The organism is Ruegeria sp. CJ3, from assembly GCF_056536725.1.
On record NZ_JBQFQE010000007.1, the window covers coordinates 57,454 to 115,124 of the forward strand.

General features: G+C 61.5%; 47 protein-coding genes (2 of these 47 only partly in view). 14 read left to right on the forward strand and 33 right to left on the reverse strand.

Annotation, left to right across the window (positions count from 1 at the left end; all coding sequences use genetic code 11):
* The 4 genes from ACR0J1_RS13700 to ACR0J1_RS13715 form a co-directional block, all read right to left on the reverse strand.
* On the reverse strand, positions 1–482 hold the 5' portion of the coding sequence (locus ACR0J1_RS13700; RefSeq protein ID WP_480733477.1) for an SDR family NAD(P)-dependent oxidoreductase. Its footprint begins 274 nt before the window's first position; 482 of the gene's 756 nt are visible here — the first part of the coding sequence; its start codon is at positions 480–482; the stop codon falls past the left edge of the window.
* On the reverse strand, positions 479–2,764 hold the full coding sequence (locus ACR0J1_RS13705) for a bifunctional salicylyl-CoA 5-hydroxylase/oxidoreductase (RefSeq protein ID WP_480733476.1): 2,286 nt from the start codon (positions 2,762–2,764) through the stop codon (positions 479–481). Before ACR0J1_RS13705 ends, ACR0J1_RS13700 begins: the two co-directional genes overlap by 4 nt.
* Positions 2,765–2,900: 136 nt before the next feature.
* Entirely contained in the window at positions 2,901–3,350 is a 450-nt protein-coding gene (locus ACR0J1_RS13710; RefSeq protein WP_480733475.1) for a cupin domain-containing protein, read from the reverse strand.
* 23 nt (positions 3,351–3,373) lie between these two features.
* A complete protein-coding gene (locus tag ACR0J1_RS13715) occupies positions 3,374–4,873 on the reverse strand; it encodes a flavin-containing monooxygenase (protein WP_480733474.1) in 1,500 nt (499 codons plus the stop codon).
* Positions 4,874–5,022: 149 nt separating this feature from the next.
* Here ACR0J1_RS13715 and ACR0J1_RS13720 point away from each other — a divergent pair, with 149 nt between their 5' ends.
* The gene (locus ACR0J1_RS13720; RefSeq protein WP_480733473.1) at positions 5,023–6,015 is read left to right on the forward strand and encodes an AraC family transcriptional regulator; all 993 of its coding nucleotides are present in this window, start codon (positions 5,023–5,025) and stop codon (positions 6,013–6,015) included.
* A 5-nt stretch (positions 6,016–6,020) separates the two neighbouring features.
* Here the strand turns inward: ACR0J1_RS13720 and ACR0J1_RS13725 are convergent, their stop codons facing one another.
* The 7 genes from ACR0J1_RS13725 to ACR0J1_RS13755 all read right to left on the reverse strand — a co-directional run bounded on the left by ACR0J1_RS13725 (position 6,021) and on the right by ACR0J1_RS13755 (position 12,170).
* Positions 6,021–6,860 carry an alpha/beta hydrolase gene (locus tag ACR0J1_RS13725; RefSeq protein ID WP_480733472.1) on the reverse strand — a complete coding sequence of 280 codons (840 nt, stop codon included), beginning with the start codon at positions 6,858–6,860 and terminating at the stop codon, positions 6,021–6,023.
* Positions 6,861–6,883: 23 nt separating this feature from the next.
* Complete coding sequence (locus tag ACR0J1_RS13730; protein WP_480733471.1) at positions 6,884–7,585, reverse strand: ABC transporter ATP-binding protein; 702 nt, start codon at positions 7,583–7,585, stop codon at positions 6,884–6,886.
* On the reverse strand, positions 7,585–8,340 hold the full coding sequence (locus ACR0J1_RS13735) for an ABC transporter ATP-binding protein (RefSeq protein ID WP_480733469.1): 756 nt from the start codon (positions 8,338–8,340) through the stop codon (positions 7,585–7,587). Before ACR0J1_RS13735 ends, ACR0J1_RS13730 begins: the two co-directional genes overlap by 1 nt.
* 3 nt (positions 8,341–8,343) lie before the next feature.
* Positions 8,344–9,345 (reverse strand): branched-chain amino acid ABC transporter permease, encoded by a 1,002-nt coding sequence (locus ACR0J1_RS13740; RefSeq protein ID WP_480733468.1) that lies wholly within the window; start codon positions 9,343–9,345, stop codon positions 8,344–8,346.
* A complete protein-coding gene (locus ACR0J1_RS13745; protein WP_480733467.1) occupies positions 9,342–10,268 on the reverse strand; it encodes a branched-chain amino acid ABC transporter permease in 927 nt (308 codons plus the stop codon). Before ACR0J1_RS13745 ends, ACR0J1_RS13740 begins: the two co-directional genes overlap by 4 nt.
* Positions 10,269–10,348: 80 nt before the next feature.
* Complete coding sequence (locus ACR0J1_RS13750) at positions 10,349–11,512, reverse strand: ABC transporter substrate-binding protein (protein WP_480733466.1); 1,164 nt, start codon at positions 11,510–11,512, stop codon at positions 10,349–10,351.
* Positions 11,513–11,606: 94 nt separating this feature from the next.
* A complete protein-coding gene (locus tag ACR0J1_RS13755) occupies positions 11,607–12,170 on the reverse strand; it encodes a 3-hydroxyanthranilate 3,4-dioxygenase (protein ID WP_480733465.1) in 564 nt (187 codons plus the stop codon).
* A 577-nt stretch (positions 12,171–12,747) separates the two neighbouring features.
* Here ACR0J1_RS13755 and ACR0J1_RS13760 point away from each other — a divergent pair.
* Positions 12,748–14,346: a phosphoenolpyruvate carboxykinase gene (locus ACR0J1_RS13760; protein WP_480733464.1), complete on the forward strand. Its 1,599-nt coding sequence runs from the start codon at positions 12,748–12,750 to the stop codon at positions 14,344–14,346.
* Between the two features lie 63 nt (positions 14,347–14,409).
* Here the strand turns inward: ACR0J1_RS13760 and ACR0J1_RS13765 are convergent, their stop codons facing one another.
* Positions 14,410–16,689 carry an NADP-dependent malic enzyme gene (locus ACR0J1_RS13765; RefSeq protein WP_480734537.1) on the reverse strand — a complete coding sequence of 760 codons (2,280 nt, stop codon included), beginning with the start codon at positions 16,687–16,689 and terminating at the stop codon, positions 14,410–14,412.
* Positions 16,690–17,073: 384 nt separating this feature from the next.
* On the opposite strand from ACR0J1_RS13765, the gene ACR0J1_RS13770 reads away from it, so the two are divergent.
* The 5 genes from ACR0J1_RS13770 to ACR0J1_RS13790 all read left to right on the forward strand — a co-directional run bounded on the left by ACR0J1_RS13770 (position 17,074) and on the right by ACR0J1_RS13790 (position 24,506).
* Positions 17,074–17,955: a LysR family transcriptional regulator gene (locus tag ACR0J1_RS13770; RefSeq protein WP_480733462.1), complete on the forward strand. Its 882-nt coding sequence runs from the start codon at positions 17,074–17,076 to the stop codon at positions 17,953–17,955.
* Between the two features lie 108 nt (positions 17,956–18,063).
* On the forward strand, positions 18,064–19,767 hold the full coding sequence (locus ACR0J1_RS13775; protein WP_480733461.1) for an NAD(P)H-dependent oxidoreductase subunit E: 1,704 nt from the start codon (positions 18,064–18,066) through the stop codon (positions 19,765–19,767).
* Between the two features lie 14 nt (positions 19,768–19,781).
* Positions 19,782–22,565: a formate dehydrogenase subunit alpha gene (gene fdhF, locus ACR0J1_RS13780; protein WP_480733459.1), complete on the forward strand. Its 2,784-nt coding sequence runs from the start codon at positions 19,782–19,784 to the stop codon at positions 22,563–22,565.
* 135 nt (positions 22,566–22,700) lie between these two features.
* A complete protein-coding gene (locus tag ACR0J1_RS13785) occupies positions 22,701–23,612 on the forward strand; it encodes a nucleoside hydrolase (RefSeq protein WP_480733458.1) in 912 nt (303 codons plus the stop codon).
* 15 nt (positions 23,613–23,627) lie between these two features.
* Positions 23,628–24,506, forward strand: coding sequence for a ribokinase (locus ACR0J1_RS13790; RefSeq protein WP_480733457.1), 879 nt, complete (start codon positions 23,628–23,630; stop codon positions 24,504–24,506).
* A 24-nt stretch (positions 24,507–24,530) separates the two neighbouring features.
* Here the strand turns inward: ACR0J1_RS13790 and ACR0J1_RS13795 are convergent, their stop codons facing one another.
* Positions 24,531–25,268 (reverse strand): type 1 glutamine amidotransferase, encoded by a 738-nt coding sequence (locus ACR0J1_RS13795; RefSeq protein WP_480733456.1) that lies wholly within the window; start codon positions 25,266–25,268, stop codon positions 24,531–24,533.
* Positions 25,269–25,275: 7 nt separating this feature from the next.
* Entirely contained in the window at positions 25,276–26,646 is a 1,371-nt protein-coding gene (locus tag ACR0J1_RS13800; RefSeq protein WP_480733455.1) for a glutamine synthetase family protein, read from the reverse strand.
* A gap of 153 nt (positions 26,647–26,799) precedes the next feature.
* Between ACR0J1_RS13800 and ACR0J1_RS13805 the strand changes: the two genes are divergently transcribed.
* The 3 genes from ACR0J1_RS13805 to ACR0J1_RS13815 are packed head-to-tail and all read left to right on the forward strand — an operon-like array spanning position 26,800 to position 30,901.
* Positions 26,800–28,176, forward strand: a complete 1,377-nt coding sequence (locus tag ACR0J1_RS13805) for a glutamine synthetase family protein (RefSeq protein ID WP_480733454.1) — start codon at positions 26,800–26,802, stop codon at positions 28,174–28,176.
* A 14-nt stretch (positions 28,177–28,190) separates the two neighbouring features.
* Positions 28,191–29,585: an aspartate aminotransferase family protein gene (locus ACR0J1_RS13810; protein WP_480733453.1), complete on the forward strand. Its 1,395-nt coding sequence runs from the start codon at positions 28,191–28,193 to the stop codon at positions 29,583–29,585.
* A gap of 14 nt (positions 29,586–29,599) precedes the next feature.
* Entirely contained in the window at positions 29,600–30,901 is a 1,302-nt protein-coding gene (locus tag ACR0J1_RS13815) for an NAD(P)/FAD-dependent oxidoreductase (RefSeq protein WP_480733452.1), read from the forward strand.
* A 12-nt stretch (positions 30,902–30,913) separates the two neighbouring features.
* Here ACR0J1_RS13815 and ACR0J1_RS13820 read toward each other — a convergent pair whose 3' ends face one another.
* Positions 30,914–33,349 carry a GcvT family protein gene (locus ACR0J1_RS13820; RefSeq protein WP_480733451.1) on the reverse strand — a complete coding sequence of 812 codons (2,436 nt, stop codon included), beginning with the start codon at positions 33,347–33,349 and terminating at the stop codon, positions 30,914–30,916.
* A gap of 179 nt (positions 33,350–33,528) precedes the next feature.
* Between ACR0J1_RS13820 and ACR0J1_RS13825 the strand changes: the two genes are divergently transcribed.
* On the forward strand, positions 33,529–35,052 hold the full coding sequence (locus tag ACR0J1_RS13825) for a trimethylamine methyltransferase family protein (RefSeq protein ID WP_480733450.1): 1,524 nt from the start codon (positions 33,529–33,531) through the stop codon (positions 35,050–35,052).
* A 2-nt stretch (positions 35,053–35,054) separates the two neighbouring features.
* Here the strand turns inward: ACR0J1_RS13825 and ACR0J1_RS13830 are convergent, their stop codons facing one another.
* The 5 genes from ACR0J1_RS13830 to ACR0J1_RS13850 all read right to left on the reverse strand — a co-directional run bounded on the left by ACR0J1_RS13830 (position 35,055) and on the right by ACR0J1_RS13850 (position 40,373).
* Positions 35,055–36,029, reverse strand: coding sequence for a LysR family transcriptional regulator (locus ACR0J1_RS13830; RefSeq protein WP_480733449.1), 975 nt, complete (start codon positions 36,027–36,029; stop codon positions 35,055–35,057).
* 150 nt (positions 36,030–36,179) lie between these two features.
* Positions 36,180–37,442 carry a histidinol dehydrogenase gene (gene hisD, locus ACR0J1_RS13835; RefSeq protein ID WP_480733448.1) on the reverse strand — a complete coding sequence of 421 codons (1,263 nt, stop codon included), beginning with the start codon at positions 37,440–37,442 and terminating at the stop codon, positions 36,180–36,182.
* Between the two features lie 9 nt (positions 37,443–37,451).
* Positions 37,452–38,147: a cysteate racemase gene (gene cuyB / locus ACR0J1_RS13840; RefSeq protein ID WP_480733447.1), complete on the reverse strand. Its 696-nt coding sequence runs from the start codon at positions 38,145–38,147 to the stop codon at positions 37,452–37,454.
* Positions 38,148–38,179: 32 nt separating this feature from the next.
* On the reverse strand, positions 38,180–39,193 hold the full coding sequence (gene cuyA / locus ACR0J1_RS13845; RefSeq protein ID WP_480733529.1) for a D-cysteate sulfo-lyase: 1,014 nt from the start codon (positions 39,191–39,193) through the stop codon (positions 38,180–38,182).
* Positions 39,194–39,401: 208 nt separating this feature from the next.
* Positions 39,402–40,373, reverse strand: a complete 972-nt coding sequence (locus tag ACR0J1_RS13850; RefSeq protein ID WP_480733446.1) for a LysR family transcriptional regulator — start codon at positions 40,371–40,373, stop codon at positions 39,402–39,404.
* A 180-nt stretch (positions 40,374–40,553) separates the two neighbouring features.
* On the opposite strand from ACR0J1_RS13850, the gene ACR0J1_RS13855 reads away from it, so the two are divergent.
* The 3 genes from ACR0J1_RS13855 (at position 40,554) to ACR0J1_RS13865 (ending at position 43,693) form a co-directional block, all read left to right on the forward strand.
* Positions 40,554–41,549, forward strand: a complete 996-nt coding sequence (locus ACR0J1_RS13855; protein WP_480733445.1) for a taurine ABC transporter substrate-binding protein — start codon at positions 40,554–40,556, stop codon at positions 41,547–41,549.
* 75 nt (positions 41,550–41,624) lie between these two features.
* A complete protein-coding gene (locus tag ACR0J1_RS13860; RefSeq protein WP_480733444.1) occupies positions 41,625–42,431 on the forward strand; it encodes a taurine ABC transporter ATP-binding protein in 807 nt (268 codons plus the stop codon).
* Positions 42,428–43,693: an ABC transporter permease gene (locus ACR0J1_RS13865; RefSeq protein ID WP_480733443.1), complete on the forward strand. Its 1,266-nt coding sequence runs from the start codon at positions 42,428–42,430 to the stop codon at positions 43,691–43,693. The genes ACR0J1_RS13860 and ACR0J1_RS13865 overlap by 4 nt, the downstream gene beginning before the upstream one ends.
* A gap of 68 nt (positions 43,694–43,761) precedes the next feature.
* Here ACR0J1_RS13865 and ACR0J1_RS13870 read toward each other — a convergent pair whose 3' ends face one another.
* The 13 genes from ACR0J1_RS13870 to ACR0J1_RS13930 form a co-directional block, all read right to left on the reverse strand.
* The gene (locus ACR0J1_RS13870; protein ID WP_480733442.1) at positions 43,762–44,427 is read right to left on the reverse strand and encodes a D-lyxose/D-mannose family sugar isomerase; all 666 of its coding nucleotides are present in this window, start codon (positions 44,425–44,427) and stop codon (positions 43,762–43,764) included.
* A gap of 13 nt (positions 44,428–44,440) precedes the next feature.
* On the reverse strand, positions 44,441–45,367 hold the full coding sequence (locus tag ACR0J1_RS13875) for a carbohydrate kinase family protein (RefSeq protein ID WP_480733441.1): 927 nt from the start codon (positions 45,365–45,367) through the stop codon (positions 44,441–44,443).
* Positions 45,368–45,388: 21 nt separating this feature from the next.
* Positions 45,389–47,203, reverse strand: coding sequence for a family 1 glycosylhydrolase (locus ACR0J1_RS13880; RefSeq protein WP_480733440.1), 1,815 nt, complete (start codon positions 47,201–47,203; stop codon positions 45,389–45,391).
* A 67-nt stretch (positions 47,204–47,270) separates the two neighbouring features.
* Positions 47,271–49,184, reverse strand: coding sequence for a beta-galactosidase (locus ACR0J1_RS13885; RefSeq protein WP_480733439.1), 1,914 nt, complete (start codon positions 49,182–49,184; stop codon positions 47,271–47,273).
* The gene (locus ACR0J1_RS13890) at positions 49,181–50,041 is read right to left on the reverse strand and encodes an SMP-30/gluconolactonase/LRE family protein (RefSeq protein WP_480733438.1); all 861 of its coding nucleotides are present in this window, start codon (positions 50,039–50,041) and stop codon (positions 49,181–49,183) included. Before ACR0J1_RS13890 ends, ACR0J1_RS13885 begins: the two co-directional genes overlap by 4 nt.
* Positions 50,038–50,643 carry a 2-dehydro-3-deoxy-6-phosphogalactonate aldolase gene (locus ACR0J1_RS13895; RefSeq protein ID WP_480733437.1) on the reverse strand — a complete coding sequence of 202 codons (606 nt, stop codon included), beginning with the start codon at positions 50,641–50,643 and terminating at the stop codon, positions 50,038–50,040. The genes ACR0J1_RS13890 and ACR0J1_RS13895 overlap by 4 nt, the downstream gene beginning before the upstream one ends.
* Entirely contained in the window at positions 50,640–51,533 is an 894-nt protein-coding gene (locus ACR0J1_RS13900; RefSeq protein ID WP_480733436.1) for a 2-dehydro-3-deoxygalactonokinase, read from the reverse strand. The genes ACR0J1_RS13895 and ACR0J1_RS13900 overlap by 4 nt, the downstream gene beginning before the upstream one ends.
* 4 nt (positions 51,534–51,537) lie before the next feature.
* On the reverse strand, positions 51,538–52,302 hold the full coding sequence (locus ACR0J1_RS13905; protein ID WP_480733435.1) for an SDR family NAD(P)-dependent oxidoreductase: 765 nt from the start codon (positions 52,300–52,302) through the stop codon (positions 51,538–51,540).
* Complete coding sequence (locus ACR0J1_RS13910) at positions 52,302–54,008, reverse strand: IlvD/Edd family dehydratase (protein WP_480733434.1); 1,707 nt, start codon at positions 54,006–54,008, stop codon at positions 52,302–52,304. Before ACR0J1_RS13910 ends, ACR0J1_RS13905 begins: the two co-directional genes overlap by 1 nt.
* A gap of 58 nt (positions 54,009–54,066) precedes the next feature.
* On the reverse strand, positions 54,067–55,407 hold the full coding sequence (melA, locus tag ACR0J1_RS13915) for an alpha-galactosidase (protein WP_480733433.1): 1,341 nt from the start codon (positions 55,405–55,407) through the stop codon (positions 54,067–54,069).
* Positions 55,408–55,429: 22 nt separating this feature from the next.
* Positions 55,430–56,278 carry a carbohydrate ABC transporter permease gene (locus tag ACR0J1_RS13920; RefSeq protein WP_480733432.1) on the reverse strand — a complete coding sequence of 283 codons (849 nt, stop codon included), beginning with the start codon at positions 56,276–56,278 and terminating at the stop codon, positions 55,430–55,432.
* A gap of 1 nt (position 56,279) precedes the next feature.
* On the reverse strand, positions 56,280–57,206 hold the full coding sequence (locus tag ACR0J1_RS13925) for a carbohydrate ABC transporter permease (protein ID WP_480733431.1): 927 nt from the start codon (positions 57,204–57,206) through the stop codon (positions 56,280–56,282).
* A 95-nt stretch (positions 57,207–57,301) separates the two neighbouring features.
* Positions 57,302–57,671, reverse strand: partial view of an ABC transporter substrate-binding protein gene (locus ACR0J1_RS13930; RefSeq protein ID WP_480733430.1) — the final stretch only. It continues 890 nt past the right edge of the window; only the last 370 of its 1,260 coding nucleotides appear in the window; the start codon falls outside the window, past its right edge — the gene reads right to left on this strand; its stop codon occupies positions 57,302–57,304.

Genomic DNA, 57,671 nt, shown 5'->3' on the forward strand with positions numbered 1-57,671 from the left:
CGCGTCAGGCCCACGACCCCGTGCTTGGCCGCGCAATAATGGCTGACATAGCCATATCCTTTGAGGCCAGCCGTTGAAGCCACAGCAATCAACCGCCCCCAACCTGCCGCCTTCATATCCGTCAGACAGGCCTGCCACAGGTGGAACACGCCGCCCAGATTGACTGCCAGCGTCGCGTCGAACTCTTGCGCCGAAATCTTGTGGAACGGGGCCGAGGGCGCGGCCCCCGCATTGGCAACGGCTACGGAAACAGGACCGTGAATGGCGCGGGCCTTGTCGATCGCGGCGCGGACCGCCTCGCCATCCGTCACATCGCAGCGCAGGGGTAGGGCACCGGTTGCATCCGCGACCTCTTGCAGCGCGCCGAGCCTGCGTCCCAGTATGGTGACCTTGCCGCCTGCATCCGCGAAGGCCTGCGCCAGTTCGGCCCCGACCCCGCTGCCGCCGCCGCTGATTACGATATGCTTGGCTTGCAGGGTCATGCGCGAATGGCCTCGGCCTCGCGGTCAGCATTGCGCCACAGTTGATCGCGGCCTGCCTCATAGGGCTGGGGCCAATCCGCGTGGCGGTCCCCGATCTGCGTTCCGGCGTGCAGCGTCCAGTAGGGATCGGCCAGATGCGGACGGGCAAGGCAGACCAGATCGGCCCGCCCGGCCATCAGGATCGAATTCACATGATCTGGCTCATAGATGTTGCCAACCGCCATGGTGGCAAGACCGGCCTCGTTGCGGATACGGTCCGAGAACGGCGTCTGGAACATGCGGCCATAGACCGGTTTGGCCCGGGTCGAGGTCTGACCTGCGGACACGTCGATGATATCCACCCCGGCCTCGGAAAACGCCTGCGCGATCAGAACCGCCTCTTCGGGTGTCACGCCATCGTCACCGGTCCAATCATTGGCCGAGATGCGCACCGAGATGGGTTTGTCATCCGGCCAGACGGCCCGCATGGCGCGGAACACCTCAAGCGGATAGCGCAGGCGGTTTTCGAGGCTGCCGCCATACTCGTCAGTTCGGATATTCGACAGCGGAGAGATAAAGGACGAGATTAGATACCCGTGCGCAGCGTGCAGTTCGATCATGTCGAACCCAGCGCGGTCGGCCATCTGCGCGGCAGACGTGAACTGATCGCGGATCGCATCCATCTCGGCCCGCGTCAGCTCGCGCGGGGTGGCGTTGCGGTCCGACCATGGGATCGCTGAGGCCGAGACCAGATCCCAGTTGTTGTGCGTCAGCGGCGCGTCCATCTCCTCCCACCCCAGCTGGGTCGAGCCCTTGCGCCCGGAATGGCCGATCTGGCAGCAGATCTTGGCCGACGTCTCGGAATGGACGAAGTCGGTCAGCCGTGCCCAGGCGGCTTCATGCTCGGGCGCGTAGAGGCCGGGGCAGCCCGGCGTGATGCGGCCTTCGGGTGAAACACAGGTCATCTCGGTATAGACCAACCCGGCACCGCCCTTGGCGCGCTCGGCATAGTGGACGAAATGCCAGTCGGTGGGACAGCCGTGGACAGCCTTGTATTGGGCCATGGGTGAGACGACGACACGGTTGGTCAGATCCATCCCCCGCAACCGGTAGGGCGCGAACATGGGTGCGCGTACCGGTGTCTCGGGTCCACCTGCGCGAGTCTGAAACCAGCGTTCGGCCCCTTCCAACCATTCGGGATCACGCAGGCGCAGGTTTTCATGGCTGATCCGCTGCGAGCGGGTCAGCAGCGAATAGTTGAACTGCACCGGATCAAGGTTCAAATACCGCCCCACATCCTCGAACCATTCCAGAGAGTTACGGGCGGCTGATTGCAGGCGCAGCACTTCCAGCCGCCGATCCTCCTGATACCGGGTCAGCGCGTCGGGCAGGGGCATGGTGTCAACATATTCCGCCAGCGCGATCGCGCTCTCCAGCGCCAGTTTGCTGCCCGAACCGATCGAGAAATGCGCCGAGGCCGAGGCGTCGCCCATCAGCACGATGTTCTCATGGCTCCAGTTCTCGCACAGAACGCGGGGGAAACTCAGCCAGGCCGAGCCTCTGATATGGTTGGCATTGGTCATCAGGCTGTGACCGTCCAGATACTCGGCAAAGATCTCTTCGCAGACGGCGATGCTTTCCTGCTGGCTCATGTCGCCAAAGCCGTAAGCATCCCATGTGGCCTGATCGGTCTCGACGATGAAGGTCGCCGTGTCATCGTCGAACTGATAGGCGTGGACCCACAGCCAGCCCTTGTCGGTTTCCTTGAAGATAAAGGTGAAGGCGTCGTCGAATTTCTGATGCGTGCCGAGCCAGACGAATTTGCAGGCGCGCATGTCGATATCGGGTTTGAAATGCGCCGCCAGTTCCGTGCGTGTTTTTGAGTTCAGCCCGTCCGAGGCAACGACGATGTCGTATTCCTTTGCATAGTCCGTGGCGCTGGCGGCTTCGGTTTCGAACTGCAAATCAACGCCCAACTCCCGCGCGCGGGCTTGCAATAGCAGCAGCAGTTGTTTGCGCCCGATGCCGCAAAAGCCATGCCCGGTCGAGACGATCTTTTCGCTTCGGTAATGCACCGCGATGTCGTCCCAATAGGCGAAGTGATCGCGGATGGCCGCGGCGCTGACCGGGTCGTTTGCGGCCAGATTGTCCAACGTTTCATCAGACAGGACCACGCCCCAGCCGAATGTGTCGTCGGGCTTGTTCCGCTCGATTACCACAACTTCGGCATCGGGCTGGCGCAGCTTCAGCGATATGGCAAAGTAAAGCCCCGCGGGGCCCCCTCCCAGACAAGCGACGCGCATTGTGCCCTCCTGATCAGAATAACGTATGTTGAAAGCCTAGGTCGGGCCAACATTTACTTCAAGTCTAAAATTTTAAGCTTGAAGTAAATGTGAGCCTTGGAAAGCCCCGGCGGCAGGGACGCCGCCGGATGCCGTCTTATTCGTTTGCTTCGGGCGGCAGAAAATCGACTTCGTGGTCGGCCGAGATTTTCACCACCTGCTCGACATCGGTCAACTCGTGCAATTCCTCGAACAGGTCCTTCAGCTTGCCCATGGGCGAGACCCAGAACAGCGCGCGCGCCGGTTTGTCGGATTTGTTGAAATAGCCATGCGGGATGCCGCGCGGCATCCGCACCAGATCACCGGCATAGGCCTTGGTCCAGACGCCATCCAGTTTCAGGTCCAGCTCGCCCTCTTGCACAAGGATGAACTCGTCCTGCGTAGGGTGGATGTGGACGGGCACAAAATCGCCGGGGTTCGAGTTGGTCTCGAAGGCAAATGTCGTCTCACAAACCGCCTTGGGGTAATAGACCTGCCCCAGAATGTTCCACGTCGTTTCCTTGTAGCCGACACCGTTCTTGGTGATGCCTTTTTCCAGATCTTTCATCGGGTCCTCCTTGGGTTATGCCGTCAGGTTGCTGTGTATTGCGGGGCCGAGGCAAGGAATTCGCCGTAGGCCGCCGCATCCGGATACCGAAACTGCTCGGCCAGCGGGTTGCTGCGTTTGGTTTTTGCAGCCCCCATATCGGCCAGCAATTCGTCGAAATGCTTGAAATGGAAGGGCGCCGAGCACAGACCGCCATAGATCTGCGCCGCCGGGCGCTCATTTCGCCGCCAGTTCAGCATCATCTCGATGTTCTCGGTCATCTCCGCCTCCGAGGGCTGGTTGGCCAACTGCCCGTCAGCATAGCGCACCAGCCAATTGGCGATCATTTCAGCCGACAGGATGGTGCAGAAGCTGGAGTTGAAGCCGACAAAGCCCATATCCGGCAGATCGGGGTTCACCGACAGGCGATAGACGCGGTACTGGCCGTCCTGCTCGATCAGTTTGTCCTGGTACGCCTGCGGCAGATAGGGCACGCCCAGCTTCCAGCCAACGGCCAGAACGGCGACGCCGCAAGGCACGACCTCGCCCGTGGTCAGTTTGAGCCCCTCGACGGTGTAGCTGTCGAACGATCCGATGGTACTCTGCAACTGACCCGCATTCAGCGCCTCGAAAAACCCCGGCGTGACGATGGGAACCGAACACGAGACATCCTTTTCGATCGGAATATCCGGCACCATATTGTGTTTTTTTAGACCCAACTGCAGTTTCAGCATGGTCTCAAGCCCGCGGAAATTTGCCCAGACCAGCGGTTTGAACACCGCCGCGACTAAACGCTGCGCAGGGGATTTGCCCCATCGATTGAACTGCTGTTCCTGCGCGCGCATGTAAAGCAGGTGTTTGAAGTTGATCCCGCCCACGAAATAGGGGATGCGCCAGACGTTCTCGCGATAGACCAGCCGCACGGATTTCGCGCCGTTCTTTGAGGCGTTCACTGCAATATCCGTCGCTGATTTCGAGCCCCCCAGAACGACAACATCCTTGCCCTGCACAATGCTGGGATCGGTATATTCCGACGAATGCATCACCTGCCCGCCGCGTTCTTGAAAAGCCTCCTGACCGGGATGAGAGATGATGTTCTTTTCCGAAAACTGACCGGTACAGACCGCGACAAAGTCGAAATCCTCGCTCTGTTCCGCGCCGTCGGCCTCAACCGTCAGCGTCCAGCCGGGTTGCCCGTCGCTGCGCCGCTCCATCGCCTTGATATTGGTGTTCAGCCGAAACAACCGCGCCAGATCGTGCTTTTGCGCGTAGGACAGCAGGTACTCATGCACCTGCGGACCCTTGGGCCATTCGGGATAGTCTTGCGGCATCGGGTGGTCGGTATAGCAATACAGATCCTTGGGCGACTGCGTCTGCACGTCCGGGTAAGAGCGTGACAATTCCCATACGCCGCCAAAGTCATGGCTGCGTTCAAACCCAGTGACGTCATGGCCCCGTTCAGCAAAGGCCTTGGCCGCGGCCAAGCCGCTGACACCGCCCCCGATCACCGCAACCGATTTGCGTTTTGCTGTGCCTGCCGACATTCACATCCTCCCTGCATGTGCTGCGTTTGGACGAGTGTGCACAAGGCGCGCAAATCCGTTTATCCAAAAAACGAACTATTCTGCATCTAAAATGTTCAGGCTTGAAATAAACCGCTTGCCTGCTAGCCTGACTGCAGGAGCTGTGACCTTTGACGCGCGTATCCCGACCCAAGACCTCTGGTTTCCTGAACCGATTCCCGCTGCTTCAGACCGGTGATCTGGACGAGGCGCGCAGCTGTGTGGCGCAGAAATTCTGCGATCATCGGTTGGAACGGGCCGGCCGCAGCCGCTCTTTGGCGGTGACGCATAATCATGTGGCGGGGCGTGATATATCGCTGAACTATCTTCACTATGGCGGGGATGTGAGTATTGACCCGGGTCAACTGGGGTCATTCTACCTGTTGCAGATACCGTTATCAGGGTCGTCGAGTGTCACCCATCGCGGAGAAGAGGTTGAGTCCGATGCGGCAGCTGCGACCCTGCTGAACCCCGATCGTGATACCCGGATGAGGTGGCAGGCGGATTGTCGCAAGCTGATCCTGCAGGTCGGCAAATCCCACCTGCAGGCGGTCGCCGAAAGCCTCAGCGGTGCGCCGCTACCGGGGCCGGTGCGGTTTGACACACGCGTCGATCTACGGTCGCCAAACGGGGTGCGCCTGAAACGCATGGTGCTGGCCTGTGCTGCCGCCACGGATCGCGGTGATCTGCATCTGGGCAACGGCCAAAGCCGCGATCTGAAGGCCGAGATGGATCTGGCCTATGCGCTGTTGACCCTGCAGCGCAGCAATGTCTCGCATATTCTCGAACAGTCCGATACCGGGCCAACCCCGCGCGCCTTGCGGCTGGCGGTTGACTATATCCACGCCAATCTGGCCGAACCGATAACGCTGAACGATATCGCGGCCGAGGCCGGAGTGAACGTGCGCACTTTGCAAAAGGGTTTTCGTCAGCGGTACGGGCTGACACCGATGCAATATCTCAGAAACGCGCGGCTGGATGCGGCGCATTATCAACTGGCGATCCGGCGCGACCGGCCCAGCATCACGCAGGTCGCCTTTGGCAGCGGGTTTTCACATCTGGGTCGGTTCTCGCGGGACTACAAGCAGCGGTTCGGTGTTCTACCCAGCCATAGCGTACCGTAGCATGGTCAGTCTGAGCGCAGCAGCGTGACCGTCTCGCGGCAGAGCATCCGGTCTGAATCGGCGAGGTCTACGATCACGTCGAAATGGTTCCGCCCCGCGATCTCGGTAGCGGAAACGGATAGGCCCTGCGTCTGCAACGCCTGCGCAAAATCGGCACTCTGACGTTTGAATTCGCGGGTTTCTTCTGCGCCCCAGAAGATCATAACCGGGCAAGCCACTGGCAGCGTCTGGCCAATTGGGCTGTTGCGAGCCGCAGCCTCGGGACTGAGGTTCAGCCAGCTGTTCGGCTGGCACAGGCGCACCGGTTCCAGATCAAACAGGCCGCTGACGAGAACGGCGCCTTTGATTAGGTTCGATGGCAATCCGGACTGCGCTTGCCAGTCGGTCAACAGCGCCATTGCCGCCAGATGCGCCCCAGCGGACGAGCCGCAGACGTAAATCCGGTCTGGGTTGATCCCAAGTGCGGTTGACTGCTGATGGATAGAGGCCAGTGCGCGGCGTACCTGATCTACGATCTGATCCAGTGTCGCGGCGGGGGCCAAGGTGTATTCCACAACCGCAACGGCGATGCCTGCATTCACCATGGTTTGCGCCATGAATGCACTGTCGGACCGCCCCAGAAACCGCCAGTATCCGCCATGCAGAAAGACCAGCACCGGCGCGCCGTCTCCGGCGGGGAAAAGATCGAACCGTTCGTCGGGATGATCGCCATAGGGCAGATCGCGGATCACCCGGCAACGGGCATAGGCCTGATTGCTCAGCGCGCGATAGCGCCGCATCTCTGCGTCGAAATCGCTGACCGAGGCGCGGGCGTTATATTCCCGCTCGAGGGTTTGCTGATCCATGTCCCGATAGACCGGCATCCGGGTCAGACCCCCAGATAGGTTTCTGCGAAATCCGGTGTGGCGCGCATGGCGGCTATATCGCCATGCCACGCGATCTGTCCCTTGAGCACGACATAGGCGTAATCGGCCACCGGCGCCATCTCATCCAGGTTCTTGTCGATCACCAAAGTGGTCTGACCTTCGGCTTTCAACTCGGTCAGAATCTCCCAGATTTCATGGCGGATCAGCGGGGCGAGGCCTTCGGTCGCCTCATCCAGGATCAGAAGGCGCGGGTTCGTCATCAATGCGCGCCCGATGGCCAGCATCTGCTGCTCACCCCCCGACAGGGAATCCCCCATCTGCCCGGCCCGTTCGCGCAGGCGGGGGAACAGGTTGAACACTCGCTCTAACGTCCAGGGCTGCGCCGCGCTGCGCCGCGTCCGCGCCGTGGCAATCAGGTTCTCGCGCACGGTCAGGGTCGGAAAAATCTGACGACCCTCGGGCACCAGCGCAACACCGGCCTGACCGATCTGGTGCGGCTTCAGCCGCGTGATGTCCTGACCGTCCAGCCGAACCGCGCCTGACAAGGCGGGGGTCAGCCCGGTGATCGCCCGCACGGTCGTCGTCTTGCCCATCCCGTTGCGGCCCATCATGGCGACCAACTGCCCCTGGCGCAGTTCCAGATCAATGCCGAACAGCACTTTGGACGAGCCATAGGCGGCGTGGATATTTTCAGCCTGCAGCATCACACAGCCCCATCGTGAAACTCGTGCCCGCCCAGATAGGCCTGCTGCACGTCAGGGTCCTGCCGGATCGCCTGAGGTGTGTCGCTGGCGATGACCTTGCCATAGACCAGAACCGAGACCTTGTCGGCGAGGCCGAACACCACATCCATGTCATGTTCGACCAGCAGCATGGTGATATCGCCCCGCAACCCGTCCAGCAAGGCGGTGATCTGGCGGCTTTCTTCCGCCCCCATGCCGGCCATCGGTTCATCCAGAAGCAGCAGTTTGGGGCGCGCGGCCAGTGCCATTGCGATCTCGACCTGCCGTTTCTGTCCATGGGCCAGATTGCGGGTGAGAGTTTCGGCCTCGGCCCCAAGAGCTACGCGTTCAAGAATGCCCATCGCCTCGGCGCGTTCTGCCTTGTCGGCGGCAGCGGGGCGGAACAGGCGGAACACCTGATGGTTCATGGACTGCAGCACAAGGCAGACATTTTCGATCACCGTGAGGTCGGGGAACACCGAGGTCACCTGAAAACTGCGCACCAGCCCGGCATGGGGACGCAGATGCGCAGGCATGGCCAGCAGGTCCTGCCCATCGAAGCTGATCGAACCCGAAGTTGGCGTCAGATAACCTGAAATCTGCGCGATCAGCGTCGTCTTGCCCGCCCCGTTGGGCCCGATCAGCGCGTGGATTGTGCCCGGCTCGACATCCAGCGACACGTCATTTGTCGCCGTCAGCGCTCCGAAATTCTTGCACAGGTTGCGGATTTGCAGCATCGCCTACTCCTTCGCCCGGAACAGCAGGCCGTAGATGCCGGATTTGGCAAACAGCACAATCAGGATCAGGATCGGCCCCAGCACGAACCGCCAGTGCTCGCTGAGCAGGTCCAGCCCGATGGAGTGCAGGATCAGCGGCAGGAACTCTTCCAGCAACAGAAAGACGATGGTGCCCAGAACCGGGCCCAGCAGGGTGCCGATGCCTCCCAGAATGACCACGATCATCAGATCGCCCGACCGGGTCCAATGGGTCAGGGCAGGGCTGACGAACTCGGTGTGGTTGGCCGAGAGCGCCCCGGCCAGACCGGCCCCGGCCCCGGCGACGACAAAAATCAGCAGTTTGGCGGTGTAGGGCCGTATCCCGATCGAGGACAGGCGCGCTTCGTTCTGGCGGATCGCCTGTAGGGTGCGACCGAATTTCGACGCCACCAGCCTGCGGCAGAACCAGAAGAACGCGATCAGGCAGGCCAGACAGAAATAGTAGAAGGATATGCGGTCATTCAGGTCCAGCCCCGGCAGCGTGTTACGCCCGTCAAACATCATCATGCCGTCATCGCCGCCATATTTCTCAAGCGAGACGAACAGAAAGAACAGCATCTGCCCAAAGCTGAGCGTGATCATGATGAAATAAACGCCTTTGGTCCGTAAGGACAGGGCACCGATGGCCAGCGCCACAAGGGCAGACAAGGCCACCGCCAGCGGCAGAACGATCAGACCGGACAGTGTGCCCGGCAGGCCAAAGAACGTGTCGCCCTCGTACGCGTGGAAGGACAGGATGCCGACCGTGTAGGCGCCGACGCCCAGAAACGCCGCATGGCCGAAGGACACCAGCCCGGTATAGCCGATCAGCAGGTCAAGACTGATGGCGGCAATGGCAAAGATCACCAGACGGGTGGCGGTCGAGATCAGATAGGATGAGCCCGCCGCCTGCAGCAAAAATGGCAGCACCAGCAGGGCCAGTACGCCAAGGGCGAAGACTTTGGGCAGGTGGCGTTCGCTGATCATGAGGCCCGCCCGGCAACCGGGAATAGTCCCGTGGGTTTCAGTACAAGCACGATCACCATCAGCAGGTAGATCGACATCGACGACAGCCCCGCCGCAATTCCGCTGGCTGATGCCGGGTCGAGAAACGCACCGAGGATCGAGGGCAGAAACGACCGCCCCATCGTATCCACGATGCCCACGGTCAACGCCCCGAACAGCGCGCCGCGGATAGATCCGATGCCGCCGATCACGATACAGACAAAGCACAGGATCAACAGGTTCTCACCCATCCCGACCTCGACCGAGGTCAGCGGACCGGCCATTGCTCCGGCCAGACCGGCAAACATGGCGCCAACCACAAAGATCGCGGTGTTCAGCCCGTCGATATTGACGCCCAGTTGCTGCACGATCTCGCGGTTGGTGGTGCCCGCCCGGATCTGCATCCCGACCCGCGTTCGGGTGATGATGAACCACAGGATGGCCGCGACGATCAGGCCAGAGGCGATGATCGCCAGACGGTAAAGCGGGTACGAGAACACGCCGAACAGCTCGACACTGCCGGAAAGTGCGGCAGGCACGTCGACAAATTGCGGCGTTCGACCCATCAGCATTGTGGTGCCTTCGTTGATGAACAGGATCAGCCCGAAGGTTGCCAGCACTTGATCCAGATGATCGCGGGTGTAAAGCGGTCGGATGATCAGGACTTCGATCAGCAGCGCCGCCAGCGCGGTGACGGGCAGGCACAGGATCAAGCCGATCCAGAACGACCCTGTCGCGCCCGAGATCAGGGCAATCGAGTAGGCCCCGATCATGAACAGGGAACCATGGGCCAGGTTGATGATGTTCATGAAACCAAACACCAGGGTCAGCCCGGCCGAGACCAGAAACAGGAACATGCCCAGCTGGATGCCGTTCAGGAGCTGCTCGAAAACAAGCTGAGACACGTCTTGGACTACCTGCTGGGATAGGGTGCGTTCAGGGCCGGCGTATCGTGGACAGGCCGGCCCCTGTTTTCAGGCCGCGATTACAGCTTGCAATCGCCGACATAGGCGTCGGCATGATCCTCGGCGATGACGCCGGTGACCTTGTTGCGGAACTGGCCGTCTTCTTCGACCACGACTCGGCTATACCAGTTCTGGACGGGATGGTTGTTCGAGTTAAAGCGGAACGGGCCGCGCACCGAGTCGAAATCGGCTGCCCTCAGCGCTTCGCGGAAACCATCCATGTCTTCGGTCACCTTGCCGCCCGTTGCCTTCAGCGCGCTGGAGATCAGGCGCGCGGTGTCATAGCCCTGGCTGGCATAGACCGTGGGCAGACGGTCGTATTTCTCGGCAAAGCCCGCAACAAAGGCCTTGTTCGCCTCATTGTCCAGATCGTGGTTCCAGTGCGAGGTGTTGGCCACACCCACCATGGATTCCCCGACGGCCCGCAGAATGTTGATATCCGACGAAGGCGCAGCCAGCACCAGCGGTACATCGGTACGCAAACCAGCCTGATCATATTGCTTCATAAAGTTAATACCCATGCCGCCGGGCAGGAAATGGAACACCATCTCAGGATCTGCAGCGCGGATCTTGGCAATCTCGGCGGCATAGTCGGTCTGGCCCAGCTGGGTGTAGGTCTCGCCCACGATCTCGCCTTCGAAAAAGCGTTTGAACCCGGCCAACGCGTCCTTGCCCGCCTGATAGTTCGGCGCAAGGATATAGGCGTTCTTGTAGCCCAGATTGTTGGCGTTGATCCCTGCCGCTTCGTGCAGTGAGTCATTCTGCCACGAGGCCACGAAATAGTTCTCGTGACATTTGCTGCCGGCAAATTGTGAAGGCCCCGAATTGGGCGAGATATAGAACCGGTCCGCCCGCAGCGTCAGCGGGGCCACGACGGGCGCGATGTTCGAAAAGATGACACCGGTCATAATCTCGACCTCATCACGCTCCAGAAAGCGTTCGGCAATGGCGCGGCCGTTTTCCGGTTTCAGCCCGTCATCTTCGACCAGAACCTCGACCGGAACACCGCCCAGCGTGCCGCCCTCTTCCTCGATGACCAGCATGAAGCCGTCGCGCACATCCGCACCCAGATACCCCGCCGGACCCGACAGAGTGGTGATCATGCCGATCTTGAGGTCTTCGGCAAATGCCGCCGTCGACGACAGCATCAGACCGGCCAGCAGCCCAAGTTTCATGGTCCTCATTTCAGTCTCCCTATTGTTGCGTGCTGCGGTTTATACCGCTTTTTGTTGAAACCTTAGGTGTTCCCGTGATTATTTCAAGCCTAAACATTCAAGCTTAAAGCTTTACCCAACCTTCCGGGGGTTTCCCTTTGCCGGGGTGCAGGGTGCCGCATTTGGGGCAGGTGCGCGCCTCGGTGCTGTTGTGGAACGCGTCATAGATTTTGGGCAGGGCGGTCACGATCCCCTCGGGACCATCAAGCGCAACCTCTTCGCGATGCACCAGGGCTTCGCAGTTGAAGCAGAACCATTCAAAGCCCTCTTTCATACCCGGTTGGCGCGGGGCTTCGACCACGATGCCGACCGATCCTTCCTGCGGACGCTGAGGGGCGTGGCGGACATGCGGGGGCAGCATAAACACCTCGCCCTCGCGCACCGGTATGTCATAGATTTTGCCCCCGTCGGCGATCTTCAGCATCATGTCGCCCTTTTGCTGAAAGAACCATTCCTCGACCGGGTCATCGTGGAAATCGACCCGGGTGTTGGGGCCGCCGACGACCATGACGATCATGTCGCCTTCTTTATGCAGCAATTGATTGCCCACCGGCGGGCGCAACTTGTCGGCGTTATCCTCGACCCATTTCTTGAAGTTGAAAGGCTTCAGCGTCGGATGCAGGGGCATGATCTCCTCCGGATTGGGTAGCGTCGCAGCTGGACCCGTGGGTCCTGATATGAAAGCCTAGAGGACACCCGCGCAAGGAAATAGTTCTTTCAGAGAAACTGGATATCACCTTTCATGATATCTGGGGCGCTTGGATCGCCGGTCAAAAACGCAGCCCGCAATCCTGCGCGTGGTCTCGCGCGCATAGACTTTGGCTTTGTGTTTGGCACCTTGCATCGCGCGCGGCCCTGTCTCTGATGGTTTGTGCATAAAGGCGCGGGACGGGACCGAAGGGCCCGAGAACTACGAGATCGTAAAGAATATCTCACACAGTGCGAAGATTCTATGAGGAGGGCAGACCCGGCCTGTCCTGTTTAAGGAATCGGCCGCGGTCGCCCGCTGCAAGCCACAGAACGTAAACCAAAAAACTGGTTGCGCTAAACCTGGGCTTGATGGCGCTAACCGTGCCAAAACCCGCTGGGCAGCCGTTGAACTTGCATGTTACTGTCCCGCCGCACAGGCTGAATCATCAGTCCGGACCAGCCGGTATGCACCGTCTCAACATGACGCGCCGCGCCGCAATAGGAGAATGAGAACGATGTCATCTGGACGGGTTAACCCGCAATTCCGGCTTGAAGACCAGGGGATTACGGGGTTGGGGAATGTCCATTACAACCTGATGCAATCCGCGCTGGTCGAAGCCGCCCTGGAACGCAACGAAGGCGAGATGGGGCAGGGCGGGGCGCTGTTGGTCAGCACCGGCGAATTCACCGGCCGCTCGCCCAAGGACAAGTTCACCGTGCGCAACGCCACCACCGAAAACGACATCTGGTGGGAGAACAACGCGCCTATGGATCTCGAGCCGTTCGACCGGCTTTATGAGGACATGCTGGCCCATATGGAGGGGAGGGATTACTTCGTTCAGGACCTGATCGCAGGGGCTGACCCGCGCCACAGCATCAAGGTGCGCGTCATCAACGAACTGGCCTGGCACAACCTGTTCATCCGTTACATGCTGCGCCGGCCCGACCGCGAGGATCTGGACGATTTCGTCAGCGATTACACCATCATCAACTGCCCCAGTTTCAAGGCCGATCCCGCGCGGCACGGCTGCAACTCGGAAACCGTGATCGCAGTCAATATCGAGAAAAAGCTGATCCTGATCGGCAATACTGAATATGCGGGCGAAAACAAGAAATCCGCCTTTGGGTTGATGAACTTTCTGCTGCCGGAAAAAGGCGTCATGCCGATGCATTGCTCGGCTAACCACGCTAACGGAAACCCGCAGGATTCAGCGGTGTTTTTCGGCCTTAGCGGCACCGGCAAAACCACCTTGTCGGCGGACCCGAACCGCACACTGTTGGGGGATGACGAACATGGCTGGTCCGACCGCGGGGTCTTTAACTTCGAAGGCGGGTGTTACGCCAAGACCATCAACCTGAGCGCCGAGGCCGAGCCCGAGATCTATGCCACCTGTTCCATGTTTGGGACCGTGATCGAAAACATGGTCTATGACCAGGACACGCGTGAACTGGATTATCAGGATACCAGCCTGACGGAAAACATGCGCTGCGCCTATCCGCTGGACTATATCCCCAATGCCTCGCAAAGCGGGCAGGGGGGGCATCCGAACAACGTCATCATGCTGACCTGCGATGCCTTTGGCGTCATGCCGCCGATTGCCCGGCTGACCCCAGATCAGGCGATGTATCACTTCCTGCTGGGCTTTACCGCCAAGATGGCCGGCACCGAACGCGGCCTGACCGAGCCGCAGCCGGTCTTTTCCACCTGTTTCGGCGCCCCCTTCATGCCGCGCCGCCCCGAGGTCTACGGTAAGCTGCTGCGCGATAAGATCATCCAGCACGGCTCGACCTGCTGGATCGTCAACTCGGGTTGGACCGGTGGTGCCTACGGGATCGGCTCGCGGATGCCGATCCGCGCGACCCGGGCCCTGCTGAGCTCGGCTCTGGACGGGTCGTTGGACAATGTGGAATACCGCAAGGACCCGAATTTCGGCTTTGATGTTCCCGTTGCTGCGCCCGGCGTGGCCGAGGTGCTGCTGAACCCGCGCCGCACCTGGGACGACCCCGAAGCCTATGACCGGCAGGCCGCCAAGCTGGTGAAGATGTTTGCCGATAATTTCGAGCAGTATCTGCCTTATGTCGGGGATGAGCTGAAAGAGGTGGTCGTCGGTTAAGACGCCCCCAAGGTGTAATAAGCCCGGCCCTTTGAGGCCGGGCATTTTCGTTGGGCCTGCGCGTCAGCCGTAATGCGCCACCGGGGTTCCGGCCAGCGCGGACATATTCAGCAAGCCGCGGGCGGTGATTGCGGGGGTGACCACATGCGCCTTGTTGCCCATGCCCATCAGGATCGGCCCGACCTCAAGCCCGTTTGCCTTGATCTTCAGGATGTTGCGCACCGCGCTGGCGGCGTCGACATTGGCAAAGACCAGTGCGTTTGCGGTGCCGGTCAGCCGTGAGTCGGGCATCAGCCGCTGCCGGATGTCAAAATCCAGCGCGGCGTCCAGATGCATTTCACCCTCATAGATGAAGTCAGGGTTGGCGGCGTCCAGAATATCCATCGCATCACGCATCCGGCGGCCTGAATCAATGTCCAGATCGCCAAATTGCGAATAGGAACACAGCGCGATCCGCGGTTCGATCCCGAACCGGCGGATATGGCGGCCGCAGCCAATGACGGTTTCCGCGATCTGTTCCGGCGTCGGCAACTGGTTGACCTGCGTGTCGGCAATGAACAGCGGGCCGTCTTCCAGGATCATCATCGATAGGGCCGCGACCGGGGCCAGATCGTCGCGTTGCAGCAGTTGCGTGACATAGCGCAGGTGCCAGTGGAACTGCCCGAAGGTGCCGCAGATCATGCTGTCGGCCTGTCCCAGATAGACCATAATTGCGGCGATGGCGGTGGTGTTGGTCCGGGTGATCGTACGAGCCAACTCGGGGGTGATGCCCTTGCGTTTCATGAGCCCGTGATAGGTCTGCCAGTATTCCGCGTGGCGCGAGTCGTGTTCGGGATCCACCAACTCGAAATCCACCCCGGCGCGGATCGACAGTCCGATCCGTTCAAGCCGCTTGTTCACGATGCCGGGGCGACCGATCAGAATGGGCAGGGTGGTGGTTTCCTCAAGCATGGCCTGAGCCGCCCGCAGGACCCGTTCATCTTCGCCCTCGGCAAAGACCACCTTGCGGTGGGACCGGTGGGCGCTTTCGAAGACCGGGCGCATCAACAAGGCCGAGCGGAATACCGACCCGTCCAGCGATTCCTTGTACCCGTCGAGATCGGCAATGGGCCGGGTGGCCACGCCCGTCTCCATCGCAACGCGCGCCACGGCGCTGGCCACAACGCCGGTCAGGCGGGGATCGAACGGTTTGGGGATCAGGTAGTCTGCGCCAAAGGCCAGTTGCTCGTCCTTATAGACCGCAGCGGTTTCCGCGATCGTGGTGGTCCGCGCCAGCGCGGCGATGGCCGAGATGCAGGCCAGCTTCATCTCGTCATTGATCTCGGTTGCGCCCACATCCAGCGCGCCCCGGAAGATGAACGGAAAGCACAGCACGTTGTTGACCTGATTGGGGTAATCCGACCGGCCCGTGGCGATGATAGCGTCGGGTGCGGCTTCGCGCGCGGCATCTGGCATGATTTCCGGTACCGGGTTGGCCAGCGCAAAGATCACCGGCCGCCGTGCCATCCGCCGGACCATATCCTGCGACAGCACATCCGGCCCCGACAGGCCCAGAAAGAAGTCCGCCCCGTCAATAACCTCGTTCAGCGTCCGCAGATCCGAGGCCTGCGCATAGCTTTCCTTTTTCGGGTTCATATCCTCGGTCCGGCCCTTGTAGACCAGCCCGTGAATGTCACAGAGCCAGATGTTTTCCTTTCGCACACCCAGCTTGACCATCATATCCAGACAGGCAAGCCCGGCGGCGCCGCCCCCGGTCGAGACGACCTTGATGTCCTCGAAACTTTTGCTCGCCACATGCAACGCATTGGTCGCCGCCGCGCCGACCACGATGGCGGTGCCGTGCTGGTCATCGTGAAACACCGGGATATTCATCCGCTCGCGGCACAGTTTTTCGACCACGAAACAATCGGGGGCCTTGATGTCCTCAAGGTTGACCGCGCCGAATGTGGGTTCCAGCGCGCAGACGATGTCGGCCAGTTTTTCGGGGTCGGTTTCGTCGACCTCGATATCGAAACAGTCGATATCGGCGAACTGCTTGAACAGGACGGCCTTGCCCTCCATCACCGGCTTGGCGGCCTGCGCGCCGATATTGCCCAGCCCCAGAACTGCCGAGCCATTCGAGATTACGGCGACCAGATTGCCCTTAGCGGTATAGCGGAATGCCTCGGTGCGGGATTTCGCGATTTCAACGCAGGCATCCGCGACCCCGGGCGAATAGGCGCGGGCCAGATCGCGGCTGTTGGCCAGGGGCTTGGTGGCGCGGATTTCAAGTTTTCCCGGTTGCGGAAATTCGTGATAATCCAGCGCCGGATTTGAAATCTTACCGTCGGTGTCCTTTGACACGGCGTTGCCTCCCATATGTCTGCGCAATCTGGCCTTGCGATAAAACGGCCCCAGCCTGCAGATCAGCGGGCGGGGCCGAACATGCCGCAGGGCGGTTGTTTTCCAATCAATTGAACATCGGCAACAGCTTGTCCAGCAACTGTTCGCGCCGCTACGGGGCATGTGCGTGTTTTCCTTGAAGATTGGCGAGGCTTCGCGGTCCAGCGACCCCGCAAGGTTTGACCGCGGTGTGACTCAGCTTTTCAACCTCGGCTCTGCAAGACGCATGATGGCTCTGCCGCTCCGATTGCCGGTATCAGGTGTGCCTTGGGACCGAACCTGTCGACAATGCCAGTTGTATTCCGGCGGAAACTGGACCACTTCTTTGGATACCGTGAGGCGCGCATGATCACATTACGAGACCTGGAATTCCTGTCAGCCCTGGCGCGGCGCAAACATTTTGCCCGCGCGGCCGAGGACTGCGGCGTGTCGCAGCCCGCCTTTTCGATGCGTATCCGCAAGATCGAGGAAAAGCTGAACGCTGCTGTCGTCAAACGCGGAAACAGGTTTCAGGGCTTTACCACGGAAGGCGAGACGCTGGTACGCCATGCCCGCAAGGTGTTGGACGACCTCAAGGTGATGGAGCAAGAGTTCCGATCCAAGCGCGGCGAGGCAACCGGCACGCTGTCGGTGGGCGCGGTTCCGACTGCCGTCATCTTTGCCGCCCGGGCGGTTCGGGACCTGCAGACCCAGCACCCCGGCATCACCGTAAGTCTGAAAACCACAACCTCGCTGGATATTCAGCAGGGGCTGGAAAACGGGCAATATGAGGCTGGTTTCACCTATGGCGAAGGGATTGCACCGGATTTCCTGCGGGTCGACCCGCTTTATGATGAAACCTATCTGCTGCTTGCGCCCAAGCAGTTTGTGACGGGCCAGACCGGCTCGATCACTTGGGCCGAGGCGGCGCAATTGCCGCTGAGCTTGCTGGAACCGCAGATGCAGAACCGGCGTATTATTGACCGGGTTTTCAGCGACCTTGGTGTGGTTCTGGACGTCAAGTCCGAGACCAGCGGGTTCACCGCGTCGATGGTTCTGGCGTCCGAGGGGATGTCGGCCACCATTGTTCCCAAGATCCTTGTCGAATCGCTGGGCGGGCTCGACGGAACCGTCGCGCTGCCGCTGGTCGAACCGACGCTGGAAAAAGAGGTTTGCCTGGTTACGCCGATCCGCGATCCGGAACTGCCGAATGTCAAAGCGTTACGCCGGATTTGCGCGACTCTGTGATAAGCTTGGATTATCAAGGCATCAATACGAACTAATTGAAGTTCACGAAAATTGATGGATAAGCTTGCATTGATTGAGACCCCATGGCGGGGTCTTCCGGAGGGCATCATGGCACCATTAGATACCAAGCCATCAGGCGCACCCAAAGGCGTCTGGAAGTCAGGTAAAGGCAAGGGGCGGCACACGCCCAAGGGCCGACAGTTCACGGATGAGGCGCAGGCCGAGATCGCGCGCCTGCTGGGGGACCGCCCACGCCGCCGCGATCTGCTGATCGAGTTCCTGCATCTGATTCAGGACGAACACGGCCATATCAGTTCCGACCACATCGCCGCTCTGGCCGTCGAGATGCGCATTGGACAGGCCGAGATCTACGAGACCGCCACCTTCTACGCCCATTTCGACGTGGTGAAAGAGTGCGAGACGCCTCCGCCTGCGTTGACGATCCGCGTCTGTGATTCTTTGTCCTGCGAAATGGCTGGTGCCCAGCAGCTGCAAAAAGCGCTGGAAGATGGTCTAGACCCATCCGAGGTTCGTGTTGTCCGGGCACCCTGCATGGGTCGCTGCGACACCGCTCCAGTGCTGGAGATCGGCCACAACCACATCGACCATGCGACCCCCGAAAAGGTGCGGGCCGCGATTGCGGCGGATGACACCCATGCGCATCTGCCTGACTACGAAACCTTCGCGACCTATGAGGCCGAGGGCGGTTACGCCAAGCTGAAAGAGCTGCGTGAGGGTGGCGATTGGGAAAAGGTGCAGGAAGACGTCCTGTCCTCGGGCCTGCGCGGTCTCGGCGGTGCTGGCTTCCCGTCCGGCAAGAAATGGGGCTTTGTTCGCATGAACGAAGGCCCGCGTTATCTGGCTGTCAATGGCGACGAGGGCGAGCCGGGCACGTTCAAAGACCGCTACTATCTGGAACGCACGCCGCATGTTTTCCTTGAAGGTATGCTGATCGCCGCATGGGCGGTCGAGGCCGAGACCTGTTTCATCTACATGCGCGACGAATACCCGGCGGTGCTTGAGATTCTGCGCCGCGAGATTGCTGCGCTGGAACAGGCCGGGATCGTTCAGCCCGGCTATATCGATCTGCGCCGGGGCGCCGGTGCCTATATCTGCGGTGAAGAATCCGCGATGATTGAATCGATCGAAGGCAAGAAGGGCCTGCCGCGTCACCGTCCTCCGTTTGTGGCGCAGGTTGGGGTCTTTAACCGCCCGACCTTGGTGCACAATGTCGAGACGCTCTATTGGGTCACCAAAGTGTGCCGCGAGGGGCCGGAATGCCTCAACAGCACCGAAAAGAATGGCCGCAAGGGCCTGCGCAGTTATTCGGTCTCGGGCCGGGTGGCGCAGCCGGGGGTTTACCTGCTACCCGCGGGCTCGACCATTCTCGATGTGATCGAAGCGGCCGGCGGCATGGCCGAAGGACAGACCTTCAAGGCCTATCAGCCGGGCGGGCCGTCCTCGGGTCTGCTGCCCGCGTCGATGGACGATATCCCGTTGGATTTCGACACTTTGCAACCGCATGGCACCTTCATCGGCTCCGCCGCTGTGGTGGTTCTGTCCGATCAGGATACCGCCCGTGATGCCGCCCTGAACATGCTGCGGTTTTTCGAAGACGAAAGCTGCGGCCAGTGTACGCCCTGCCGCGCGGGTTGCGAAAAGGCTGTGAAACTGATGCAGGCTGAGAAGTGGGATCAGGACCTGCTGGAAGATCTGTGTCAGGTCATGGGCGATGCCTCGATCTGCGGTCTGGGGCAGGCGGCCCCGAACCCGATCCGCCTGGTCATGAAACATTTCGCTGACGAAATCTGAAGGGAGACAGAGCCATGCTAGACGCAAGCCCGAACAAAACCGTCACCTTCAACCTGAACGGCGAAGATGTCACCGTGCCCGAGGGCTGGACCATCTGGGAGGCCGCCAAGGGGCAGGGGTTCACAATTCCGCACCTGTGCCACAAGCCACAGCCCGGATACAAACCCGACGGCAACTGCCGCGCCTGTATGGTCGAGGTGGAAGGCGAACGCACGCTGGTCGCCTCGTGTATCCGCCCTGCTGCGGACGGTATGGTGGTGAAGACCGATAGCGAGCGTGCCGAAAAATCGCGTGCTATGGTCATGGAGCTGCTGGTTGCGGATCAACCGGAACAGCCGCATGACGTGTCCAGCCATTTCTGGGATATGGCCAAGCTGAACGATGTCAGCGACAGCCGCTTCCCGGCGAAAGAACCCGAGAAAATCCCGCTGCTGGATGACAGCCACGTTGCGATGCGCGTCAATCTGGATGCCTGCATCAACTGCAACCTCTGCGTTCGCGCCTGTCGCGACGTGCAGGTGAACGATGTGATCGGCATGGCCGGTCGCGGCCATACCGCGCAGGTGGTGTTCGACCAGAACGACCCGATGGGCGCATCGACCTGCGTGGCCTGTGGTGAATGTGTTCAGGCTTGCCCGACAGGCGCGCTGATGCCCGCCACCGTGTTGGATGACCAACAGCGCGGAGACAGCAAGGACTATGATAGCGAAACCGAAAGCGTCTGCCCATTCTGCGGTGTGGGGTGCAAGGTTTCGCTGAAGGTCAAGGACGGCAAGATCAAATATGTCGAGGGCATCAACGGTCCGGCGAACGAAGGCCGTCTGTGTGTCAAGGGTCGGTTCGGCTTTGACTACATCCACCACCCGCACCGCCTGACCAAGCCGCTGATCCGGCGTGAGGACGCGCCTGCCAAGGGCCTTAATGTCGATCCCGCGAACCTGTCGACCCATTTCCGCGAGGCGAGCTGGGAAGAGGCGATGGACCTTGCGGCCTCCAAACTGGTGGCCCTGCGCGAGGAAGATCCGCGCAGCGTTGCAGGCTTTGGCTCGGCCAAATGCACCAACGAAGAGGCGTATCTGTTCCAGAAGTTCATCCGTCAGGGCTTCCGCCACAACAATGTCGACCACTGCACGCGTCTGTGCCACGCGTCGTCTGTGGCTGCGCTGATTGAAAACGTTGGATCGGGCGCGGTGACGGCTGCGTTTAATGACATCAAGGACGCCGATGTGGCGATCATCATCGGAGCCAACCCGATTGAAAACCACCCCGTCGCCGCGACTTATTTTAAGCAATTCACCAAGCGCGGCGGCAAGCTGATCGTGATGGACCCGCGTGGCGTCGGTATGCGTAAATTCGCGGACGAAATGCTGCAGTTCCGTCCGGGGGCTGATGTCTCGATGCTCAACGCGATCATGAACGTGATCGTTGAAGAGGAGCTCTATGACAGCCAGTACATCCACCGCTGGACCGAGAACTGGGAGGCCGAGAAAGAACATCTGCGCCAGTTCACGCCTGAGGCGATGGCCCCGATCTGCGGCATCGAACCCGATCAGCTACGCCGCGTTGCGCGCACCTTCGCGCAGGCCAAGGCCGGGCTGATCTTCTGGGGTATGGGCGTCAGCCAGCACATCCACGGCACTGACAACTCGCGCTGCCTGATCTCGCTGGCCCTCATGACTGGTAACGTTGGTAAACCCGGCGCGGGTCTGCATCCGCTGCGTGGTCAAAACAACGTGCAGGGGGCCTCGGATGCGGGTCTGATCCCGATGTTCCTGCCTGACTACCAGACTGTCACCGACGACGGCATCCGCGCCAAATTCAATGAGGTCTGGAATTCGGACGACTTCTCAAACGAGAAGGGTCTGACGGTGACGGAGATCATCGATCAGGCCTATCAGGGCAACATCAAAGGTATGTACATCATGGGTGAAAACCCGGCCATGTCCGACCCGGATGTGAACCACGCCCGTGATGCCTTGGCCAAGCTGGACCTGATGATCGTGCAGGACATCTTCCTGACCGAGACGGCGAACTATGCCGACATCATCCTGCCTGCCTCGGCGCTGTATGAGAAGAACGGCACCGTGTCGAACACCAACCGTCAGGTACAGCGCGTGCGCCCTGCCGTCACTCCTCCGGGTGAGGCGCGCGAGGACTGGGCGATCACAGTCGAATTGGCGCAGCGCATCGGTTTGAACTGGGGTTACACCGATGTGTCCCAAGTCTTTGCCGAGATGAAGTTGACGATGAATTCGCTCAACAACATCACGTGGGAGCGTCTGGAGAACGAGACCATCACCTATCCGTCACTGTCCGAGACGGACCCCGGCCAGTCCATCGTGTTCGGCGACGGTTTCCCGCGCGCCGATGGCAAGGCCCGGTTCACCCCGGCCAGTGTCATCCCGCCGGACGAGGCCCCGGATGACGAATATCCGATGATCGCCACGACGGGGCGGCAACTGGAACACTGGCACACCGGGTCAATGACCCGCCGATCCAATGTTCTGGATGCGGTCGAGCCGGAAGCGAACTGCTCGCTCAACCCCCGCACGCTCAAGCTCATGGGGGTCGAGCCGGGTGAGATGATCCGCCTGACCACCCGCCGGGGCTCGATCGAGATCATGGCGCGGGCCGACCGGGCGATTGCAGAGGATATGGTGTTCATCCCGTTTGCCTATGTCGAGGCGGCGGCGAATATCCTGACCAACTCGGCCATCGACCCATATGGCAAGATCCCCGAATTCAAGTTCTCGGCCATTCGCGTCGAAAAGATCGAGGATGTCGTCGCGGCCGAGTAGGTCTTTTTGGTACGATGTCAAAGAGGGCGGTCCTTGCGGGGCCGCCCTTTTCCATTGCGCGTCAGGCCCGGCAATGGGTAAGTGCTGACAGAAGCCACGGTTCAAGGCACCGTGAAGGCGAAAGGTGCGACGTTTATGAAAATCATCATCGATACCGACCCTGGCGTGGATGACGCGATGGCGATCTTCTATGGCCACGCCGCACCTGATATCGAGCTTATCGGGCTCACCACCGTATTCGGCAACGTTCTGGTGCCACAGGCTACCCGGAACGCGCTCTATCTGTCCGAGATGCTGGGTGCCGATCTGCCGGTGGCCCAGGGGGCGGCCGAACCGCATGATTTCCCGGACTATACACCCTCGACCGCCGTGCATGGCCCCGAGGGGTTCGGTGATGTGGTCGGGCTTGAGGTCGATCAGCGACCCGTGGCAGAGACCGCGGCCGAATTTCTGGTTCGACAGGCCCAGTTGCACAAGGGTGAGCTTGTTGTCTGTGCCATTGCGCCATTGACCAACATTGCTGATGCGATCCGCCTTGATCCCGAGTTCGTCTCGAATATCGCCAAGCTTGTGATCATGGGCGGGGCGGTGGATTGCCCCGGGAATGTGACCCCTTATGCCGAGGCCAATATCCGCCACGACCCCCATGCCGCCGCCGAGGTGCTGGCCTCGGGCGCTGAAATTGTGCTGGTCGGGCTGGATGTGACATTGAAAACCTTGTGCGACCAGGACGATTTTGACAACATCGCGCAGGCCGCACCCCGAACGGGTGGATTTTTGCGCGATATCAGCGCGTTTTATCTAAAGTTTTACAAGGATATCGCCAATGAAGACGGTTGCGGGCTGCACGATTCCACCGCGCTGATCGCTTGCACGCATCCCCAGCTGTTCCGGATGGAGCGAACCGGTCTGTCTGTGGTTCTGGACGGCGCCCAGGCCGGAAGCACCGTGCGGGATGCGACAAAGCCACCGGTTTCGGTTTGTGTCGGGATTGATGCCGCTGGGGTCAAGGCGCGGTTCATGCAATATGTCAAAACCAACGGCTGACGGCAGGGGAACCCAATGGGGAAAATCTACAATATCGGATCAGTCAACACCGACTATGTGTATCGGTTACCTCATCTGCCGAAGCCGGGCGAGACGCTGAAAGCGCAGGAGTTCGGGGTCAATCTGGGCGGAAAGGGTCTGAATATCAGCGTCGCCATCGCTCGGGCCGGAGGCGATGTACGCCATGTCGGGGCCATCGGAGACGGCGACAGCAAGGTGCTGGCCATGTTGCGCGAACAGGGCGTCGATTGCGCTACGATTGCGCAGGTGGATGCGGTGACCGGACATGCGGTGGTCTATGTGGACGACCGGTCCGAAAACCAGATTGTCATTGTCGGCGGCGCCAACCATGCCATTTCCGAACAGCATATCCGCAACAGCTTGTCCGATGCCGTCCCGGGGGACTGGCTTGTTCTGCAGAATGAGACCAATGCAAACGAAATCGGTTTGAAAGTGGCGCGCGAGAAGGGAATGAAAGTGGCTTTGGTCGCGGCCCCGTTTGACGTGCAGACGCTGCCGGACCTGATCCTGAGGGTCGATCTGGTCTCGATGAACAAGACCGAAACGCAGCAGTTCGAACAGGCGGTCGGCCAGTCATGCCAAGACATCAAGGGGCCCGATTTCCTGCTGACCTATGGTGCGGATGGGGCTGCGTTCATAAGCCGCTCGGACGAGCTGCGCGTGGCGTCTTATCCGGTGCAGGCGGTCGATACGACCGGCGCGGGTGATACGTTCTTTGGGGCGTTCATGGCAAAATACGCGCAATCCACACCGTTGTCCGCAGCGCTAACCTATGCCAGCGCCGCCGCAGCCCTGCAGGTTCAGCACCCCGGAGCCGCTGTTGCAATCCCCACCGAGGCAGAGGTGCAGGCGTTTCTTAGCCGCCAGGTATAAGAACCACGCCGACCAGAGGCGGGGCTATTTCACGGCTGCACCACAGTTATCCCGTAGATATTCGCGGACCAACCGGGCCAGGTCAGCGCGGGTGTCGGCCGTGGTCATGCTGCGCTGTGCCTGATCGACGGCGTCTTCGGCCAGAACGTCGCCCCGGCGGAAGTCTAGTAAGGCGCTGGCATAACTCTTGGCGAACTCGGGGTGGCCCTGCACCGTCAGCGCGAAGCCGGGATACCAAAGCGCGGCATGGTCACAGAACGTGGTCGAGGCGATGGTGACAGCGCCCGATGGCACCTGTTCGACCTGATCCTGATGATAGGCCTGCAGCGCGATCTGCTCGGGCTTTGGGCCCAGCATATCCGGCCAGTTGGTGGTGGTGGGATAAGTGTGAATGCCAAGCCCCCATCCTTTGGCGGATTTGCGCACGACACCGCCCAAGGCCTGTGCGATGATCTGATGGCCAAAGCAGATGCCCAGCATGAACACTCCGGCCCCCTGCGCGCGCCGTATAAACGCCTCGAGCGGGGCGATCCAATCGTGATCCTCGTAGGCCCCGAATTTCGAACCGGTGATGACCCACAGATCGGCCTCGTCCGGCGTGGCGGGGAACACGAGGTCGAGAACCGGGTATGACGTAAACTCGGCCTCTGGCATGTTCAGCCAGCTGCGCACCATGCCGGGATAGTCGCCGAAGGCGGGGGCCAGGTGGTCGGGTGGGCGTCCGGTTTCAAGGATGCCGATGCGGATCTTGCGACTGTTCATGGGTCCTCTAGAGGCGGCTGAGGTAGTATGCATATTCCGCCGGGGTGATCGCATCCAGCACACAGGCAATCTCGTCAAGTTTGACGGCGGCAAAGACCTGACGGTAGTCGCCAAAGAGATCGGCGGCGATTTCTGAGGTGGCAAAGCGTTCGACGGCGCGGCTCCAGTCATGGTCCAACCGGTCTGCGGGTTGGCTGTCAGGATTCTCGAGGGGCCGGGGCAGGGGGGGTGAGGTTTCTAGGCCTCGCAGCATCCCGCCCAGAACCGCCGTCAGAACCAGATAGGGATTGGTGTCAGCCCCGCTGATGCGATGTTCCAGCCGCGCGTCCGGGCCGCTGGTTGCGGGCAGCCGCACCGCTGCGGCGCGGTTGTCATATCCCCAATCGGGCGTAGCAGGGGCAAAGCTGTTGGGCCGGAAGCGGCGATAGGAATTGGCATGGGGCGCAAAGATCGCCTGCAGATCGCGCATCGTCGCCAGAACCCCGGCAACCGCCTGTTTCAGCGGGTCCGAGGCGACGCCATCCCGGCCCGAGGCAAAGATGTTGTCCCCGTCGCGGTTCAGGATCGAGGCATGAACATGCATCCCGTTGCCCGGCTGATCGGCGTAGGGTTTCGCCATGAACGTTGCCTCGTAGCCATGGCTGTGCGCGACGCCGCGCACCAGACGCCGGAACAGGGCCGCCGTTTCGGCAGCGGCCAGCACATCCTGGGTGTGGTGGAAATTGACCTCGAACTGGCCGGGGCCGTACTCCGCGATCAGCGTATCTGTGGCCAGCCCCTGCCCGGCGCTTGCGGACAGAATATCGTTCAAGAGTGCCTCGCGCCGGGCCAGAAGCTCCATGTCATAGTTCTGGGTGTCTGGGGTGAAGGACGGGGGCCGGGGTGGGTCGGCCCGGTCCGCGCGCTGGTCGATGATATAGAACTCAAGCTCGGTCGCCACCACGGGCCGCCAGCCCCGCGCATCATAGCGGTCCAGCAGGCCCTGCAGCAGCGCGCGGGGCGAGTTGGGGCTGTTCTCTCCATTAGCATCCGTCATTTCGACAAGCACCTGCGCGACGTTACCCGGCAGCCACGGGGCCGGATGCAACGTGCCTTCGATCGGCACAAGGATGCCGTCGGGGTCGCCGACCGTGATCCCCAGACCGGTCTCGGCCACCTCATTCCCCATGATCGCCGGGGCATAGGTGGACAGGGGCAGCCGCACCGCGCCGTTGACCAGCTTGCCGACGCTGTCGCCCGGCAGCCACTTGCCCCGGAAAACGGCGTTGAGGTCGCACAGCAGCAACTCAATCCGATCAGGCGCGCCACGGGTGGCGCAATAGGTGTCATATTCGCGGGAAAAGCTCATGCCGGGGCCTGCCATCTTTCGTTCGCGCATCGGCGACGCAGACAAGACCTTAAGCGCGGTGGCGGCGGCGTCAAGAAACTCTGCCCCGTGGGTGCCCGGGTTGCGATTGACGCGCCTAACGATTTGATCAGAATACCTGATAAAAGAGATGCCGCGCAATCGCCGGGCATCATGGAGACAGAGATGAGAAAGCCGCGCGATATTCAATGGCAGAACGATCTGCCCGAGGAATTTGTCACCTTCGCCCGGGGCCGCCGGATCGAAGAGGTCGAATGCATCGTGCCCGATCTGGCCGGTACCTCGCGCGGCAAGGCTATGCCTTGCGCCAAGTTCGACCCCAAGGCCGAGCTTGCCCTGCCGGTGTCGCTGTTCTACCAGACCATCTCGGGCGAATATGTCGATATGGAGATCGAGAACCAGTGGCTTGAAAAAGACATCGTGCTGCGCCCCGACATGAGCACCGCCTGCGTCATCCCATGGTCCGCCGACCTGTCGCTGCAGGTGATCTGCGATATGTTCAACCGCGACGGCTCGGCCCTTGAGGTTGCCCCGCGCGCGGTCCTGCGGCGGGTGCTGGAGGCCTATCGCAACAAGGGCTGGAAGCCCATGGTCGCGCCCGAACTGGAATTCTATCTGACCAAACCCAATCTGGACCCGAACGAGGCCATCGAGCCTCCGCTGGGGCGAACCGGGCGGAAAGGGGCCAGCCGGCAGGTCTATTCCATGGCGGCGGTGGATGAATTCGGCGAGGTGATCGACACGATCTATGATTTCGCCGAGGCGCAGGGTCTTGAGATCGACACCGTCATTCAGGAAGGCGGGGCCGGTCAGATCGAGATCAACCTGATGCATGGCGACCCGCTGCGCCTTGCCGATCAGGTGTTCTATTTCAAACGCACGATCCGCGAGGCGGCGCTGAAGAATGGTGTGTTTGCCACCTTCATGGCCAAGCCGATCCGGGACGAGCCGGGCAGCGCGATGCATGTGCATCAAAGCATCGTGGATGAGCACACCGGGGCCAATATCTTTTCGAATCCAGATGGCACCGCGTCCGATCTGTTCCGCTGGTTTATCGGCGGGTCGCAGAAATATCTGGTGCAGGCCGTGCCGCTGCTGGCGCCTTATGTGAATTCCTACCGGCGGATCACAGTCGACGGGCAAAGCGCCCCGGCCAATATCGAATGGGCCTCGGACAACCGGACCACCGGGCTGCGGATACCGCATTCGGGACCGGCTGAACGCCGTCTTGAAAACCGGGTGATCGGTATGGACTGCAATCCCTACATTGCCATTGCCGCCTCGCTGGCCTGTGGCTTGCTGGGGATGCTGAACCGGACCGAGCCGCGTGCCGAAGCCAGAAAAGAGGTCTGGGAGGCTGAAGAACCCCTGCCCGCCAGCCTGCGCGAGGCGCTGGACATCTTTGACGAAGCTACCGAGATACACGGCCTGCTGGGCGAGGAGTTCTGCCGCCTTTATGCCGATATCAAGCGGGCCGAGAACGAAGAATATCAACGCGAAATCTCGCCATGGGAACGCCAGCACCTGTTGCTGAACGTCTGATCTAAGGGGCTCTGATGACGACCGTTGCAAATCACTTGTCCACCGCCGAGCTGCAAGACATTGATGCGGCGCATCATATGCATCCCTTCACCACCGGGGCCGAGATTGGGCGGAACGGCGCGCGGATCATCACCAGTGGTCGGGGCGTCTGGCTGAAAGACAGCGAAGGCGAGGAAATTCTGGATGCGATGGCCGGGCTGTGGTGTGTGAATATCGGTTACGGCCGACCCGAACTGGCCGACGCCGCCGCCCGCCAGATGCAGCAGCTGCCGTTCTACAATACGTTCTTCCAGACTTCGCACGTGCCCGCGCTGATGCTGGCGCAAAAGCTGGCGGCGCTGGCACCGGGTGATCTGAACCACGTGTTCTTCGCCAATGGCGGCTCGGACGCCAATGATACCAACATCCGCATGGTGCGCACCTATTGGGCCGAGAAAGGGCAGCCGGATCGCAACGTGATCATTTCGCGCTGGAACGCTTATCACGGTTCGACGATCGGGGGTGCCTCTCTGGGCGGGATGAAAGGGATGCACGGGCAGGGCGGTCTGCCCATTCCGGGCATCGAATTCATTGATGAGCCCAACTGGTGGGCGGATGGCACCGATCAATCGCCTGAAGAGTTTGGTCTGCAACGTGCGCGCCAACTCGAGACAAAGATCAAAGAGATCGGGCCAGACAAGATCGCGGCCTTTATCGGCGAGCCCGTTCAGGGTGCAGGCGGCGTCATCATTCCACCCGCCAGCTACTGGCCCGAGATTCAGCGGATCTGCGACGCATATGGCATCCTGCTGATCGTAGATGAGGTCATCTGCGGCTTTGGCCGCACCGGCAACTGGTTCGGTTCGCAAACGCTGGGGATCAGGCCCGACATCATGACCGTCGCCAAGGGGCTGAGCTCGGGCTATGTGCCCATCGGCGCCTCGATTGTTTCGGATAAGATCGCGCGCGTGATCGGTGATACCGAATTCAATCACGGCTATACCTATTCGGGCCACCCCGTCGCCTGCGCCGTCGCGTTGGAAAACCTGCGTATTCTGGAAGAAGAGGACATTCTGAGCCACGTGCGCAAAGTCGCTGCCCCCTATCTGAAGGCGAAGTGGCAGGCGCTGACCGATCACCCGCTGGTGGGCGAGGCACGGATCGAAGGTTTGATGGGCTCGATCGCGCTGACCCCTGACAAGACCACCCGCGCCCGCTTTGCATCCGAGCTGGGAACCGTTGGCTACATCTGCCGCGAGCGGTGTTTTGCCAATAACCTCATCATGCGCCATGTGGGGGATCGCATGATCATTTCGCCACCGCTTGTCATCTCGTGCGACGAGATCGACATTCTGATCGAACGGGCCCGTACATCGCTGGATGAATGCCTGGAACGGCTTCGATCCGATGGTCTTTTCAAGGCGGCCTGACACATGGATGCGCGATGGACCTGCTGACGGCGAATGACCGGGCCGGCGAGTACCCGGCCTCTTACTACGCCGATGCGGCAGAAACTCTGAACCGGTTCCCGGAGGCACAGGGGGCGCTGGACTGCGATGTCTGTGTTGTCGGGGGCGGTTTCATGGGGTTGTCGACGGCCTGGCATCTTGCGCAGCGCGGCTATGACGTCATCGTGCTCGAGGCGCAGCGCGTCGGGTTTGGCGCGTCGGGGCGTAATGGCGGTCAGGTCAGCATGGGGCAGCGCCTCGATCAGCAAAGCCTCGAGGCGATGGTGGGTCAGACCCACGCCCGCCAGCTGTGGCAGATCGGGGCGCAGGCGGTTGATCTGATCCGAGAGCTGACCAAACGCCCCGAGGTTCGAACTGCGTTTCATGACGGGGTGATCCATACGGTTCACCGCCCGCAGGATCACATGCTAAACGCGCGGCATGTCGACCATATGACCACCCGATACGGCCATGACCGGATCCGCCTGCTGGACAGGGACGAATGCCGCCACTTGGTCAACTCGCCCGCCTATCACGGCGGCACGCTGGACATGGGCGGCGGGCATGTGAATCCGTTCGAACTGGTGCTTGGTCTGGCCCGTCTGGCCTCGACCGCGGGTGCGCGGATCTTCGAACAATCGCGGGTGCGCCACATCGCCGGGGGCACGTTGGCACAGGTCAGCACCGAGGCTGCGCGGGTTCGGGCGCGCTATGTCGTGCTGGGTTGCAACGGCTATCTGGGCGATCTGCACACTCACGTGGCGCAGCGGGTCATGCCGATCAACAACTTCATCGTCTCGACCAGACCGATGACTCCCGCCGCGCAAGAGGCGCTGATCCGCAACAACTATGCTGTCGCCGACAGCAAGTTCGTCATCAACTATTTCCGTTTCTCAGACGACCACCGCCTTTTGTTCGGAGGCACCGAAAGCTACGGCTACCGCTTCCCGTCCGACATCGCGGCGTCTGTACGCAGGCCGATGACACAGATTTTCCCACAGCTTGCAGATATCGGGATCGAACACGCCTGGGGCGGAACGCTGGGGATCACCGTCAACCGGATGCCTCATTTCGAACGTCTGGCGGGGAACATCCTTAGCTTGTCGGGCTTTTCCGGCTCGGGCGTTGCGCTGGCGACGCTGGCGGGCCAGATCGCCGCCGAGACAATTGCCGGTCAGGCCGAACGCTTTGATATCATGGCAAATGTGCCCACCAAGACCTTCCCCGGTGGGGCGCTGCTACGCTCGCCGCTGCTGGTGCTGGCGATGTTGTGGTATGGCCTGCGTGACAGGCTTTAGCGCCCTAAGATGTCAGCTGCGGACGCATTGCAGATCAGGATCATAGGGCGACGTGGCGATCACCCGAGCATCGACCAGCGCCCCGCACAGATCCAGTTGCATGGCACTGCCGATACAGGCCAGATCAGGCGTGACAAACGCATAGGCAAGATTCAGGCCGGTCCGGTGCCCCCAATCGCCCGATGTGATCGTCCCAACGACCTTGCCGTCGGATATCAGCGACGCCCCGCCATGGGCCGGGGCATGGGCGGCATCGACCTCCAGCGTGACGAGCATTTTCCGAGGCCCCTCGGCCTTGCGCTGCATCAGCGCATCCCGGCCAATGAAATCGCCTTTCTCCAGTTTCACAAACCGGTCCAGCCCGGTCTCAAGGGGGTCGAATTCGGTCAGCAGATCGGCCTTCCAATGCAGGAAGCCCTTCTCCATCCGCATCGACTCGACGGCCCGCGCGCCGAACAGTTTCAGCCCATGGGGCTCTCCGGCCTGACGCAGCGCAAGATAAGCAGCGTAAAGTGAGGCGTTGGGGACGTGGATCTCATACGCCAGCTCGCCGGAAAAGCTGATGTTCAGCACCGTGGCCGGGGCGATCCCGACGTAACATTCGCGCAGCGAAAGCCATGGAAAAGCATCGCGGGACCAGTCGCCGCGCGCGCAGGCGGACAGCACATCGCGCGCCTTGGGACCGGCCAGAACCAGAATGGTCTGGTCATTGGTCAGGGACCGCAGCTGCACATCCTCATCATCGTGCAGATGGGCCTGCAGCCAGTCCATGTCGTGATACTCGCTGGCCGCCGCTGAGCCGTACCAGACCCGCGCCGGACCCCGGTCGCTGGCGGGCAGGTTGGCGATGGTCGCCTCGGCCTTGACCATACCGTGGGGGTTCAGCAGATAGCCCAGCCCCACGCGCCCGTCGCGCTTGGTCACCGCACCGCACATCATCCGGTCGAGAAAGCTGTGCCGATCTGCGCCGGTGATCTCGATCCGGTTAAAGCCGTTCACTTCGGTCAGGCCGACATTGGTCTGAATGTTCTGTATCTCGGCGGCGACCAGATCGAAGGCCTCGTCGAAATTGAAGCCCAGCGTGGGGTGAAAGTCGGGCGACGGCTTGATGTAATCGACCCGCTCCCACCCGTTCACGACGGTAAACTCAGCTCCTTCGGCAGCCAAGACAGGCGTTAGGGGGGTTGTCTTCGCCGGGCGGCCTGCAGGGCGGTGTTCATGCGGGAAGTGAAAACGGAACTCGTTCTGATAATCCTCGATGGCTTTCAGCGCGGTCATTTCCACATTTGCATGTCCAGCAAACCGGCGCGGGTCGAGGCACCATGTGTCATAGCAGGCCTCACCATGCACGATCTGCTGCGCCAGCAGCCATCCGTGGCCACCCCCTTCGCCCAGACCTGCCCGCAGGCCGATGATGCAGAAGGCGTTGCGCTTGCCCGGGATCGGACCAACCAGAGGTGCGCCGTCGATTGTGTAGGTGATGGGGCCGTTGACGATCGTGTGGATGCCGACATCCATCAGTGCGGGCATACGGGCAAAGGCCCCTTCCAGCACATCGGTCACCCGGTCCAGATCGTCGGGGCAGAGCGCGTTGACGAAGTTCGGATCGATCCCGTCCATACCCCAAGTCTTGCAATCCTGTTCGTAGAACCCCACCAGCAGCCCGTTCTTCTCCTGTCGGCAGTAATAGTCGCTGATCGGGCACCGCAGCAGTGGCATCCGGTGACCCGCCTCGCGGATCGCGGGGATTTCTTCGGTCAGGAAATACTGATGCTCCATCGAGGCAACGGGGTGATGCACGCCCATCATTGCACCAACCTCATTCACGCGGTAACCGCAGGCATTCACCACGATATCGCAGTCGATTTCGCCATGTTCGGTGTGCACGGTCCATGTGTCATCCTTGTGCTGGGTCAATGCGGTGACAGGCGTATTCCGATAGACCTCGGCCCCCGCCTTGCGGGCGCGGCGGGCCAGCGCTTGACACAGCTGCGCCGGATCGATGTCGCCGTCCAGCGGATCCCAGAGCCCGCCCAGCAGATTCTCGGTCGAGATCAGAGGGTGGCGGCGGGCGCATTCTTCGGCGTCGATGACCTCGAAATGCACATCCATGCCACGAGCCATGGACGCGAAATGGCGATAGCCCTGCATTTGCTCTGGCGTATTGGCCAGACGGATACCGCCATCGCCATGATGGTAGTTGATCGGATAGTCTGGATCGTCGGCCAGTTCCTTGTACAGGTTGATCGAGTGGGTCTTTAGGCCGACCATGGTCTGGTTCATGCCGAAATTGGTCACCTGCGCGGCGGAATGCCAAGTGGTGCCGCTGGTCAACTCGTTGCGCTCGACCAGAACCACGTCTGACCACCCCTCGCGGGTCAGGTGGTACAGCGTCGAGCAACCGGCGATGCCGCCGCCAATGACGACTGCCTTGGTGCGCGATTTCATGCAGGGACCCTCCGGCTGGTTTTCCGGGATTAAGGCGGGCTGGGCGTGGGTTCTCAAGGAGTGAAGTGGGCCCGCGCAGAATATCGAAAGTTAATATAGAATATATCGTATTAAAGTGGTTTCCGTTGAACGCAGAGCGGCAGCTTCTTTGAATACGCCATGTGAGCGAAAGGCAGGTCATGGTAGCACGTCAGGGAAAGCGGGCCGGTCGAAAAGGTCGTCTGGCGCAACGGGCTGAAAAACCTGCGTTGGACCCGTGTCCTCCGGGGCAGCCGGGCGGCAGCTATAAGCCGCTGACCGATGCCGAGCTTGAGCGGATTTATTCAACCGCCCTCGATCTGCTCGACCGGTTGGGCATGGGCGAGGTGCCACCGCAGTTGCACACCGACCTGCTGGCTGCTGGTGCGCGCGACACGGGCGCGGGTCGGGTGACTTTCCCCCCGCAGCTTGTCGTGCAGGCCATCGACCAGGCGGCAAGAACCTTTGTCCTGCATGGTCGGGATCCGGCCCGCTCGATCGAGGTGGGCGGCAATCGTGTGCATTTCGGCACCGGAGGAGCGGCTGTTCAGACCCTTGATCTGGAAACCGGACTCTATCGCCCCTCAACGCTGCAGGACCTGCATGATTTCACGCGGCTTCAGGACGTGCTGGCCAATGTCAGCTGGTTCACCCGCTGCTGTGTTGCGACCGACGTGCCCGAGACATTCGATCTGGACGTAAACACCGCCTATGCGCTGATCAGGAACACCACCAAACCCACCGCGACCTCATTCACCTTGGCCGAGCATGTCGCCCCCATCGTCGAAATGCTGGACATTGCTGCAGGCGGACCCGGTGAGTTTTCCAAACGCCCCTTCATGAAGGCGCATATCAGCCCTGTGATCTCGCCGATGCGCTATGGCGAAGATGCGGTAGCGGTTGTCTATGCCTGTATCGACCACAACATTCCGATCTCATGCATTACCGCCGCGCAGGCCGGGGCGACAGCGCCGGCGACGCTGGCAGGTTTCCTGGCCCAGTCTTTAGCCGAAACGCTGGCCAGTCTGGTGATGGTCCACGCGATCCGGCCCGGGTTCCCGATGGTGTTCTCGAACTGGCCGTTGGTGATCGATCTGCGCACCGGCGCGTTTTCCGGTGGCAGCGGCGAAACAGCGGTGCTGAACGCCGCATCCGCGCAGTTGTCGAACTGGCTGGGTCTGCCCTCGGGCGTGGCTTGTTCAATGACCGATGCCAAGGCAATCGACGCGCAATATGGCATGGAAAAGGGGCTGACCTCGATGGCAGCTGCGCTGGCCGGTGGTAATCTGATCTATGAAAGCTCGGGCATGACGGCCTCATTGCTTGGCGTCAGTTTTGAAGGGTTTGTTCTGGATGATGAAATGCACTCGAACACCTACCGTGCGTTGCGAGGGATTGAGGTGACCGAGGAAAATCTGGCGTTCGGCCCAATATGCGACGCCGTACTGGGTGAGGGGCACTTTCTGGGATCGTCGCACACTTTTGCTGCGATGGAGCGCGACTATTTCTATCCTTCGCTTGCCAACCGCGAGGAACCCCGGGCCTGGGCCGAGAGTGGCGCTTTGGATGCGCGCAGCCGTGCCCGACAGCGCGCGCAACAGATTCTGCGGGACCACAGACCCAGCTATCTTTCCGATCAGCAGGACCGGCAGATCAGGGACCGGTTCAACATCATCGACGGCTGAGCCTAGCGGATCAGCTCAAACTCATCCACCAGCCACGGGATTTGGGCATGTAGCGGTGCCAGGATGCGGTTGCGGATCAACGACCGCGTTTTGGTGTCGACCAGTTCGATGACCGATCGCGAACAATCAGGTGTCGCCACAAGGGCCAGTGTGCGGGCAAAGCTTTTGCCCGGAAACGGGTGCATCCGCAGATCAGGTTGGAAACGTTTGGCCCGGGCAAACAGAAGCGGCGTGGTGATGGCCCACCCAGCACCGGCGGCAACCATCGCCATCAAGGTCTGGCTGTTGCTGCATTCAAACCGGTGAGGCGATGTAAGGCCCATCCTGCGCAGTTGAGTTTCGATTTGCCGCGCAATGACCAGATTGCCCGAAAACCGCAGGAACGGCAGGTTCGCGCGGCCTTCGACGATATCGGCCAGCGACGGATCGACCCCGCGCGGCAGAACGATCACGAACGGATCGCGCAGCAGCGGGCGGTCCTGCAGGTCCCGCATCTTCTCGTCGGGCGGGGCCGAAATGCCAAGATCCAGTTGCCTGTCACGCAACATCCTGATGATCGCGTGGCTTGTGTCGGTCTGGTACATGAAATCGCAGCCGGGCATGTTCGCTGACAGAAAAACTGCCAGCTCTGGCATCACGTCGCTGTCGAAATCCTCGATCGTTCCTAGCCTCAGATAACTCGCGTCAGCAATGCTTCCGGCCGAGGCTTCGGCTTTCGCTTTGCGGATTTGCTGCAGTGCGCCGTCGATATTGCGCAGAAAGGCCTGCCCCTTTGGCGTCAACACCATCGGCCTGCGGGTGTGATTGAACAACTCGACGCCCAGATGATCCTCGAGATTGCGCAAATGGTGCGAGACCGTGCTGACGGTCAGCCCGGTCTCTTGCGCTGCTGCCTGAAGCGAACCCTTGTGGGCACAGATCTGGAACAGTTCAAGCCATCTGAGGCTAAGGTCCTTGGGTGCGGTATTCCTTGGCATTCGGGGTCTTCTGCGATCAGGGCTGTTTGAACCATAAACATAATCATTGAGAATTTTGATTTCAAAATCTCGTATCTGCAATCATCGAAAATTTGCTCTGCCTATGCCGGAACTGCCGTCTGTCGCGCGCCCTTTCAGATCGGGCAGGGCTCAAAGCCGCAACTCTGCGGCGCGGGCGTGGCCTTCCATGCCCTCCATACGGCTGATCCGCGCGGTGCGCCGGGCGAGTTCTTGCGAGGCCAGCGGAGTGCAGCGTTGCCAGGTCACGGTCTTGGTGAACTTGTGCACCGACAGCCCGCCGGTGTACCGCGCCGCGCCGCTGGTGGGCAGGACATGGTTGGGCCCCGAGGTCTTATCGCCGAAAGCCACCGTTGTCTCGGCTCCCAGAAACAATGAGCCATAGGCCGACAGCCGATCCAGCCACCAATCCGGATCGTCGGCCAGAACCTGCAGATGTTCGGGCGCGTAGCGGTCAGCCACCTGCGCGGCCTCTTCCCGGGTGTCGCACAGGACGATCTCGGCGCGGTCGCGCCATGACGCTCGCGCGGCGGAGGCATTGGGTTCGGGCAGGCTGTCGATCAGGGTGCCGACGCGGGCTATCACCCCTTGGGCCAGCGCCTTGTCGGTGCTGACCAGCCAGACCGGGCTGTCGGTGCCGTGTTCCGCCTGGCTGACCAGATCCCAGGCAACGGTTTCAACCGGCGCGGTTTGATCGGCAATCACCAGCGAATCCGTGGGACCTGCGAACATATCGATGCCGACCTTGCCGAACAGCATCCGTTTGGCCTCGGCGACATAAGCGTTTCCGGGGCCGACCAGAATATCCGCCGGGCGCGCGCCGAACAGGCCGTGGGCCATGGCCGCGATCCCCTGCACACCGCCAAGGTTCAGGATCAGGTCTGCACCAGCAAGGTCCATGGCATAGACGATGGCATCGGGAATCCCCGTGTCAGGGCGGGGGGGTGAGACGGCGGTGATATGCGGCACCCCCGCGACCTTGGCCGTTGTGATGGTCATCAGCGCGCTGGCGATATGGCTATAGCGCCCGCCGGGCACGTAGCAGCCCGCGCTTGAGATGGGGATTTGCTTTTGCCCGGCGATCAGGCCCGGCATCACCTCGACCTCGCAGTCCTGAACCGTGGCCATCTGCGCCTCGGCAAAGCGGCGGATGTTTGCATGGGCGAAACGAATGTCTTCCCTGACCGCATCGGGCACCCGGTCACAGGCCGCTTTGCGCGCGGCGTCGGACAGGACGAAATCTCCGGTCCAGCCGTCCAGCTTTTGGGCATAGCGCCGGACCGCGTCTTCGCCGTCGCGCGCGATGTTCGAGAGCATGATCGCCACGATGTCGTGGATATCGGTGTTCTCGGTTTCAGGGCGCGGCTGGGCGGTTTTCAGATAGGTGACGGCCATGGAGAAACCTCAACGGGGCAGGCTGTGGGCGTGAATGGCGCGGGTCAGAACGTCGACGGTATCGAGGACGGGTGGCCCTGCGGACAGGTTGCGCGTGTGCAGCGAGAACTCGGAACAGGCCACCAGCAGCAGCTCTGCCCCGCGCCGGGTCAGATCATCTGCGGCGGCAGAGAGCGTCTTCAGCGTATTCGCGGTTGCTCCTTCCGCCTTGATGCGCCGGATTACGCCCAGCATCTGGTCTTCATTCCCGGGCCAGAGCGCGGCAAGACCCGCGCGCGCCAAAGGTGCATCGAACACGCCGACCTTTCTCATCGCCGGAGAGGCGAGGATGCCGATCTGACTGCCGGGCGGCAGCATTTGCGCGGCTTCTTCGACGGACAGATCGACCATATGCAGAAATGGGACCGAGACCGCCTGTTCGATCTGCGCCGCATAGTGATGCGCCGTGTTGCAGGGCATCGCCAGAGCGGTGGCCCCCGATCGTTCCAGCCCGCGCGCCATGTCGGCCAGAACCGGGGCGGGATCGGTGCCGGTGCCCTCGATCAGATGGGCGATACGGGATGGCACCTGCGGGTTCATATCAATCAGCAGGGGCAGGTGATCCGAGTCGTCGCGCGCCTGCACCGTGTCCAGCAGCCGCTGTTGCAACAGGATGGTTGCCTCGGGACCCATGCCGCCCAATATGCCTACAACCCGGCGGGTCATACGCGTGCCTGATGCAGGACGAGCCCCAGCATTTACAGATTGACCCAGCGATCGGCGTGATCGAAGGCGAAATCATAGCCGAACAGACCGACCGACCCGCCTGTGTGCAGGAACACCAGACGTTCGCCGTTGAACGTGCCCTTGCGGGCCAGATCGATCAGACCTGCCGCGCCTTTGGCCGAATAGACCGGGTCCAGCAGGATGCCTTCAAGTTCGGCGAACATCCGGATCGCCTCAATGCCGCTCTCGGTCGGCAGACCATAGCCTTCGCCCACATAATCGGTATTGGCCATCACGTCCTCGCGCCGTACCACGTCGGGACACCCCAGCTTCTCGGCCGTCTTGCAGGCCAGATCATAGACCATCTGTTCTTGCTTCGGCTGCGGCGCGCGGGTGCCGATGCCCAGCACCGGAATGCCCGTTTTCATGGCGCACAGCCCCGTCACCAGCCCGGCCTGCGTGCCGGATGAACCGGTGGCATGGACCACGCGGTCGATCCGCAGATCGGCATCATTGGCCTGACTGACCAGTTCCAGCGCACAGTTCACATAGCCCAACGCCCCGGTCGGGTTCGAGCCACCGCCGGGGATGACATAGACCTTGTGCCCCTCGGCGCGTTTCTTTTCGGCGGCGCGTTCCATCTCGGCGGGCATGTCGTGGCCACCGGGGAACTTCTCGGTGGTGGCACCATGCAGATGATCCAGCAACACGTTGCCATTGTTGTTATAATTGGCGTTGTTATAGCTGGTGCGGTCTTCCAGCAGGACATGGCATTTCAGCCCCAGCCGGGCGGCAAAGGCGGCGGTCTGGCGCGCGTGGTTCGACTGGGTCGCGCCCTGCGTCATCACCATATCTGCGCCCTGTTCAATTGCTTCGCCGAACAGGAATTCCAGCTTGCGGGTCTTGTTGCCGCCCGTGGACATCCCGGTGCAATCATCGCGCTTGATCCAAATCTCGACGCCCAGAGCATCGGACAGACGCTCCATCGGCTCCAACGGGGTTGGCAGGTGGGCAAGAAAAACGCGGGGGAAACGGGAAAGATGCATCAAGCTGTCCTGATCTGAGCCCCGGGCCTGATGGAAGATCAGCAGGTCGCGGGGCCGTTGGTTGGGTTTGGGCATATGCGCGGCCAGACGGCGGGCCTCGCAGGTCACGGCTAATCAGAGCGCTAAGGCCCTGCGGGTCAAGGACCGGCTTATGGTTTCGAAAAAGCCGGAAGATAACTTCGATATTTCGCCGCAAGGCAAGATCCCGTCAGGCCGGTGTCTGCAGGGTCCGGAAATCTTCGTTCAGCCAGGCAAAGCGTTCATTCATGGGCGCGGTCACATGCTGGCGGATCAGATTCTGTAGCGTCTTGTGTATCAGCCGCGTGGTTGTCGGGGGATAGACGTTTGTGGTGAACAGAGACACCGTGCGGGCAAAGCTTTTGCCGGGAAAGGGTAGGGCGCGGGTGTTGTCATGAAACCGCCGGGCCCGGTAATAGCTGGCCGCGGTGGTGATCGCCCACCCGCTGCCCTCGGCAACCAGCCCGATGATCGACTGGTTGCATTCAAGCTCGAACCGGTTGGGCAGGTTGATCTTGCTGCGTGTCAACTGCATCTCGATCAGCTTGCCGATGGTGTGATCGCGCGAATAGCGCAGCAGCGGCAAGTTGGTTTCAGCGTTCAGCAGCCCTTCGACCTGACCGTCATACGACGGCGGAAGGATCACGATGAAGGGGTCGCGCAGCAGCGGGAATTCCACCAGACCCTCCACATGCCCCGCCGGTCGCGTCGCCACTCCGGCGTCCAGCTTCTGGGACTGCAGCTTGTCGATGATTTCGTGGCTGGGCCGGGTGAAATGGCGAAAACTGCAGCGGGGCAGCGTCGCGGACAGATACCGAAACAGCTCGGGCGCGACCCGGCTGTCGAAGTCGTCAATCAGCCCCAGCCTCAGATCGGTCGCATGTTGCCAGCTACCTGACCGCAACTCGGCCTCCCCGCGCCTGAGGGCCATCAGCCCTTCCTGCACGTGGCGGGAAAACACCGTGCCTGCCGGTGTCAGGCCCATGGGGCGGCGGCTGTGATCCACCAGTTCCACATCCAGTGCCTTTTCCAGACTGCGCAAATGGTTCGAGACGGTGCTGATCGACAGCCCGGTCTCGGCCGAAACCTTCTGGATTGACCCGAGCTTGGAAATCAGCTGAAACACTTCCAGCCATCTGAGGCTGAGTGATTTTTGTGCCACCGGCGGTTCCCCAAAACAAAAAATGCCTAAGTCAAAAGCGAAACAAAGTTTCGCTTTTTCCGCAACAGGTTTTTTGTTTCACGATTCCGCCCCCCTCCGCTTATGGTTTCTGCACTGATCCGGAGTCCGAAGTCAGAGAATAATCGGACAGACGGGACCAGCAGGGAGAAAATAGTCAAAATGATCAAGAGAAAACTGCTCACAACCACCTTTGCCGGAATTGCAGCACTGACCGCTTCGCAGGCGGCGGCGCTGGACGAGATTACGGTTGCATATTTCCTCGAATGGCCGATGCCGTTCCAATATGCCAAGGCAAACGGGACCTATGAAGAAGAACTTGGCGTCAAGATCAACTGGGTGTCGTTCGACACCGGCACGGCGATGTCTGCGGCGATGGCGTCCGGTGACGTGCAGATCGCGGTCAGCCAGGGTGTGCCGCCCTTCGTGGTGACGACCTCGGCGGGTCAGGATATTCAGATCGTCGATGTCGCGGTCAGTTATTCCGACAATGACAACTGCGTCGTGGCCGAAGCGTTGGAGATCGACAAGACCAACGCGGGCGAGTTGAACGGCAAGAAGGTTGGTGTGCCGATCGGCACCGCGGCGCATTACGGTTTCCTGTCGCAGATGGGTCATTTCGGCGTCGATGTCGGCTCGATGGAGATCGTGGACATGGCCCCCGCCGATGGCGCGGCAGCTTTTGCGCAGGGCAATCTGGACATGGTCTGCGGCTGGGGTGGCGCGCTGCGCCGCATGGTCGAACATGGCAACATCCTGTTGACCGGGACCGAGAAAGAAGAGCTGGGCATCCTCGTCTTTGACGTCACCAGCGCACCGTCCGGCTTTATCGAGGAAGAACCCGAACTTCTGTCGAAATTCCTTAAGGTCACGGCGGATGCCAACGCCAAGTGGAACGCGGGCGACAGCAAGGATGAAATGCTGCCAGTGATCGCCAAGGATGCGGGTATGGACCCGGCGGATGCCGAGGCCACCATTGCCACCTTCACCTTCCCCTCGGTCGATGAACAGCTGTCTGACAAATGGCTGGGCGGCGGCGCGCAGGAGTTCATGAAGGGCGTTGCCAACGTCTTTGTGTCCGCAGGCAGCATCGAGGCCGCGCTGGATTCCTATGACGGGGCCGTGAATGCGGCGCCGCTGACGGCAGCGAATAACTAAAGCACGCAAGATGCTTATTGCGACCGGCCCTGTGATTGGGCCGGTCCTTGGCTATGGACGCAGGAAGGAAACAGGATGCCCGAACTGGACATTGTCGATTTGTCCATGCGATTTGACCTGCCCAACGGCTCATCGGTCCAGGCACTGCAGGATGTCTCGCTCAGCCTGAAGGAAGGTGAGCTGATGTCGGTGCTTGGCCCGTCAGGTTGCGGTAAGACCACGTTGCTGAATATCGTCGCGGGATTTCTGGCCCCCACATCGGGCCAGATCGAACTGAACGGCCATCTGGTCAAAGGCCCGGACGCGGAACGCGGCATGGTGTTCCAGAAAGGGGCGCTGTTCGAGTGGATGAACGTGCGCGAGAATGTCGAGTTTGGCCCGCGCATGAAGGGTATGCCCAAGGCCGACCGCGACAAGATTTCGGACCATCTGCTTGAGGTTGTGGGTCTGCAGGATTTCAAGGACAAGGCGGTTTACGAGCTATCTGGCGGGATGCAGCAACGGGTGGCGCTGGCGCGCTGTCTGGCGAATGAGCCGGACGTGATCCTGATGGATGAACCGCTGGGCGCGTTGGACGCGCTGACCCGGGAAAAGATGCAGGGACTGGTGCTCAAGCTGTGGAAGGAAACCGGCAAGACCATCATCCTGATCACGCACTCGGTCGAAGAGGCGCTGTTGCTGGGCGAACGCCTGATCGTGATGGCCCCCAGACCGGGCCGGATTCACCGCGAATACAACCTGCCCTTTGCCGAGCGCGGCGTGAATGCGGACCTGCGCGACGTCAAGAAATCCGAGGGGTTTGCCGAAAAGCGCGATGAGATTCTGTCGATGATCTGGGAGATGGAAGAGGAAATCATGGGTCGGACGGAGCAGGCGGGATGATTGTTCTTCTTTTCTATGTCGGGCTGTTTGCGGGCGCCTTTTTCATCGTCTACGCCTTGCGGCGTGGCCTACATGCACGTCAGGACTTCACCAGTCTGAAGACCGTCACCTTCGGCGACGAAAGCGCCGTGCGGGCGGATCGGGCCGCATCGATCATCTCGGTTCTGGTGATCTTTGTGATCTGGGCCGCCTTTACCGGGTCCAAATTGTTCCCGATCCACGTGCCGGGCCCCTTCGTGGGCGAGACGCAGTTCACGTACACCTTGGAAAACGCCGATGGCACCACGGATGAGGCGACGGTCTTCGTCCGCGTCCCGGCCTTTGGTGAAGAGGTCGATGATTTCGAAGTCGAGCCCGGAACCGGTTTTGCCAAGGATGATGCCTTTGCCGCACCGGCGGGGCGATCCTCGACCATTCTGTTTGACAAGAATGACGAGGCCAAACGCAAGGACGGGGCCAAGATCATCGCCATCAACGGGATTCCGATTGGCCCCGATGACAGGGTCGATGCGGGTGACGGCACGGTGGCGCTGACGGGCAAGGGTGCGATCAGCTTTACGCCCAAGCAGGGCCTGCAGATGAACCCGATCTGGTTGCCTGCACCGGAAACTGTCGTGGCGCGGTTCTTTGAAATCGCCAGCGAGGGCTATCAGAACTTCTCGCTGTGGCAGCATCTGGGCTGGTCCCTGCTGCGCGTGATTGCCGGGTTCGTGGCGGGTGCGCTGGTCGGGATCCCGCTGGGTTATGCCATGGGTCTGTCAGGCTGGTTCCGCGGCTGGTTCGATCCGATCGTCGAGTTCATGCGGCCCGTTCCGCCACTGGCGCTGATCCCGCTGGTGATCATCTGGTTCGGCATCTGGGAGACGGGCAAGATCGTCCTGCTGTTCCTTGCGGCGCTCTGGATCATGACCATCGCGGCGCGGGCAGGGGTTTCGGGGGTGAATATCTCGAAAATCCACGCGGCTTATTCGTTGGGGGCGTCGAAATGGCAGATCATGCGCTATGTGATCGTGCCCAATTCCCTGCCCGAGATTTTCACGGGTGCCCGCGTGGCCATGGGCGTCTGCTGGGGGACGGTTGTGGCCGCCGAACTGGTCGCGGCGCAGAAAGGGGCCGGGATGATGATCATCGCGGCGTCCAAGTTCCAGCTGACGGATATCGTCATCATGGGGATCGTTCTGATCGGCGTGATTGGCTATGGCATCGACATCCTGATGCGCAAGGCCGAGAACTGGCTGGTGCCGTGGAAGGGCCGCAGCTAAGGCGCAAGGCCTGAACGCAAAAAACCGCCCCGGTGCAGGCCGGGGCGGTTTTGTTTTGCGGTCAGAGCTTAGTAGTCCGCGACCAGCAGGAAATCGGGGGCGGCGTCTTCCTCGATGGTCGCAAAGCGCGGGATTGGGTCTTTGAAGACGTTGTCGGTGCGGTCGTCGTTGACCGTCGAGACCTCACCAATCAGGCAATCGCCCTGCTCGGCCCAGAAGGCGTGCCAGATGCCGGGCATCAGGGTGACGCTTTCGCCTGGCTTCAGGCGCAGCAATTCGCCTGGCTGGATGGTAACGGCGCACCCGTCGCTGGGCACAACCACGGGCGTGTCGCGGTCGATACCGCCATCGGGGTCCGAGGCATAAATCTCCATCACCAGATCACCGCCGCCGCGGTTGATGATGTCTTCAGCCTTCAGGATGTGGCGATGCATCGGCGAGAGCTGCTTGTCGCGCGAGATCAGCAGTTTTTCGGCATAGAGCATCCCGCGCCCATGGCTCAGGTCGTTCACATCGCCGTTGCGCAGGGTGAACAGGAACAGACCCAACTCATCGAACCGGCCTTGTCCATAATCAGTAATATCCCAGCCCAGCCCGCGGCCACGGATGCCCGCCGCCTTGTCGCTGCGCATCTCATCGGGCGACCAATCGGCAAAGGGCGGCAACACGGCCCCGAAGGATTGAATAAAGGCCTGCGCCTCGGTCTTGATGCGGTTGATATCGGATCGTTTCATGGTTTTCTGCTCGTTAAAGTTCATGCGCCCAGGGCGGGTTTGCCCCGGCACGGGATACGGTTACGGCGGCCACCTGCGCGCCCAGTTCTAACGTAGCCCGCAGGGCCTCTGTCGGCAGGGACTGCAGCGCTGTTTTCGTCAGCTGCCCGGCGCGATCAAGCTGTGCCAAAACGCCCGCGTTGAACGTGTCGCCGGCGCCGACGGTATCGACGACCTCGACCTTCTGAACCGGAACCGAGACCTCGGACCCGTCGGCAAGATAGCCCGTCGCGCCGTCGCTGCCTTTGGTCACGATCACAACCGACGGCCCGGCTTGCAGCAGCAGCGGGATTTTCTCGGCGTGAGGTTCGGGGCCGGGAATGATCCAGTCCAGATCCTCGTCGGAAACCTTGATGATATCGGCCTGTGCGATCATCCGGTTCAGACGCGTCCGGTAACGGGTCTGGTCCTTGATGAACCCCGGTCGGATATTGGGGTCCAGCATCACCGCACGGTCCGTCCCGTGTCGCTCCAGTAGCGCGGCGTAGGCGTCGGCGCAGGGTTCGCAGGCCAGGCTGATGCCGCCGAAATACAGCGCCGAGACGCCCGGCAGCTGATCGGGCATATCTTCGGGCTGCAGCATCCTACCGGCCGAGTTTTCGTCAACAAAACTATAGGTTGCGTGGCCGTCCTGAAGCTGCACGAAGGCCAGCGTCGTGGGGCGGTCCGAGCGGATGACGTGGCTCGTCGAGACATGGCTGATCTGTAGTGTGGCGGTTAACTGCTGGCCAAACATATCCGTCGACAGGCCGGTCAGCAGCCCAGCCTGCACATCCAATCGACCCAAGGCGATGGCGGTGTTGAAGATCGCGCCCCCGGAATGCGGCACGAACCCTTGTTCGCCAGACATGGTGGGGGCGGCGATCATATCGATCAGGGCTTCTCCGCAGCACAGGATCATTCCGCCATCCTTTCCCATCATTCAGCGCGCGAGCGCATTCTTGCAGAAATTGTTAGCGCCAACAATGCCGAACTCATGCTGTTCCGAGACATAAAGGTCCATCCCCTGACGCAACGCCGCGAACCGCCCGCCCGCGTTGAAGGCGCGCAGGAAATCCTGCCCGAACAGCCAGCGGTTTTTCTCGGCCACGCCACCCACCAGAAACACGCCGCCCGTGGGCACCAGTGCGACGGCCAGATCGCCCATGATCGCGCCCAGATGCTCGGTAAACATGCGCGCGGCCCGAACGGCGCAGGGGTCGGTTCCGTCCTGCGCGTCCTGCAGAATCTCTTTGGCGGATCGCGCCGCGCAGGTCTGGCCCTCGGCCATGCCGACGGCCTGATAGAGGATCGGCAGGCCGGTGCCGCTCAGGAACATCTCGGCCTCGAGCGCGAGGCTGTCGTCGAAAAAACACTCGGGCGCGATGCGGCGCGCGGCGGCGAAAACGTCGACCTCGTCACTGTGGCGCGGTGACAGGCCCATGTGACCACCTTCGCCCGAGACGGTGTGAAAATGACCCTCGGAATACAACAAGGCTCCGACGCCCAGACCGGTTCCGGGCCCCACGACCAGCCGGGTGCCCATGGGCGGGCTGGCCTCTCCCTGCAGCACTTCGACCTGATCGCCGGTGATCTCGGCCACCGACCACGCAGCGGCGGTAAAGTCGTTTATCACGAAGGTATGCCGCGCGCCGGTGGCGCGGGCGAGCTCGTCTTCGGACAAGAGCAGATTGGCGTTGGTCAATTGGATCGAACCATCGCGTACCGGCCCGGCCCCGGCAGCCACGACGGCGCGCGGATCGGTGCCGATCTCGTCCCGCAGCCCTTGCAGCGCCCGACGCAGATCGGCCAATGCGCCGGTCGGGTGCTTGCGCAGGTCGGTGAGTTCGCCATTGGTGACAACCCCCAGCCGGGTGTTGGTGCCACCGATATCCGCCACAAGGTTCCAATGCGCGTGCAGATGACCCTGAGGCTGCACCCAGGGGGCGGGTTGATCGCCTTTGTTCAGGGCCTCGGGCAGGGTATCGCCGGGCAGTATCGCATTCTGAAGTGGAATGCCGCTGGCCAGCGCCCGATGCACGACCTCCAGCGCGGGACCGGGTGCGCCATCGGCAAAGGTGACAACCAGTGGCAGGGCCTTTGAATGGTGGTGCACTTTGGACAGCAACGCCGGGGCGTCGGCGGTGTTCACGGTCACGCTGCACCAGTCGACCGGTTGGGCAATGGTTGTCAGATCATCCTGCCACGCCCGGGGCAGGGCGGCCTCTAACCGGTCCAGAAGCGCAGCCGAGTAGCCGTGGCCGGTCACAACTGTCAGCAAGTCCGGGTCGTTGCATCCCAACTCAAAACCCAGATTGGCCATCCCATAGCTGCGCATGGTCTGGATGGCCCGACCATGGGCAAGCAACTGGTGATGCAGGCAGCGGGCCTCGGTGCGCGGATCGGTGGTTTTGGGCGACGGGCATCCCGGGGCCACGCTGTACACGCGGTCGCCCAGCCGTACTGCAATGGTTTCAGCGAAGTCAGCGAACCGGTCCGCCATATCCCGGTTGCGCCAGCCTCCAAGATCCCCGAGCGCGTCGGGAAGCGTCGCATGATCCAGCACAAGGCAGGGGCGCAGGCCATGTTCCAGCATCTGATCGACCCGCCTCGCGTGGGGGTCCAGCGCCTTGCCATCCTCAAAGCTATCGGCCCAGCGGATGGTAAAACGATAGCTGTCAAACCCGCGCGTAATGGGGGCAAGTTCCGCTGCGCCAAACAGGAAACCTGAGGGGAAGTCTGAACGGGTGTATGTCATCATTGCAACCTGCTGGGGCGTGACCGGCGCCATGCCACCTAGCAGGTTATGTTAGCGTTATCTAGCCTTATGATCCGCCCGCGCTGCGCGCACGGAACAGGACATCGCAGCCGTCGATCTGTTGCCCCTCCCAGACAACGGGCGCGGCGTTGTAATTGATAAGCACCTCATGGGATGCCGTCTCACGCCGCCGCAGTCCCGGTGGCATCGGGAACAGGTCCAGCCCAGTCTGCGCGGCGGCCATGGCAACGATCCGGTCCCATAGGGCTTCGTCCGGGAACCCGGGCAGATACCAGAGAGTATCGGTCCCTTTTAGCGCCGGGTTGCCCTCGGCAAAGGTCAGCAGATCAGGCGTGGTGCCTGACAGGCGTTCGATCCAGTGTTGCGCCGCGCCGCCGCCCGTCACCTCTCGGCGGATCGAGGGCGGCAGGGTTTCGATCAGGTCGACATGGCAATCAAGGGTCTCCAGCCCCGGACGGCCCGCCTCGGGGATCTGGAAATCATGGGTGATCGCCCCGGTACGCGGCCCCAGAATCGCGAGATCGGAACAGGCACGCAGGCGTTGTTCCAGATCGCCCGCCACCGCCAGACCGGGGGCGAGGATCAGCTTGTAACGCTTGGCCCCGGTATTGTTGGCGGGCAGGAAATCCACCGAAAGCCCAGCCCGCCGCAGCGCGCGATAGGCCGAGAACACCAGCCGGAAGTAATCGAACCCGGCCCCTTGCGGTTGCGTGGCCCAAGCCCAGTCCGAGGCATAATCGAACACGATGGCCACCGGCGCAGGGGCGGGTTCGACCGCGCCAAGGGCGGCCAGATCATCAGCGGTCTGCCGCGCCTCGGCCAGAGCGGGCGCGGCGACATTGTCAGGGGTCAAAAGCCCGGCATGCATCTGTTCCTGCCCGAACGGAGCCTGCCGCCAGCGGAAATAGCTGACTACCTCGGCCCCATGGGCCACGGCTTCAAGCGACCACAGGCGCACCATGCCCGGCAGGGGGGCAGGGTTATAAGGGGCCCAGTTTACCGGGCCGGGTTGTTGCTCCATCACCCACCAGCGGCCACGTCCGACCGCGCGGTACAGATCGTGGTGAAAGGCCTGCATGTCGGGGTCGCCCTGCTGCAGAAAGGCGGTCTTGTGCGCCTCGTCCGCCTCGAGCCGGTCGGACAGGAAGCCGATGGGATAGCTATCCCATGTGGCGATATCCAGATCGTCGCCCACCGCGAAATGGTCGAATTCCAGCACCCGACCCATATAGTTGTGCAGCAACGGCGCTTCGGTCAGCGGGCGCAGCGCGTCCACCTGCGCCTTGTTGAACGCCACCACCTGATCTGAGCTGAACCGGCGGAAGGCCAGCACATGAGCCGGGTTGGGCTCGGTCACGGTCTGGTTGGGCAGGTCGATCTGGTCAAAGCTGGTGTACTCCATCGACCAGAACACATTGCCCCACGCCGCATTCAGTTCTTCGATAGAACCATACTGCACCTCCAACCAAGCCCGAAACGCCAGCAGAGCGGGGCGGCTATAGCTGACGGTGGTTTCGTGGCAGGCATATTCATTGTCGATCTGCCACGCAGCGACATGAGGGTTGCGGCCATAGCGTTCGCCCATCAGCCGCGCGATGCGGGCGCATTCTTCGATATAGCCGACGTGGCTAAAGCAATAATGCCGGCGCGAGCCGAACTTACGTGCGGCCCCCTGCGCATCCACCGCCAGCATGTCCGGATGCCGGTCCAGCATCCAGCGTGGCGGCGTCGCGGTCGGTGTGCCCAGCACCACTTTCAGCCCCGCCGCGCCCAGCGTGTCGATGGCGCGATCCAGCCAGCCGAACTGCAGGTCTCCGGGGGTGGGTTCCATCCGGCTCCAGCCGAACTCGCCGATGCGCACCCATGTCAGGCCGGTTTCGACCATGCGGGCGGCATCCTGTGCCCACATCTCTTCGGGCCAGTGTTCGGGGTAGTAGCAGACGCCAAGTTCCGGTTTCATAAGATCACCTGATGTTCCGCTTGACCCTGACCCGCACCGGGCGCCGAGAAGGTCATGCCGTTGCTGGGTTGCTGCGCCAGCGCCTCGGCATCCAGCCCCTGACGGGCGGTGGTGCAGTAAAGCGTGGTCAGATCATCCCCGCCAAAGCCGGGGCACGAGGTATGGGCGGCCTCGAACGAAACCGCCCGTAGGAACTGCCCTGTTGGGTCATAGGCCGCAACCCGCGCTGCGCCCCATTGCGCCACCCACAGGTTGCCCGCCGCGTCGACAACCGCTCCGTCGGGGTTCAGCCCCTCGGCGCGCAGGTCCAGATGCACGGAGGCTTGGCCCTCGGGCCAGCCGGTTTCCGGGTTCAGCGGTTGGCGCATCACCTGCTGTGTCGCCGTGTCGGCATAGTAAGCGCAGGACCGGTCCGGAGCGAAGCAGATCGCGTTCGAGATGGTCACATCCGACACCAACTGCCGCAGTTCCCCGCGCCACAGGCGATAGATCGCGCCCGCGCCCGGTTCGGCATGCTTGCCCATCGTCCCGATCCAGAACCCGCCCCAAGGGTCGGCCCGCCCGTCATTCGAACGTGTTGCGGGGTTGTTGTCCTCAAGCGCTGCAACCAGCGTTTGGTCGCCATTCGACAGCCCAAACCGCCACAGCCCGTTTTCCGAGGCGACCAGCAGCGTGTCCCGATCCACCCATCCGGCAGCCGAGACATGCTCGCCGAATTGCCAGGCCCGGGCGGCATCGCCCTCGCGGGTCATCAGGCGTTTGGCGAAGATGTCGAACCAGAACAGTTGTTTGCGTTCGGGATGCCATAGCGGCCCCTCGCCCAACTTGCAGGGGCGGTCGTCAAAGACCTGACTCATGCGGCGGCCTCGTCATAGGCAGAGACGAGGCGGCGGGCGCGGTCGGCGACCTCGTCCACCGTCAGGCCCGGTTTATAAAGCGCCGAGCCGATGCCGAACCCATCAGCACTGGCCGCAAGCCATTCGCCGAAATTTTCAGGCCCCGCGCCGCCGACGGCAAAGACCTGTGTGCCCGCTGGCAGCACCGCGCGCAGGGCCGACAGGCCCGCAGGTCCCGCCATTGATCCGGGGAACAGTTTCAGGCCAGTGGCCCCGGCGGCCAGCGCGGCGAAGGCTTCGGTCGGGGTGAAGATGCCCGGCCAGCTTTGCAGCCCCAGCGCTGCTGTGCGGCGGATCACGTCGGCCTCCGCGTTGGGCGACACGATCAGCTTGCCGCCCACATCGGCCACGGCCTGAACCTGATCCGGGGTCAGAACGGTGCCGGCGCCGATCAGCGCCCGGTCGCCGCATTCGCGCGCCAGAATGCCGATGCTGTCCAGCGGGTGGGGTGAATTCAGCGGTACCTCGATCCGGTCGATGCCTGCGTCGATCAGGGCATGGCCAATGGCGGCGGCCTCGGTCGGGCGCAGGCCCCGCAGGATGGCGATGATGGGACGGCTCATGCGGTTTGCCTCGTCAGGGTTCGGGCTTGCGACAGGCCCGCCAGAGTGGCCTGCGTTGCGGTGATGGTCTCGGACGGCGCGCCTTGTTGCTGCAGGGCCTGCGCATAGACGGCAGACAGCCCGTCAGCCCCGATGATGGCCAGTTGCTGTCCCAGCCAATAGGGCCGGGCTGCCGCCAGTTCGACCCCGATCAGCAGGCCCGACAGGCGGGCGCGGGCGGTGTCGCCATCCTGCCCGTGAAGCAAATCGGCCGCCCGCAGACCGAACAATCGCGCGGCAAGCTGTTCCGGTTTGGACATCGCGTCGCTTATGGCCTCGGCGAAGGCCTCATCGTCCCAACCGGTGCCGATGGAGTGCCGCAGCACCGATTGGCCACGCAGCAGTTCGAACATCTCACCGGTCATGAAGGTGCGAAAGCTGATGACCTCTCCGGCGCTGATCTGAGCCCATTTCGTGTGCGTCCCGGGCAGGCAGATCACGCCGTCCCAATGGGGGCGCGTGGCCAGATAGCCCGCGATCTGCGTTTCCTCGCCACGCATCACGTCCGCCGGATCGGGCTGTTTCAGGCCCGGCACCACAAAGGCGCGGATGCGCGGGTCCGTGTCCGGCACGCGGATCGGAGCCCCGGGTACAGGCGCGGTGGGCACGGCGGTGTAGGGGGCCTCGACCCAGCCCTGCCGCGCGCCGACCATGCCGCAGGCGATCACATCGATGGGGGCAGGGCCCAGCCAGCCTTCGACCAGATCCAGCAGCGCGGCCTGAAAATCGCCCTTGGCGAGCCCGCCCATCCCCTTATCGGACTGCGCGCTGTCCAGAACGGTGTCGCCCTGCATCGCCCAGACGCGCAGGCTCGAGGTTCCCCAATCGACGGCGATCCATTCCACGTTCATTGCATCACCCCGTCACCACAACGCCGCCATCGACCGCCATGCACTGACCGGTCATGGCACGGCTGGCGTCCGACGCCAGAAACAGCGTCGGCGCGATCATGTCCTCAGGCGTCAGATGTTCTTTCAGGCACTGGCGGTCCAGATGTGCGGCCAGATCCTCGGGCGTGGCCCACATATCCAGTTGTTTCTGCGTCAGAACCCATCCCGGGGCCAGCGCGTTGACGCGGATGTTCTTCGGCCCCAACTCGCGCGCCAACGAGCGGGTCATGCCGGTGATCCCGGCATTTGACGTGGTGTAGATCGGATAGCCTGCGTTCCCCATCATATAGCTAATCGAGCTGAAATTGATGATCGAGCCGCCGTCTTTCATCTGCCGCGCGGCCTCTTGGCACGCAAAGAAATAGGCCTTGAGGTTGACCTCGATCATCCAGTCCCAGAACTCGGGTGTGGTGTCGTCCAGCGCGTGGCGCTTGTCATTGGCGGCGTTGTTGACCAGCACCTTGATCGGGCCATGCACCTCGGCGGCTTTGGCCATGGTGGCATGCAGCAATTCGGTGTCGGTCATGTCGCCCTGCAGGAACAGCGGCGCACGCCCGTGTTTATCGCGCATCTGTTCGACAAAGGCGCTGGCATCCGAGCGGCCGATAAAGGCGACATTGGCACCCTGGGCCATGAACCCATCCGTGAGTGCGGCACCAACGCCCGAGCCGCCGCCGGTGATATAGACCGAGGCTCCGTCGAGGTCGTGGAAGGTGGCGGGATGATCCATCAGTGGCTCTCTCTGGTCACAAGGCGGGTGTCTTTGCCGACGAGGAAATCGAGGTCGGCCCCCTGATCGGCCTGCAGCACATGGTCGATATAAAGCTTGGCGTAGCCCCGGGTGTAATGCGGATCATCCGGCTGCCACGCGGCGCGGCGGGTGGCAAGCTCGGCCTCGTCAACCAGCAGTTCCAGCTCGCCCTTGCTGGCCGAAACGCGGATACGGTCGCCGGTTCTTACCAGCGCCAGCGTGCCGCCGGCCTGTGCCTCGGGGCTGACATGCAGGATCACGGTGCCAAAGGCGGTGCCCGACATGCGCGCGTCCGAGATGCGGATCATGTCGCGCACGCCTTCTTTCACCAGCTTGCCGGGGATCGGCATGTTCCCGACCTCGGGCATCCCGGGATAGCCCTTGGGGCCGCAGCCCTTGAGCACCAGAATGGTGTCGGCTGTGACAGGCAGATCATCGCGGTCGATATTGGCTTTGAGGTCCTCGATGCTTTCGAAAACATACGCCTCAGCTTCGGTCTCCAACAGCTCATCCGTTGCCGCCGAGGGTTTCACGATGGCGCCGTTGGGCGCAAGGTTGCCGCGCAGAACGCGCAAGCCAGCGGCGGGTTTGACCGGATCGGCGAAGGGGCGGATGACGTCGGTGTTATAGCACTCGGCCCCCTCGTAATGCGCCGAGATGTCTTTGTTGAGAACCGTCTTTGCCGGGCGCAGGAACGGTTTGAGTTCGTTCAGAACGACCGGCACGCCACCGGCGTAGCAGAAATCTTCCATCAGATACTTGCCCGAGGGCATGCAGTTCACGAGCAGCGGGATTTCGGACCCGATTTCAAAGTCTTTCAGGGTCAAGTCCACGCCGACGCGACCCGCCAGCGCCAGCAGATGCACAACCGCATTGGTTGAGCCGCCGACAGCTGCGTTTGCCAGAATTGCGTTTTCGAACGCCTGATTGGTCAGGATATCCGAGGGCTTGAGATCTTCGTCCACCATCTCGACAATCCGCTTGCCGGTCAGATGCGCCAGCGCCATGCGACGCGCGTCGACGGCGGGAAGGGCGGCATTGGTGGGCAGGGACATGCCCATCGCCTCGACCAGCGAGGCCATCGTGGACGCCGTGCCCATCGTCATGCAGACCCCGGCACTGCGCGACATGCCGGATTCGGCGTTCATGAAGTCCTGCAGAGTCATCTCGCCCGCACGAACGTCCTCGGAGAATTTCCAGACATCCGTCCCAGAGCCGATATCTTTACCCTTGAACTTGCCGTTCAGCATCGGGCCGGAACTGACAACGATGGATGGCAAATCGACCGATGCCGCGCCCATCAGCTGCCCCGGCGTGGTCTTGTCGCAGCCACCCAATAAAACAACGCCGTCGATGCCGTAGGCGCGGATGGATTCCTCGACATCCATGGCCAGCAGATTGCGGAACAGCATGGCGGTGGGTTTCATCTGGGTCTCGCCCAGTGACATGACGGGGAATTCGACGGGGAAACCTCCGGCCTCCCACACGCCGCGTTTGACGCCCTCGGCCAGATCGCGCAGGCCCGAATTGCAGGGGGTCAGTTCCGACCATGTGTTGCAGATGCCGATGATGGGCCGCCCGTCAAAGGCGTGGTCGGGAAAGCCCTGGTTCTTCATCCACGAGCGGTGAATGAACCCGTCCTTGTCGAGTTTTCCGTACCAGTGCTGTGAGCGGCGTTTTTTCATTTCGGACTGTGCTTTTCGTGGCTGGGGTTGGAATTGAGTATTTGTGAAAAGATGAAGATCAGGCGGCACGCGCCGGGCGGCACCAGTCAGGCAGCCAGTCGGCATGGGCGGTCAGCAGATCGGTGACGAGGCTGCGGATCTGGCGTAGGTCCAGTTCGGCGGCGGTGTGCGGGTCCATCATCGCGGCGTGGTAGATGTGTTCGGGGTTTTCCTCGGCCAAGGCGCGGACGGTCAGTTCCTGCACGTTGATCTGTGTGCGCATCAGCGCGATCAGTTGCGGTGGGATGCCGGTGACGACCGAGGGTTGCACGCCATTGGCATCGACCAGGCACGGGGTTTCGACCGCGGCACCTAACGGCAGTTGCGGGATTTGGCCGGTGTTGGGCAGGTTGCCATAGGCCGTGTAGGGGGTATCGGTGACGATGGCGTTCATCAGATCAGCGGCAAATTCGTGGCTGCGAGTCACGTCGATATCGCGACCATCGGTCAGGGTTTTGGCCTGTTCCCTCCAACCTGCCACCTGTTCGACGCAGCGGGTGGGGTATTCGTCGAGCGGGATGCCGAACTGCTCGATCAGGTCTTCGCGTCCGTCCTTGATGAACCATGGCACGTATTCGGCCAGATGTTCCGAGCTTTCGGTGCAGAAATAGCCCAGATGATCCATCACCTCATACCGCACCTTGTTGGGGCAGCGGGGCATGAGTAAGGGCGGTTTTGGCAGCGCGCCGCTGGCATAGCCCTGCCGCAGCGCGGGGTAGAGGTCGCGGCCCTGATGTTCCAGCCGCAGGAAGAACGCGACGTGATTGACGCCTGCGACCTTATAGCGGAACTCGTCTTTGGGCAGGTCGAGGTCGTGGGCCAGTTCCTCGACCGTGTTCTGCACCGAATGGCACAGGCCGACCTGTTTTAGCGCCGGGAACCGTTCGGCCAAAGCCCAGGTGTTGATCGCCATCGGGTTGACGTATTGCAATAGGGTGGCGTCGGGGCAAAGCTGCGTCATGTCCTGCGCTACATCCCAAAGGACGGGAACGGTGCGCAGACCGCGCATGATGCCGCCAACGCCCAGCGTGTCGGCGATGGTCTGGCGCAGACCGTATTGCTTGGGGATTTCGAAATCAGTCACCGTGCAGGGCTGGTACCCGCCGACCTGGAACGCGGTAATGACGAAATCGGCACCATCAAGCGCCGCGCGTCGATCCGTGTGGGTGGTGACGGTAGCACCGGTTCCGACCGAGCGGATCATGGCGCGGGCCACCGTTTCGCTCTCAGTCAGGCGCTGCGGATCGATGTCCATCAACGCAAAATGGCTGTCGGCCAGAGCTGGGGTCAGCAGGGCATCGCCCACGATGTTCTGCATGAAGATCGTGGATCCGGCCCCGATAAAGGTGATCTTGGTCATGAGACAAGCCTTTGGTTTGTCGTTATTTTACAGCACCGAGGGTCAGGCCCGCGATGAAGTGTTTCTGCATCAGGAAGAACATGGCCACCGGCGGCAGGGCCGCGACGATGGAACCGGCACTCATCAATTGATAGGCGGCGCGGAATTGCGCATTGAAGCTGGTGATCCCGGCCGTGACAGGCTGGCTTTCGGCGCCTTGGGTCAGCACAACGGCCCAGAAGTAGTCGTTCCAGATGAAGGTAAAGATCAGCACGCTGAGGGCCGCAATCGCGGGCTTCATCAGGGGCAGGACCACGTACCAAAAGATGCGGACCTCGCTGATGCCTTCGACACGGGCAGCCTCGATCAGTTCAAAGGGCAGGGCGCGGATGAAGTTGCGCATGAAAAGGGTACAGAACCCGGTCTGGAACGCGATGTGGAACAGGACCAGCCCGGTTTTGGTGTTGTAGAGCCCCAATTCCAACGTCAGGTCGCGAACGGGGACCATTAGGATCTGGAACGGTACGAAGTTGCCCGCGACGAACATGAAGAAGATCCAGAGGTTCGACTTGAATTTGTAGATGCCTAGTGCAAAGCCGGTCATGCAGCTCAGCGCCACGGCTCCGATCACAGTCGGAACGGTGATCATGAACGAGTTCAGCAGATAGCGCGGCATATCGGAGTTGAAGAACACCTGCCCGTAGTTGAAGGCACCCTCAAAGCTGGAGGGCAGCCCCCAATAGTTAGCATTGGTGAAATCCGCCGCCGGTTTGACCGAGAACAGGGCAACCGCCAGCAGCGGGCCGAGCCACAGCAACAGGGCAATGGGCAACATGGCCTGATAGGTGATCTGCGCCGCGCGGGGTTGTTTTTCGATGGGTTTGGGAAACATCTCAGTGCCCCTTCTCTTCGCGATACATCGACCAGAGGAAATAGGCGATGAAGCACAGCATGATCAGGAAAAGGATCACCGCGATGGCGGCTCCATATCCCATGCGGAAACCGTATTCGGACAGGGCGACCTCGAACATATAATAGGCCAGAACTCGGGACGAACCGAACGGGCCGCCTTGTGTCATGATTGAGATCAGGTCGAACGACCGCAACGCACCAATGATGGTCACGACGAAGGCGATGAAGGTGGCGGGGCGCAGTTGCGGCAGGATGATATGCCACAGCATCCGCGCGCCTTTCGCGCCGTCCAGACGTCCGGCCTCGATCTGTTCGGGGTCTACGGCGTTCAGGCCGGTCAGATACAGGATCATGCAATAGGCGGTCTGCGGCCAGAGCCCTGCGAAGATGATGCCGTAGGTGACGAACCGTTCATCCCCCAGCACGTTCAGCGGGCCGAGCCCGAAGAAGCCGAGAAACTCGTTCAGCAATCCGAAGGTGGGGTCATAGAACCACGTAAACACAAGGCCCACGACGACCTGAGAGATGACGAATGGAAAGAAGAACAAAGACTTATAAAGCCGGATGCCCCAAACGGTCTGGTTCAAGAACAGCGCGATGAACAGCCCCGCAGGGATCGCCGCCAGATACAGGAGCAGCCAGATCAGGTTGTTCTTGAGCGAGATGAAGAAGGCATCCCGGTCGACCCATTCCCAATAGAGGTCCTCGTAATTGCGGAAGCCCACATATTCCGCCGCTCCCAGCCCGTCCCATTCATAAAGCGACAGGTTGAAAGACTGAAAAACAGGGATGATGACGTATACCAAAAAGAACAGCAGGCCGGGGGCCAGAAACAGCCACGGGGCGATACGCTGCTGGTTGCGGTGGAACCAGCTTTCCTGTTCAGGAGCTTCGACGGCTAAGGTCATTGATCATCTCGGGTTTTGTGGGGTGAAGGCGGGCTAAAGCCCGCCTTGCAATTGAGGGTGACGTAGGCCGGACATCACGCCCGGCCCATGTCGGATCAGTTGTCGTAGATACGCTGACGTGCGCGTTCCAGCTTGGCCAGAATCTTGTCTGCGTTGTCGGGCTTGACCATGAATTCCTGGAAGCCTTCCATCGACACTTTGGCCATTTCCGCAGGTGCGTCACGGTCCCAGAACTGGGCGACGCCGCCGGGGCTGTTTGACGACAGCATCTCGAAGCCCTGATTCAGGAACTTGTCGTCATCCACAGCCGACTGCGCGTTGACCGGAAGCTGACCGAGGTTTTTGCCGTTGTTGATCTCGGTCTGTTCGTCGGGAGAAACAACAAAGCGCAGGAACTCGCGTGCGGCTTCCTTGTTCGAGGCGTTCGACGGGATGTGGAACGTGTCGGTGGGTGCGTCTTCGGCC

Excerpts from the sequence above, each read along its gene's own strand:
- ACR0J1_RS13715 (WP_480733474.1), bottom strand. The coding sequence starts at position 4,873 with ATGTCGGCAGGCACAGCAAAACGCAAATCGGTTGCGGTGATCGGGGGC.
- cuyA (WP_480733529.1), bottom strand. The coding sequence starts at position 39,193 with ATGCATCTTTCCCGTTTCCCCCGCGTTTTTCTTGCCCACCTGCCAACC.
- ACR0J1_RS13785 (WP_480733458.1), top strand. The coding sequence starts at position 22,701 with ATGAAAATCATCATCGATACCGACCCTGGCGTGGATGACGCGATGGCG.
- ACR0J1_RS13795 (WP_480733456.1), bottom strand. The coding sequence starts at position 25,268 with ATGAACAGTCGCAAGATCCGCATCGGCATCCTTGAAACCGGACGCCCA.
- ACR0J1_RS13770 (WP_480733462.1), top strand. The coding sequence starts at position 17,074 with ATGATCACATTACGAGACCTGGAATTCCTGTCAGCCCTGGCGCGGCGC.
- melA (WP_480733433.1), bottom strand. The coding sequence starts at position 55,407 with ATGACCAAGATCACCTTTATCGGGGCCGGATCCACGATCTTCATGCAG.
- ACR0J1_RS13865 (WP_480733443.1), top strand. The coding sequence starts at position 42,428 with ATGATTGTTCTTCTTTTCTATGTCGGGCTGTTTGCGGGCGCCTTTTTC.
- ACR0J1_RS13830 (WP_480733449.1), bottom strand. The coding sequence starts at position 36,029 with ATGCCAAGGAATACCGCACCCAAGGACCTTAGCCTCAGATGGCTTGAA.
- ACR0J1_RS13920 (WP_480733432.1), bottom strand. The coding sequence starts at position 56,278 with ATGTTTCCCAAACCCATCGAAAAACAACCCCGCGCGGCGCAGATCACC.
- ACR0J1_RS13880 (WP_480733440.1), bottom strand. The coding sequence starts at position 47,203 with ATGACATACACCCGTTCAGACTTCCCCTCAGGTTTCCTGTTTGGCGCA.
- ACR0J1_RS13750 (WP_480733466.1), bottom strand. The coding sequence starts at position 11,512 with ATGAGGACCATGAAACTTGGGCTGCTGGCCGGTCTGATGCTGTCGTCG.
- ACR0J1_RS13885 (WP_480733439.1), bottom strand. The coding sequence starts at position 49,184 with ATGAAACCGGAACTTGGCGTCTGCTACTACCCCGAACACTGGCCCGAA.
- ACR0J1_RS13805 (WP_480733454.1), top strand. The coding sequence starts at position 26,800 with ATGAGAAAGCCGCGCGATATTCAATGGCAGAACGATCTGCCCGAGGAA.
- ACR0J1_RS13705 (WP_480733476.1), bottom strand. The coding sequence starts at position 2,764 with ATGCGCGTCGCTTGTCTGGGAGGGGGCCCCGCGGGGCTTTACTTTGCC.
- ACR0J1_RS13730 (WP_480733471.1), bottom strand. The coding sequence starts at position 7,585 with ATGCTGCAGGCTGAAAATATCCACGCCGCCTATGGCTCGTCCAAAGTG.
- ACR0J1_RS13710 (WP_480733475.1), bottom strand. The coding sequence starts at position 3,350 with ATGAAAGATCTGGAAAAAGGCATCACCAAGAACGGTGTCGGCTACAAG.
- ACR0J1_RS13875 (WP_480733441.1), bottom strand. The coding sequence starts at position 45,367 with ATGATCCTGTGCTGCGGAGAAGCCCTGATCGATATGATCGCCGCCCCC.
- ACR0J1_RS13860 (WP_480733444.1), top strand. The coding sequence starts at position 41,625 with ATGCCCGAACTGGACATTGTCGATTTGTCCATGCGATTTGACCTGCCC.
- ACR0J1_RS13760 (WP_480733464.1), top strand. The coding sequence starts at position 12,748 with ATGTCATCTGGACGGGTTAACCCGCAATTCCGGCTTGAAGACCAGGGG.
- ACR0J1_RS13895 (WP_480733437.1), bottom strand. The coding sequence starts at position 50,643 with ATGAGCCGTCCCATCATCGCCATCCTGCGGGGCCTGCGCCCGACCGAG.
- hisD (WP_480733448.1), bottom strand. The coding sequence starts at position 37,442 with ATGGCCGTCACCTATCTGAAAACCGCCCAGCCGCGCCCTGAAACCGAG.
- ACR0J1_RS13815 (WP_480733452.1), top strand. The coding sequence starts at position 29,600 with ATGGACCTGCTGACGGCGAATGACCGGGCCGGCGAGTACCCGGCCTCT.
- ACR0J1_RS13870 (WP_480733442.1), bottom strand. The coding sequence starts at position 44,427 with ATGAAACGATCCGATATCAACCGCATCAAGACCGAGGCGCAGGCCTTT.
- cuyB (WP_480733447.1), bottom strand. The coding sequence starts at position 38,147 with ATGACCCGCCGGGTTGTAGGCATATTGGGCGGCATGGGTCCCGAGGCA.
- ACR0J1_RS13925 (WP_480733431.1), bottom strand. The coding sequence starts at position 57,206 with ATGACCTTAGCCGTCGAAGCTCCTGAACAGGAAAGCTGGTTCCACCGC.
- ACR0J1_RS13810 (WP_480733453.1), top strand. The coding sequence starts at position 28,191 with ATGACGACCGTTGCAAATCACTTGTCCACCGCCGAGCTGCAAGACATT.
- ACR0J1_RS13890 (WP_480733438.1), bottom strand. The coding sequence starts at position 50,041 with ATGAGTCAGGTCTTTGACGACCGCCCCTGCAAGTTGGGCGAGGGGCCG.
- ACR0J1_RS13740 (WP_480733468.1), bottom strand. The coding sequence starts at position 9,345 with ATGATCAGCGAACGCCACCTGCCCAAAGTCTTCGCCCTTGGCGTACTG.
- ACR0J1_RS13790 (WP_480733457.1), top strand. The coding sequence starts at position 23,628 with ATGGGGAAAATCTACAATATCGGATCAGTCAACACCGACTATGTGTAT.
- ACR0J1_RS13905 (WP_480733435.1), bottom strand. The coding sequence starts at position 52,302 with ATGGATCATCCCGCCACCTTCCACGACCTCGACGGAGCCTCGGTCTAT.
- ACR0J1_RS13735 (WP_480733469.1), bottom strand. The coding sequence starts at position 8,340 with ATGCTGCAAATCCGCAACCTGTGCAAGAATTTCGGAGCGCTGACGGCG.
- ACR0J1_RS13825 (WP_480733450.1), top strand. The coding sequence starts at position 33,529 with ATGGTAGCACGTCAGGGAAAGCGGGCCGGTCGAAAAGGTCGTCTGGCG.
- ACR0J1_RS13775 (WP_480733461.1), top strand. The coding sequence starts at position 18,064 with ATGGCACCATTAGATACCAAGCCATCAGGCGCACCCAAAGGCGTCTGG.
- ACR0J1_RS13755 (WP_480733465.1), bottom strand. The coding sequence starts at position 12,170 with ATGCCCCTGCATCCGACGCTGAAGCCTTTCAACTTCAAGAAATGGGTC.
- ACR0J1_RS13725 (WP_480733472.1), bottom strand. The coding sequence starts at position 6,860 with ATGGATCAGCAAACCCTCGAGCGGGAATATAACGCCCGCGCCTCGGTC.
- ACR0J1_RS13900 (WP_480733436.1), bottom strand. The coding sequence starts at position 51,533 with ATGAACGTGGAATGGATCGCCGTCGATTGGGGAACCTCGAGCCTGCGC.
- ACR0J1_RS13800 (WP_480733455.1), bottom strand. The coding sequence starts at position 26,646 with ATGCGCGAACGAAAGATGGCAGGCCCCGGCATGAGCTTTTCCCGCGAA.
- ACR0J1_RS13855 (WP_480733445.1), top strand. The coding sequence starts at position 40,554 with ATGATCAAGAGAAAACTGCTCACAACCACCTTTGCCGGAATTGCAGCA.
- ACR0J1_RS13820 (WP_480733451.1), bottom strand. The coding sequence starts at position 33,349 with ATGAAATCGCGCACCAAGGCAGTCGTCATTGGCGGCGGCATCGCCGGT.
- fdhF (WP_480733459.1), top strand. The coding sequence starts at position 19,782 with ATGCTAGACGCAAGCCCGAACAAAACCGTCACCTTCAACCTGAACGGC.
- ACR0J1_RS13910 (WP_480733434.1), bottom strand. The coding sequence starts at position 54,008 with ATGAAAAAACGCCGCTCACAGCACTGGTACGGAAAACTCGACAAGGAC.